This is a genomic window from Paenibacillus sp. J2L1-98, from assembly GCF_056269405.1.
Genome location: NZ_JBWDNW010000002.1, coordinates 403700 through 459582, shown reverse-complemented (window position 1 = coordinate 459582; position 55883 = coordinate 403700). Strand labels below are relative to the sequence as shown.

Sequence of the window (55883 nt, the reverse complement as noted above, 5' to 3'; positions counted from 1 at the left end):
TAACGAAAGAAGATGACTGGAACAAAATGTTGACCGGCGTGCTTTCCGGAGTAACCGCTTTGTTTATCGACGGCGAGACAAGCGTCGTCATGATCGATGCCAAAGCTTTCCCTTCACGCGGGCCGGAAGAGCCGTCGCTCGAGAAGGTCGTTCGCGGAAGCAGAGACGGCTTCGTGGAAACGTTGATGGTTAATGTGTCGCTTGTCCGCAGGCGCTTGCGTGATCCGCAGCTCCGTTATGAGGTCGTACGAGTGGGCGAGAGAACGCAAACGGATGTATGCATCGCATATATCGATGACATCGTGGATAAAGAGCTGCTCAAATCCATTAAGGATAAAATATCGATGGTTAAGATCGACGGCTTGCCGCTTGCAGATAAGCAGCTCGAGGAGGCTACCGTAAAGCGGGGCTGGAGCCCGTTCCCGCTTGTCCGCTATTCAGAGAGGCCCGATACGGTAGCTTCCCACCTGCTGGAAGGCTATGTGGCGGTATTCGTTGATACATCGCCAAGCGTCATGACACTTCCGACAACATACACCGATCTCATGCAGCATGCTGAGGAAAATCGTCAGACGCCGTTTATTGGCACCTATTTGCGATGGGTGAGATTTCTCGGTATTTTTGCTTCGCTGTTTATGCTGCCCTTGTGGCTGCTATTCGTTATGCATCCTGAATTGAAGCCGCCAGCGCTCGAATTTTTGGGACCTAATAAAACGGGTAAACTGCCGCTGGTCGTACAGTTTGTGCTCGCAGAGATCGGCGTCGATTTACTGAGGATGGCGTCGGTACATACGCCAAGCTCGCTTGCAACAGCAATGTCGCTCGTTGCTGCGATTTTAATTGGCGATATTGCCGTACAAACCGGTATTTTTGTGAATGAAGTTATTTTGTACATGGCCGTTGCCGCAATCGGAATGTTCACGACTCCGAGCTATGAGCTGGGTTTGGCCAATCGAATCGTCCGGCTTGTCCTTATCATTTCAGTTGCGGCGTTTAGCGTCCCTGGTTTCGTTATTGCCACAACTGCCATTATACTGATGCTGGTCATGGAGCGTTCATTCAACCGACCGTACTTGTGGCCGATCATCCCCTTTGATATGAAGGCGCTGTGGAGCATTATCATTCGTCAGCCGGTACTTTACAACCGAACACGCCCCAATATTTTGAAGGCGCAGCAGATCGATAAGTTGCCAAAAACAGAGTAGATTCATAAAATGCAAATGAAATGTGAATTTATCCATTTCGTAGAGCGGGTAGATTGCGTTATACTGTTGCTATTGATGCAAATTCTATCCGTTCTATCTGCATGCAGATAGAAGAAAGCTGAGGGGAAACTATGTACCTGCATGGAACTAGTAATATTAACGCAAATGGACATTTGGAAATTGGCGGCTGCGATGTAGCTGATTTGGCTGCACAATTCGGCACGCCACTATATATTGTGGACGAGGCTCTAGTACGTCAACGTGCGAGCGAGTACGTAGAAGCGTTCAAAGCTTCGGGACTTCGCTTCCAGGTCGCTTACGCCAGCAAAGCGTTCAGCGTAATGGCAATGTGCGCGATTGCTGAGCAAGAGGGACTTTCCCTTGACGTAGTGTCCGACGGCGAACTTTATACGGCAATGCAAGCTGGCTTCCCGGCTGAACGCATTCACTTCCACGGCAATAACAAAACGCCTGAAGAAATCAACATGGCGCTGGATGCAGGCATCGGCTGTTTCGTTGTTGACAATTTTTCCGAGCTGCAGCTGTTAAACGCTCTTGCAGGCGACAAAGGCAAGAAAGTGAATATTTTGCTTCGTATTACGCCAGGTGTGGAAGCACATACACATGATTACATCTCGACTGGCCAACAGGATTCAAAGTTTGGCTTTGACCTTGGCAATGGCGCAGCGAAACAAGCTATTCAAGAAGCTCTTGCTTTGCCTAACCTCGTTATTTTGGGCGTGCATTCCCATATTGGTTCGCAAATTTTCGAGGTTGAAGGCTTCCGTATGGCAGTAGACAAGGTAGCTGATTTCGCAGTTGCAATCCGTAACGAGCTTGACCTGACGTTTAAAGTAATCAATCTTGGCGGCGGCTTCGGCATTCGTTATGTAGAAGGCGACACTCCGCTTCCAATTAGTGAATATGTAGCGGCAATTACAGGTGCGATTATTACGAATTTTACAAAAGCAGAATTCCCGCTGCCTGAAATTTGGGTAGAGCCGGGCCGCAGTATGGTTGGCGATGCAGGAACTACTTTGTATACTGTCGGTACAAGCAAACATATTCCGGGCGTTCGCAAATACATTGCTGTTGACGGCGGCATGACGGACAACCCTCGCCCAGCGCTTTACCAATCGAAATATGAGGCGGTACTGGCTAATCGTGCGAATGATCCTGCAGAAGAAACGGTTTCTATCGCGGGAAAATGCTGCGAGAGCGGCGATATGCTTATTTGGGACCTGGAATTGCCTAAAGCTGAAAAAGGCGACCTGCTTGCTGTTTTCTGTACAGGTGCTTATAATTATGCAATGGCGAGCAACTATAACCGCATTCGTCGTCCGGCTGTCGTTTTTGTAAAAGACGGGCAGGCTGACCTTGCTGTTAAGCGTGAATCGCTTGAAAATATCGTATGCAATGACGTCATTCCGGCTAGACTTCAAAAATCACCGCTTGCGAAATAAGGACGATATTGGTAACGTAGTCTTATCTGGATAAAGAAAGGTAGATGCAGCAATGGCAAAACAGGCTAAAATTACACTAGCAAACGGCGGAGAGGTTCTAATCGATCTATTCGATCAAGACGCGCCAAACACAGTAGCAAACTTTGAGAAGCTTGCTAACGAAGGCTTCTACAATGGTCTTACATTCCATCGTGTTATCCCGGGCTTTGTCGCACAAGGCGGATGTCCGAAGGGTAATGGTACAGGCGGTCCTGGCTACACAATCAATTGTGAAATTAACCCGAACAAGCATGAGCGCGGTACGCTAGCAATGGCACATGCTGGCCGTAACACAGGCGGCAGCCAGTTCTATATCGGCTATGCTCCACAGCCGCATTTGGACGGTGGACATACTGTTTTCGGTAAAGTATCGAAGGGTATGGAGTTTGTTGATGCTTTCAAAGGCGGAGACAAAATGGAAAAGGTTGAAGTTGAAACGATTTAGTGTTAAGATACTAACTATAATTATGTAAGTGCAGCTTTCCTTCGGGGTCAGGTGAAATTCCTAACCGGCGGTGATCGGGAAGGTACAGGCATATCGGACAACCGGTGCTTGTGCCTCTCGTCAGTCCGTGACCCGGGCTAATGAGCTTTTTCTATCCGTATTTTTACGTATAGAAGCGATTTAGAACGGTGGACCTGGTGCAAATCCGGGACCGACAGTATAGTCTGGATGGGAGAAGGAGATGCTTCGACAGCTATAATATTCAGCTTATTTTGTGTGTGCTTTATTTCACATGCAAAGTAGGTTTGTTTCTTTAGCGTATTTTACAAACCGTATTCGCATGATTTGCGAAAAGGAAAGTAGTCGGCAACTAAAGCCGACAACGCCGATCGGTTTTGTCGTGGTTCTCAAATTCTTTTTCGTCACCCCTGTCGGATCGTATGCCGATAGGGGTGTTTTTTGTACGTGGACATTTTAAACGACGAGTATTACATGCGGTTAGCGTTAGAAATGGCTTCTAAAGCTTCCGGCCAAACAGGAATCAATCCTGTAGTCGGATGCGTCGTGGTGAAGGATGGACGAATAATCGGAATTGGTACGCATTTAAAGCGCGGTACCGGACACGCTGAAGTGCATGCCCTTCAGATGGCAGGGGAAGAAGCTGCAGGCGCAACCGTTTATGTAACGTTAGAGCCATGCAGTCATTTCGGCAAAACGCCGCCCTGCTGCGAGCGCATCATCGCTGCGAAAGCGGCGAGGGTAGTGGTCGCAAGCGGTGATCCGAATCCTGAGGTGTCAGGCCGGGGCATCGCAAGGCTGCGCGAAGAGGGAATTGACGTTACCGTAGGCGTTTTGGAACAGCAATCCCAGCAAATGAACGAAAAATTCAATAAGTATATTACGACAAGGCTTCCCTTCGTTACGTTAAAAACCGCCAGCACGCTTGACGGTAAAATTGCATCACGGACTGGTGACAGTCGCTGGGTGACAGGCACTGCGGCGCGCGAGCAGGTTCATACACTGCGCCATCAGCACGAAGCGATTATGGTGGGAATCGGTACGGTTCTTGCGGATGATCCATTATTGAATACGCGGGCAGCCGTTCCGGCTATCGATCCGGTCAGAATCATCGTAGATTCGATGCTGCGTTTGCCGCTGAACGCAAGGGTAGTTACCGATCGATCGGCACGGACCATTGTATTAACCTCCAGTGAGGCAAGCGCGGAAAGACGTCAGGGTCTAGAGGCTGCGGGCATTGAAGTTGTCACCTGCGGGCTTGGGGCGAAGGTGGATCTGAGCGACGGGATGAGAAAGCTCGGAGAGCTTGAGATCGGTTCGATCCTACTCGAGGGCGGCGGCCAATTGAACGGTGCGATGCTGGAGGCATGTCTTATCGATAAAATTGTACTCTACTATGCAGCCAAGATTATCGGGGGAACTGAAGCGCCAGGCACATTTACTTTCGCTGGAATCGAGAAAATGGCAGATGCGGTCCAGCTGGAACGCGTGAATGTGGAAATGGCCGGCGAAGACATTTGCGTATCCGGCTATCCCGTTTACGAGAGGTAAAGGAAGCATTAGTACGTTATCACGCCAGGTTGGATAATGCGTTGCATCGTATGATTGAGAATTAGATGGATAGCTGAGCAAGCTAGAGATTGCGTACGATGCAGGTTTTGCATTTGCGAAACCAAGGATTATGTTTACGAAGCAGGTTTTGCATTCGCAGAGCCTTTGAGGAGGAAGCCCATGTTTACCGGATTAGTGGAAGAAGTGGGGAAAATGAAAGGGATAACGAGGCAGGGTGAGGCGATGCGTCTCGTCATTGGAGCCACCCTTGTTACGGATGGCGTAAAGCTTGGGGACAGCATATCGGTAAATGGCGTGTGCCTAACCGTTACGTCGTTTGACAAAGCTTCATTCTCTGCAGATGTAATGCCTGAAACGTTTCGCAAATCCAATCTTCATCAGCTCCGGACAGGCGAACGAGTGAATTTAGAGCGTGCGATGCAGGCGGGCGGACGGTTCGGCGGTCATATCGTTCAGGGTCATGTTGATGGCACTGGAAAAATAGTAAACCGGGAAACGGACGCGAATGCTGTTGTCTATAAAGTTCAATTAGAGGACTCAGACATGCTGCGCTACGTTATTCCGAAAGGCTCTATTACGATAGACGGCATCAGTCTTACTGTGGTGGACACAGCAGCACATTCCTTTTCTGTGTCGATTATTCCGCACACCCTTGATGAAACTGCCCTACAACACAAGCACGCGGGTGACACTGTCAATATCGAATGTGACGTCATAGGCAAATACGTCGATCATCTGCTGCATTTTAAAAGACCAGAAGCTGCACAAGCAGGGTCCAAGTTGACCACATCATTTCTTATGGAAAATGGATTCTTATAAATTTTTATCGATGTGTGATTATATTTCATGGCTAATATCGGATAGAGCGTAAGGTTCATTCGAAAAAATATGATCTAGTTAGTTTTTATCGCATGAAATGTTCATTTCTGCATAGAGCGGGTTGGGTAAACTACTCAATCAAAAATATCATCATAATTAGCAGTAAAAGCTCATGTTAATTTTGCACCAATGCGCTCTGCTGATATTTTCAACTGGAATTACTCCATGTAATTTGGATAAAACCGCCACTCGAAAGCGAAAAGTATTGAATTAGAGGGAGAATTTCCAGCTAACTAAAGCAAGAACCTATAAATCAGCCAATTAGCTGGAGATTTTCCAGTTATTTATTCTAAACTAACAGCATTCGTGGATAAGAGCGATGTTACAGAAAACGAAACACAAGATCGGCTTAATAACTCAATCGTTATTAAACCATCCAGATCTCTAAGCGACTCAAGCGCTACAACATCAAGCGTGTCCCGCAGGGACGAAAACGATCCTACGCAAGAGCCGCTCACAACCATCTCAGCATCTCTCACGTTAGTCCAATTGCAGGTGTCCAGAGGACGCAGTCCTTGAGGCCCTCCCTTGGAAGGGAGGGTTTGGGTGGGTTCGAAAAGCCTTTAAGGTGTGGTTTAAAGCCTTTAAGGTTTGGTAAAGCCTTTAAAGGATTGGTTGTCATATTAGTTGTCACAAAGGAGGGAATCCCAAATGGAACAAACAGATAAAATCCCATTTGATAAAATCGAAGATGCGCTTCATGATCTTAAGCTTGGGAAACCGGTTATTGTCGTGGACGACGAGGATCGGGAAAATGAGGGTGATCTTATTGCGCTAGCGGATCAAACGACGCCCGAGGTCATTAATTTCATGATCTCGGAGGCACGCGGCCTCGTATGCGTGCCTATCACGCAGGAGCGCGCCGAACAGCTTGATTTGCCGCCAATGGTCACGCATAATACCGATTACCATGGTACGGCATTTACCGTATCGGTCGATTATGTGGGAACAACAACCGGTATTTCCGCATTTGAACGCTCGGAAACGGTCAAAGCGCTTATTGATCCAACTACTAAAGCATCGGATTTCCGTAGACCTGGCCACATATTCCCGCTTATTGCAAGGTCGGGAGGAGTGCTTCGCCGCGCAGGCCATACCGAAGCGGCAATCGATCTCGCCGTTATGTGCGGCTCGGCCCCGGCTGCGACCATTTGCGAAATCATTAATGAAGACGGGACGATGGCTCGTTTACCGGATCTGCTCGTCTTTAAGGAAAAGCACAATCTGAAGCTCATCACGATTCAAGATTTGATCCAGTACCGCAATGCGATGGAGAAGCTTGTTGAGCGGGCGGTTGATGTAAAGCTTCCAACTGATTTTGGTACATTCCGCGCAATTGCATACACGAACTTCGTTGACAATAAGGAGCATATCGCGCTTGTAAAAGGCGATATCGATCCTGAACGTCCGGTGCTCGTGCGCGTTCATTCCGAATGCCTGACCGGAGATGTATTCCATTCACACCGCTGCGATTGCGGCCCGCAGCTTGAAGCGGCGCTGAAGCAAATCGAAGTGGAAGGCAGCGGCATTCTTCTTTATATGCGTCAAGAAGGAAGAGGCATCGGTCTTATTAACAAATTAAAAGCTTATGAGCTGCAAGAGCAAGGACTGGATACGGTTGACGCAAATTTAAAGCTTGGCTTTCCGGCCGATTTGCGCGATTATGGAATAGGAGCGCAAATTTTAAAGGATCTTGGCGTTCGCCAAATGCGCTTGCTTACGAACAATCCCCGCAAGATTAAAGGTCTAGAAGGTTATGGCCTAGAAGTTGTAGAGCGCGTACCGATCCAGATGGACGCAAACGAGGACAATAAAAGCTATCTGCGTACGAAGAAATCGAAGCTTGGACATTTGCTCAGCTTTGAAGATATTGATTATATCATTTAAAATAACGGAAGGAAGATGACAAAATGGCACGTATTTATGAGGGACATTTAGTATCAGAAGGTTTAAAATATGGAGTAGTAGTAGGTCGTTTCAACGAGTTTATTTCAAGCAAGCTGCTTGGAGGCGCACTGGATGCATTTAAGCGTCACGGCGCACAGGATTCAGACGTTGATGTGGCATGGGTACCGGGAGCATTCGAAATTCCGTTAATTGCACAAAAAATGGCTGAGAGCGGCAAGTACGATGCGGTTATTACACTTGGCGCCGTTATTCGCGGGTCAACTCCGCATTTTGATTATGTTTGCAACGAAGCGGCAAAGGGTGTAGCGGCAATCGCATTAAAAACAGGTATCCCGACTATTTTCGGCGTACTGACGGTTGATTCGATTGAACAAGCGATTGAGCGCGCCGGTACGAAAGCTGGCAATAAAGGATATGAAGCAGCAGCCAGTGCGATAGAAATGGCGAACTTGTCGAAGCAATTGCAAGGCTAAGCTGCGAAGATAAGGCTAGGCGGGAGGAAAATTAAGTGTCGGTGCTTTATAAGCTGGATACTTTTGAAGGGCCGCTTGATCTATTGCTTCACTTGATCGACAAAGCCGAAATCGATATCCATGAAGTATCTATCAGCGAGATTACTATACAATATATGGATTACTTGCATGCGATGAAGGAGCTGGAGCTTGAGGTTACGAGTGAGTTTCTAGTCATGGCGGCAACCCTCTTAGCGATAAAGAGTAAGCAGCTTCTTCCAAAGCCTCCCGTATTTGAGGATGATTACGAGGATTGGCCAGATGACGGATTAGATCCGCGCGATGAGCTCATCCAGAAGCTCGTAGAATACCGGAAATTCAAGCAAATTGCCGAGCAGCTGCGCGAGAAGGAATTCGAGCGCAGCCTTGTCTATTCGCGGGAGCCGGAGGATATGACGCCATTCATGAAGCAGGAGAAGGTTAATCCGGTCGAAGGTATTCATTTATCGGATTTAATCGTTGCCTTTCAGAAGGCGCTTCGCCGAGCGGCAAGACGCAATATCGTTGCAACGGTACAGCGCGACGAGATCTCAGTCAAGGACCGGATTCGCGATATTGTCGATGTGCTGAAGCAATTTGAAACGGTTCGTTTTTCGCGGCTAATACGTGAAAATATGGACAGGCATGAAATCGTGGTTACTTTTCTAGCCATTCTGGAGCTAATGAAAATGAAACATATTCGTTGCTTTCAGCATCAGTTGTTTGACGACATCGTCATTCATTGGAGAGGAGAGTCGTCACAAATTGGATTATCAGAAATTGAAGACAATTATTGAGGGCCTGCTGTTCATGGCAGGAGATGAGGGGCTTACGAAGCGGCAGCTGGCTGACATTTTAGAGCTTGATGCTGATCTGGCCTCCGATTTGGTTTACGATTTGCAGCGTGACTTGGAGCGCGAGGAGCGCGGTATTCAAATTGCGGAGGTTGCAGCTTCGTATCGGCTGACGACGCATTTGGAGCACGCGCCTTATTTTGAACGAATGGCCTATACGCCTACGCGCTCACAGCTCTCTCAAGCCGCGTTAGAGACGCTGTCTATCGTCGCTTACCGTCAGCCGATAACTCGAATATCGATCGAAGAGATTCGCGGCGTTAAGAGCGACAGAGCGATTCAATCACTCGTATCCAAGGATTTGATCGAGGAGGTCGGGCGCGCCGAACAGATTGGCAGGCCGATTTTATACGGAACTACTAAATCATTTTTAGATTATTTTGGATTACCGTCGATTAAAGAATTACCGGAGCCGGGAAATGTCGATATCGATGATGCGCTGGAGGAACAGACACAGATGCTGTTCGAGCGGCTGGACGGCCAGCAGATGACAATTGAAGAAATTAAGGAATGAGATTTGACCGCCGGGTCATACTATATTCAACCCATATTAGGGAAACGGAGGAAGCATTATGATGCTCAGTTACCCTTACGGTTGGATGACGGCGGCCGGTCTCTTTTTTTTGCTCATTTTAACAGTTATTCTAAACTCCCAGGTCGTCTTAAAAGGGCATCTGCGGCGGGTAGGAGACAATGATGATGCAGAATTGAACATAAAAGCACTATTTGGAATTATCCGATACCGCATTAAGGTGCCGATTATGCAGTTTACCGGTACATCCGTTCAACTAAAGGAGCAAGTGTCAACGACGAGCGCAGGCTTTGACTCGTGGATGCAGTTCAATAAGGATATCGATACCGAAAAGGTCGTTAATGCCATTGATAAATTAAAGTATATTTTACAAATCACACGAAATTTAACGGGCTGGGTCAGACTGACGCTGACGAAGGTACGTCTTGATGAATGGAACTGGTCTACGTCGGTCGGAACGGGGGACGCGATGTGGACTGCAATGGCGACTGGACTCGTCTGGTCCGTGAAAACATCGATCATTGGCGTATTGTCACAAATGGTTAAGCTGAAAGCAGAACCGAAAATGAATGTGCAGCCGATTTATCAACGATCTGCTTTTACAACGGAGTGGTCATGCATAGCTCAAATCCGCTTCGGTTATGCTATCCTTGCCGGATTGCAGCTCTTAGTCCGGATGAAGAAAATGAAAGGAGGCGTCAAAGCATGGCAGAACATCCTATTCAAGGCTTAATGCAAACCGCAATGGAAAATATTAAAGAGATGGTTGACGTCAATACGATCGTCGGCGATCCTGTACAAACACCGGATGGCAGCATCATCATGCCGATCTCAAAAGTAGGATTCGGCTTTGTGGCAGGGGGCAGCGATATCCGGTTAGATGATTCGGAGCACAAAGGCGGAGGGCAGTCCGATGCGCAGCATGCTTCCGTATCCATGCCGTTCGGAGGCGGCAGCGGCGGCGGTGTATCGATTACGCCGATCGCGTTTCTAGTCGTAGGCACGCATGGCGTGAAAATTGTTCCGCTCGACACGCAAACGCATCTGCTCGATCGGGTAATTGATTCTGCACCGTATGTTTTTGATAAGCTTCAGACGATGATGAAGCAGTCGTCCAGCACAGCAGCATATGCCGATCCGTCCCAGACCGTAATCACCGGACGTGTCGAGGCAACCGATCACCTCTTTTAACATAACTGCCCGAGAGGGCAGTTTTTCATTTTTGTTTAGCTTTATTTCGTCTAGAGCAACGTGTACAGGCATATACTGAAATACACAAGCAGAAGCTTTATCTACTAAGACGGCGAGAGGGGTAAGTATGGGCATGTATTTCAAAAAGCTGCAGCGGTTTACTGTGCTCGGTTTATTGGCAGTATTGGTAGTCGGGACAAGCCGGGGGCCGGCTGTAAACGCGAACCCCGGTCCGCTGCATACGAATGCGAATGCTTCGGCGCTTATTGATGTCGAGTCAGGCAGATTGTTATACAGCAATAACGGCGATACAGCGATGAGAATAGCAAGCTTAACGAAAATAATGACAGCGATCGTAGCCATTGACCATGGGAAGCTGACCGATATGGTGAAGACAAGCAAGCGTGCTGCAGGCAAGGAGGGCTCCTCGATCTATCTTCAGCTCGGCGAAGAAATGAGCCTTCTTAATATGCTTTATGGGCTAATGCTAAGATCCGGCAACGACGCTGCAACGGCTATCGCCGAGCATGTCGGCGGCTCCGAGGAGGGCTTCGTTCATTTAATGAACGAGAAAGCGGCTTTTCTTGGCCTAAAACACACTCAATTTAAAAATCCGCATGGTCTTGATGAGGAAGGTCATTATTCTTCAGCCAATGATTTGGCCAAGCTGACCGCATATGCTTTGAAAAATGATGTATTTGCCGAAATCGTAAGCACGCGCGAAAAAAAGGTGCCAAACCCGCACGAAAAATGGGAGTACAGCTATACGAATAAAAATAAAATGTTAGCGATGTATGAAGGAGCAGACGGGGTAAAGACCGGCTATACAAAAAAAGCGCTCCGGTGCTTAGTCAGCTCGGCAACAAGACAAGGTCAGCAGCTTGCTGCCGTTACAATAAATGATAGCGACGATTGGCTCGATCACCGGAAGATGCTCGACTGGGGTTTTGGCAACTATCCGCTTCATGAAATTGCGACAAAAGGCCAGCTGGTTGCAGGTTATCCGTTAACTGTCGGACAATCGTTCAAGTATCCTTTGACGGATCAGGAACCGGATGATATCCGGTCGCGTTTGGTTTTGTATGACGTGAGTACGCTGCGTTATTCATTAGGAGAACGAGGATTGCTGGAGTGGTATATGAAAAACGATCGCATTGGCGCTGTTCCAGTTTATGATGTCGGAAGCGGCAGGCTGAAGCTGCCGACGGCTTCGCCAAAAGCGCAACAAACGCTGGTCGATTTCAATATGGCTGTCAAGCATGATGAACGCGGACAGCTGGCAGGTACGATCTCAAAAATATTTGACGCATTGTTTAAGCATTAACGTAAAGCCGGCGCGGGAGACGCTGAATAGTAAAAGTAAAGGTGCATGGATGGGGAGGCGGCCTAAATGGTAAATTGGATTTGGTTGTTTTTCATCGTAGCGAGCGTAGTTGTAGCTGCGATAACCGGCAAGATGGATGCGGTGACGCAGGCTGCCTTCGAGGGAGCCAAATCAGGCGTCACCGTCAGCTTTGGTTTAATTAGCATTATGGTGTTTTGGCTGGGAATGATGCGGATAGCGGAGGACGCAGGACTGCTGCAAAAATTGGCTCGAATGCTCGGGCCGGTTGTGCGAAAGCTTTTTCCTGACGTTCCCCGCAATCATCCGGCTATCGGATACATTATGAGCAACTTAAGCGCTAACTTGTTCGGGTTAGGAAATGCAGCAACGCCTATGGGGATAAAAGCTATGCAGGAGCTGCAGAAGCTAAATCCCGATCCTGAGACAGCAACTCCTGCGATGTGTACGCTGCTCGCACTTAATACATCGAGTATAACAATCATTCCGACCACTCTTATCGCCATTCGGATGAATTACGGTTCAGCTAATCCGGCTGAAATTATCGGAACAACGCTTGCGGCAACCTTTGTTGCTACATCCGCTGCGATACTTGCCGACCGCTATTATAGAAGGAAGTCACCACCGCCGCCGGCAGCACCAGTTCTGTCAAAGAATACGAAATTAAAGGCAGCTCCGCCGGTTGCAGGGGGTGAGCCTGTTGTATAATCTGTTCACGAGTTTATCGGCTTGGATGATTCCGGCAATTATTGTATTTATTCCGCTTTATGCAGCCCTAAGACGCAAGGTGCCCGTTTATGAAACGTTTGTCGAGGGAGCCAAGGACGGTTTCGGTACGGCCATCAACATTATTCCTCATTTAGTCGGCATGATGGTTGCCATCAGCATGTTCCGCGCATCGGGCGCATTGGAATTAATGCTGTCAGCGGTGCGGCCGCTGTTTGATTGGGCGGGAATTCCAAGCGAAGTGCTGCCGCTCGGAATACTTCGTCCGTTAACCGGGGCAGGCTCATTAGCCTTCACTACCGATCTCATTCAGACCTTCGGACCGGATTCGATGATCGGAAGAATCGCATCAACAATTCAAGGCAGTACAGATACGACATTATACGTACTTACCGTTTATTTTGGAGCGATTGGCATTCGCCGGACGCGCTATGCGTTGAAGGTTGGCTTATTTTCGGATTTGGTCGGTTTTTTAGCTGCAATTTTCATTTGCTTATACATATTCGGGTAGGGAAGCTTGTACTTTGTTCTCCATATCGTTATGATGGAGATTGAGGTGAAAGCATTGGAACGTTTACAGAAAATATTAGCAGCAGCGGGAGTTGCATCCCGTCGCAAATGTGAAGAAATGATTTTGGCTGGAATGGTTGAGGTTAACGGTGAGAAGGTTACGACGCTTGGCGTCAAGGCGGATCCTGCTGTGGATACCATAACGGTGAATGGCAGGACGATTCGGAGCGAGAAGAAACTGTATCTCATGCTCAACAAATCCAAAGGGGTCATCACAAGCGCCAAGGATCCTCAAGGGCGTAAAGTGGTATCCGATTTTTTGCCTGGTATTAAAGAGCGGGTATATCCGGTTGGTCGATTGGATTACGATACGGAAGGACTTCTCCTGCTTACGAATGACGGCGAATTCGCCAATTTGTTAACGCACCCGAGCCATCATGTGCCGAAAACCTATCGTGCAACCGTCAAAGGCATTCCACATGGAAGCGCGCTTGAGCAGCTGCAAAAGGGGATTAAGCTCGAGGATGGCATGACCGCCCCTGCTGAGGTAGAGTACCATGATGTAGATACGGACGGAAATGAAGCGACGATTACGATTACGATTTTTGAAGGCCGCAACCGTCAGGTTCGCCGTATGTTTGAGGCAATCGGACATAAGGTGATCCGGCTGAAGAGGATACGTTTTGGCGAGCTTGGACTTGAAAATCTGGGCAGAGGCAAGTACCGCCATTTAACGCCTCAGGAAATCAAAGAACTGCTTGCAATCGCTCAAAGCAAGACACATAAAGTTCATAAAAAGTAATCGGCGGCGGCAGTAATTGCCGTCGACTTTTCGTTATAATGGTAATATTCGTGGCTGTTAAGAAAGAAGCTGGTGGTGAATTCAATTATGGGAAAATCGCGCAAGACGGTCCAAATTGTCATATTGATCGCCGTCTTGATCATAGGTGGATATGCAATTGGATCTACCTTATTTGCCGCGGATGATAAAGGTCCTCTAAAGGAAGGCAGCAAGCCGCCTGGGTTCGAGCTTGTCGACTTAGAGGGCAATACGCAGCAATTGTCAGATTACGAAGGGAAAGCTGTCGTCGTCAATTTTTGGGGTACGTTCTGTCCGCCCTGCGTGAAGGAAATGCCGGAGTTTGAACGACAGTATGCGAAATGGAAGGACCAAGGCCTCGTCATTTTGGCGATTAATTTAAGCGAGGATACGTTAACGGTCAATAACTTTGTTCGCCGCTTTGATCTAAATTATCCGATTTTACGCGATGTAAATCGTCAAACGGAACGCAATTACGGGCTAAAGTCATATCCTACTACTTTTTTCATTAAACCGGACGGTTCGATCATGGAAATCAAAGTGGGCGGCATGACGGAAGTGGAAATTGACGAACGGATTGAAAGACTGCTTCAGCTGTAGGAGGTTTTACTGTGTTAGTGGTTGAAAACACTAAATGCGAGTGCGGCCATCAAAACTCGGTCGGAACCGTATTGTGCGAGAGCTGCGGCAAGCCGCTCGAGAACAATGAACTATCGGATTTGCCGTTAGAGATGCGGTATGACGGGGTAGCCCGCCGATCGCAAAAGAGCAATCCAAACCTCATTGATAAAATATGGAATTTTTTCTCATCTGTCAAAATCGCGATTTATTTGATCGTCTTTACTTTTTTGACAGCGATGCTGGGTACGATTTATCCGCAGGAAAACACTTTTGTGAACAATTTTGATCCATCGGTTTATTATGAGGAAACTTACGGCTTGCCCGGAAAACTGTATTATTTGTTCGGCTTGTCGCATACTTACGAAACCTGGTGGTTCATCGGATTGCTCGTCATGATCGGCACATCGTTAGTCATTTGCAGTCTTGACCGGGTGCTGCCGCTTTATCGGGCGCTCAGCAAGCAGCAAATACGTAAGCATCTGCAGTTCATTCACAGGCAAAAAACAGTGTACAAGCATACAATTGAAGGTGACGCCGAGCAGTGGACGGAGAAGTTCGGGGCACAGCTGAAACGCAAGGGCTACCGTATTCACCGCGAAGGATCCGCCCTGCTTGCGGAGAAAAACCGGTTTAGCCGTTGGGGGCCTTATATCAATCATATCGGTCTTATTCTGTTTCTGTTAGCCATACTGGCAAGGAGCATTCCGGACTGGCAGATGGATAGCTACATTACGATTCCAGATGGCGATACGGTACAAATCGCGGATACGAATTATTTTGTCAAAAATGAAAAGTTTACCGTCGAGTATTACAAAGATGAGGAATTGCCTGCCAATCTGAAGGGCACGGCCCGCGCGAAGCTATTCGAAACGAAAGCGGTATTATATGAATGCATTAGCAGCTGCAACGATCAAACGCAGAAGCCGGTGCTCAAGGAAGTGAAGCGGCATAATATCATTGTGAACGAACCGCTCAAATACAAGGGGCTTAAGCTGTACCAATTCGATTTTGATACAACGCCACGCCTAAATGCCGTCCATCCTATTCTCGTGAATAAAGAGACAGGGGAAAAATACGGCCCGTTCGATCTTCCGATGAAGGATTCGGCTCTCCAACATAAGCTTGGGCCGTATACACTTGATTTGTATGCCAATTACATGGAGTTCGCGATTGGCGACAACGGGGAACCAACCACCTTATCGCGTGATCCGGTCGCTCCGGCGTTCATATTTACGGTCAAAGGGCCAGGGCTGGATCCGAAAGGCGAGCCGTACATGTATTTCCCGATGCAGAAGGATAAGGTGAAATTTTCGCAGGATGCCATTAATCATGGGATTGCTGACAAAATTGAAATTCGGGTAGACGGGATGGAGAATGTAGACTTTTCCGAAGCGTCCACTTACTTAAATGTACGTATGGATAAGGCGCTGCCTTATGTCTGGATTGGAGCGGTCTTCTCGATAATCGGTCTGTTAATGGGATCCTATTGGCAGCATCGCCGAATATGGCTGCGCATCGATGACGGACAGCTTTCGTTAGGCGCACATACGAACAAAAACTGGTACGGTATGCGCTCTGAAGTAGCGGGAGCGCTTCAAAAAATAGGGATAACCGTAGATCCGAAGTTGCTTGATAACGGAGGGAACAACGCGTGAGTTTAGTTGATTTTAGCAGCGACGCATTTATCGTCGCATTTTTTCTTTATTGTTTTGCTTTTATGTTTTATGTGATTGCGATTGCAGGCAAGAAATGGAGCAACCGCGATCCGCTGCAGCATGAGAAACGCTGGGGGCGGGTAGCTTTTATAACGTCCAGTCTCGGATTAGCGTCGCATTTGACCTTCTTCTTCACAAGGTGGGCAGGAAGCGGCCAAATTCCGACGAGCAATATGTACGAGTTCATGACGTTTCTCGGAATGGCGATCATGATCGCGTTTACAATCGTTTACAGTATTTACAGAAAACCTTTGCTCGGCATGTTCTCCCTGCCGTTAACCGTAATTATCGTTGCTTACGCATCTGTATTTCCGCAGGAGGTGCAGCCGCTAATTCCGGCCCTTAACAACTATTGGCTGAAGGTGCATGTCACGACGGCTGCTCTCGGCGAAGCGTTTTTTGCAGTCGGATTTGCAGCGGGTTTAATGTACTTGCTGCGTGTAGTCGATTTTAAAGGTAAAACGAAGGAAGCGAAGAGATCGCAGTTTTGGGTGGAGTTTTCCTTATACTCGATCATCCTTATCGTTGGTTTTATCGTAGCCGTATTCGCTTTCCGCGGTATGGGGTATGAAGCGCAATTCGTTCAAGAAAAATCGGTTATTGACGCAAAAGGTTCGGAAACGACGACTTCGGAGACAGTCGATTATTCACTGCCGCCAATCGTTAAGCCATATAACAGCGATATTGTCAAATATGAGCCGTTTCTTGGAATGGAGCAGCCGATCTTTGAAGCGCCTTATTGGATGAACGGCGCAAATTCCGGCCGCAAGCTTAATACGGTGCTGTGGTCTATCATTGCAGGCTCGTTGCTTTACGGATTGCTGCGACTTGCATTCCGTAAGCCGCTCGGCGCTGTCATTCATCCGGTCATGGAAGGCGTTGATCCGGATGATTTGGATGAAATCAGCTACAGATCAATTGCCATTGGTTTTCCGATCTTTACGCTTGGAGCATTAATATTCGCGATGATTTGGGCTAATATTGCATGGGGCCGCTTCTGGGGCTGGGATCCGAAGGAAGTGTGGGCTTTGATTACATGGCTGTATTATAGCGCATATTTGCATTTCCGTTTATCACGCGGCTGGCAGGGACGTCCGTCCGCTTGGCTCGCCGTAATCGGTTTTGTCGTCGTATTATTCACGCTTGTCGGGGTTAACCTCGTCATAGCCGGATTACATTCATATTCTGGTGTTTAGGAACTAGATAGAGAGGAGTCTTGTCTTATGTCTGATTATTCAAGCCGTATTTTGGTCGTAGATGATGAAGAACGCATTCGACGTCTGCTCAAAATGTATTTAGAGAAGGAAGGCTATACAATCGACGAGGCGGAAGACGGTGAAACGGCGCTTAGGCTGGCCTCGAATACCGATTATGCGCTCATTCTGCTTGATGTGATGCTCCCGGGAATCGATGGGGTAGAGGTGTGCTCACGACTGCGCCAAGTGAAGGCAACTCCTGTCATTATGCTGACCGCAAAAGGGGAAGAGATGAACCGCGTTCAGGGCTTTGAGGTCGGAGCTGACGATTATGTCGTGAAGCCTTTTAGCCCTCGCGAAGTGATCTACCGTGTGAAAGCTATTTTGAGACGTTCTTCGGCTACGGCGTTTCTTACAAAAGAAATCAATTCGAGCAACAACATCGTATTTCCTCATCTTGTTATCGAGCATGACGCGCATCGCGTGACTGCCGGCGGACAGGAGGTAAGCTTAACGCCTAAGGAATATGAGCTTCTTCATTATTTGGCTGTATCGCCGGATAAAGTGTTCTCGCGGGAAGAACTGCTTAAGGATGTTTGGAATTACGAGTTTTTTGGTGATTTGAGAACAGTCGACACACATGTAAAACGTTTGCGGGAGAAGCTGAACAAAGTGTCGCCCGATGCCGCATCGATGATTACGACTGTCTGGGGTGTCGGCTACAAGCTTGAGGTGCCTAAGTAAATGAATGTATGGCAGCGCTTGGCCGGTAAGCTTTGGCGCAGTGTAGTCGGAAAACTTTGGGCGACGATTATGCTGCTTGTTGCGGTTGTATTGTTAATTGTGGGTGTATTTCTGCTCCAGTATGTTGATATCTGGTTTGATGACAAATCACATGATAGCTCGCATCAGGTGAAAGTTCTGTTCGTTCTTACCGCGATTGTTGGTTTTTTATTATCGACCTTTTTTGCTTTTTTCTTGTCCAAAAAAATTCAGCAGCCGCTGCTTCAGCTTAAGGATGCTGCCGTTTCGATCTCTCAGGGGAATTATACGACCAGAGTTAACATCCGTTCGAGTGATGAGATCGGTGAGCTCGCGAATACGTTCAATCATATGACGGAGCAGTTGGATAAGCTTATACACGACCTGAATCATGAGAAAAATCATCTGGCCAGCATTTTGAGGAGTATGGGTGATTCTGTCATTACATTTGACGCAGATGGAAGAGTGATCCTGACGAATCCGAGCGGTCACCTGCTCATTAGCCAATGGTCTGGTATGGAACTGGCTTGGCAGGAAGATATGTTTGACAGCACTTCCTCGTACTCCGAAGTTCCGATTCCGCTTCGCGAGCTGTTTCAAAGCGTCATGGAAGAGGGGCGCGATGCGACTGACAAGATTCATGTGCTAAGCAGCGTTTGGTCTGTTGTGATGGCTCCGCTGCAGTCTAAAGGCGTTGTTCGCGGAGCAGTTGCCGTCATCCGAAACGTGACAGAGGAGCACAAGCTCGAGAAGCTGAGAAGAGATTTTGTGGCGAACATTTCGCATGAGATAAGAACGCCGCTGTCGATGCTGCAAGGCTACAGTGAAGCGCTGCTTGATGATATTGTCGTTTCTGAAGAGGACCGTAAGGAACTGGTTCAAGTCATCTATGATGAATCGCTGCGAATGGGCAGGCTTGTGAACGATTTTCTAGATATCGCCCGTATGGAAGCCGGCCATGTCGATATGAACTTCCAAGAGGTCGATCTGAAGCATGTTTTGAAGCGCGTGCACCGGAAGTTCCAGGTCTATGCAAAGGAGCGCGAGGTTAAACTGCTGGCAGATCTGCCGCGGGAGCCATTGCTTGTCGAGGAAGCGGATGAGGACCGGCTTGAACAGGTGCTGACGAACTTGCTGGATAATGCTTTGCGTCATACGCCTTCAGGTAAGTCCATAACAATCGCAGGCAAGGAGGAAACCGTGAATGGCAGCCAATATGTTCAGCTTAGTGTTAGAGACGAAGGACAAGGTATCCCTTCCGAAGATGTACCTTATATATTCGAACGCTTCTACAAGGCGGATAAGGCGCGTAAACGCGGATCCTCAAGCGGTACGGGACTGGGGCTCGCGATCGTAAAGAACTTAATCGATCTTCACCATGGACGGATCGTCGTCGATAGCAGTGAAGGAATAGGCACTTCGTTTACGATTCTGCTTCCTGTCGAAGCTCATCAGTAGTTGTCAAAGGCGTTCCTTCGGGAATGCTTTTTTTGTAGAAAGCAGAAGATAATTCTTGTTGTTCGTGAAACAAAAAAAGAGCTTGCCGGTTCTAGCCGGCAGGCTCTTTCTTAAAGGTTAGCTATTCATTAAAAAAGTGTAATTTCTTTTGCTGTGTTAAGCTCAGGCATGTTCGTAAGTTGAACAAGCACATCCTTAGGCGTAACTTTATCAACTCGAAGCACCATGATAGCGGAACCGCCAACAAGCTGGCGACCTACTTGCATCGTAGCGATGTTAACGTCATTATTGCCGAGCAGCGTACCTACGCGTCCGATAATACCAGGCTTATCGTTATGCGAGATAAGAATGAGATTGCCTTCCGGTGTAACGTCGACAGGGTACTTATCGATCTGTACGATGCGAGGACCGTAGCCAGTCAATAATGTGCCTGATACGACGCGCTCTTCCTTCTTCGTGCGAAGCGATACGGTAACGAGATTCGTGAAGTCCTTCGAAGCATGCGACTTTTGAATAACAATATTAACGTCGCGTTCTTTCGCAAGGTGCATCGAGTTGACGACATTGACATTCTCGGAGCCAAGGTGATGAGCGAGAACACCGCGAACGATATGGCGCGTAAGCGGCTGCGAATCAACCTCTGCAAGCTCGCCCGCGAAGCCAACTACGATTTCAGTAACGGCGCCTTCAGTCGATTGAGCAATAAAGCTCCCAAGCTTCTCGCCAAGAACAAAGTACGGCTGAAGAATGTTTCGCAGATTTGCCGGAATCGGAGGCATGTTAACTGCATTGATGAACGGCTCGTTGCGAAGGATATGAAGCACTTGTTCCGATACGTCAATCGCTACGTTTTCTTGCGCTTCTACTGTAGATGCGCCAAGATGCGGTGTAACGATAATTTTCGGATGAGTCAAGAAAGGATGATCCTCAGCAGGAGGCTCCACTTCGAATACGTCAAATGCTGCGCCAGCTACTATACCTGCATCGATTGCGTCAACCAAAGCGATCTCATCGATGATACCGCCGCGTGCGCAGTTTACGATACGCATGCCGGGCTTCATCACTTCAAATTGCTTTTTTCCGATCATATGCCGAGTTTCAGGAGTCAGCGGCGTATGTACGGTCATGAAATCTGCGTTACGAACGATATCGTCAACGCTTGCCAGCTTCACGCCAATTTTTTCTGCTCTTTCTTCTGTCATGAACGGGTCATAGCCCATAATTTCCATACCGAAAGCTTTTGCGCGTTTAGCAACTTCGCTACCGATACGGCCCATGCCGAGTACGCCAAGCGTTTTGCCGCGAAGCTCTACGCCGAGGAAAGATTTGCGATCCCATGTACCGTTAACGGTTTTCATGTACGCTTGCGGAATATGGCGGGCAACCGCCATCATCATGGCAAAGGTATGCTCACAAGTCGTAATCGTATTGCCGTCTGGCGCATTGATTACGATGATACCGCGTTGAGTAGCTGCATTCAGGTCGATGTTATCAACACCAACGCCTGCGCGGCCAACTACTTTAAGCTGCTTGCCGGCTTCCATAATCTTTGGTGTTACGCGCGTTTGGCTGCGTACGAGCAACGCATCGTATTCGCCGATAATGGCGACCAATTCGTCTTCGCTTAATCCAGGTTTTTTGTCGACTGCGACATCTGACGCATCAACAAGCTGCTGAATGCCCAAATCGCTGATTGGATCGGAAACTAACACTTTAAACATGTGAAGTATGCCTCCTAAATTAGGGCGAAGCGTAAAGCTTCGCTGAATATGAACAGAAAAACCCTCTACCCGGCACCGTTGTGCAGCAGCGGGACGAGAGTTTGATCATCGATCTCAGACTTTTCTATTTTAATGCAAGGAGATGGACAAAAGCAATCCTCAAACTTGCCGAAATGTGAAAATTTCGTTATGATTCAAGCATCATAAGCATCAAAATACGACATTGGAGGTCTTAATGCGTGACAAAGTGGCAAGATGTGACACCGCAATTTTTGCTTGATTTGCTTGAAAACGGAAATGTTGATCGGACCCAAATTATAGATGTAAGGGAAGAGTTCGAATGGGACTTTTATCATATAGAGGCTTCTGTCTTAATCCCGATGAATACGATACCGGTCCGTCATAACGAATTGGACGATTCAAATCCGATTTTTATCATATGCGCACATGGCGTGCGCAGCGTTACAGTTTGCAACTACTTAGAAGAACAAGGCTACAGCAACCTCCACAACGTTACCGGCGGAATGGCTGCTATAGCCTCGTTAAAAGGATTTCAATATGATTGAAAGCAGCTGCCGGGCAGCCGTTTAATTCGTTTCAGGGTAGAAGAACGGAAGCTGAGGCAGGAGATCCTGCTGGTAAAGACGTGATTTGCTCTCCGTAAAGTCGCCTGTACGCACCGCTTCTGTATTGATCAGGAGATCAACAACCGCCGACACGGTGTGCAGCTTCATTTTGGTCGCTTGTCCTGAATCGACAAACTCGTCAACGCGGCTTGTCAAATCCTGCGGATAGTAGGCCGTAAGTTTTTTGCGGGTCAATAGCTGATCGGCCATCAGCTTGTTTTTAATCGTAAGCTCTAATCTCGTCCATTTACTCAGCTCCAGCATGGCGGATGCCTTATAGTCCTGCGGGATATCGAGATCGACTGTGGCTGCCCATTTCAGCATAGCCGAGTAATAAGCTTGTTGAGCGGAGAGCGCGAATTGAGATGCGGAAAGATAGGATTTTTCCTGTACCACCGTTTTCTGCAATTGATTAAAAGTGAGTGTCTTAGTACCGGCAGCCGCTTTGTCTGCTGCTTCTTCGAATAGTTTGAGACTGCGTATATAGCTGACCTGGGCTTGTCCGAGCAATGGCGACTTTTGCATGTCGATTGAGCTTGCTTCCTTTGCCTTGGACTTGGCTAGAATGGCCAGATCCTTAAACATAGAGGTTGCTTCAAATGTTTTTCCTTGCGATAATTTGTCCATAGAATCGAACCATTCGTTTTGAAATTCACGATAAGGCAAAAATACAGTATGATAGAAAGAGACAAGATCTTGCTGCTGGTATTGGCTTGCAGATGCGTCTGTCTGCTCAGAACCTTCGTCGCCGGTTACGTATTTTGCTTCTGTTTTTTCAGTACCGATTTGGATGCCGTATAAAAAAGCGCCCACAGTGCAAACGAGCATAAACACAAATCCAACACTAAATAGCATTGCGGTCTTCGTTAATCGTTTTTCCATCTCTATCTCTATCTCCTTCTATGTAAAAAAATTATGCCGTCAATTTGTTCTATCAGTATAGGTGAAAAGGTCTAAAAAGAAAATACGAACGTTCCAGACAGGCGGGAAGCAATGAAGAAATTTGATATTCGAAATATTCGCGTTCGCAAGGTGTCCGTTGACGAGCTTGACGACCGCATGCTGCTTATCAATTTATACGCAACTCAAGTGCTTACTTTTATTATCGGTATCATATGGATTTTATTTCAGCATCAAAATTTGATCCGGTTATTTACGCCTCCGAGGGAGTTAGCGTTCGTTTATTGGGGAGTGGGCTTAGCTGCCGCTGTAATCGTTGTTGACCTGCTGATTTCCCGCTTTGTCCCTGAGGAAGCGAGTGATGACGGCGGGGTAAACGATCGTATATTCCGAACGCGGAAGGTTTGGCATATTGCTCTTATTTCATTCGTGGTCGCGGTATGCGAGGAGCTGCTCTTTCGCGGTGCTCTGCAGCATGCGGTTGGACCTTACTGGACAAGCATAATTTTTGCGACGATTCATGTCCGTTATTTAAAGCACTGGATTCCGACTGGACTGGTATTCTCGATCAGCTATGGCTTAGGTTGGATCTATATGCAGTCAGGCACAATCATTGCGCCGATTATCGCACATTTTCTTATTGATTTAATTATGGGGCTAATTATACGATTCAGGAGGGAGTCATGAGCAGGAAAGAGAAGTTTGGAAATTCGAAAGCGGCAAGACACCATGAAGGGACGGCAGAAACGTCCTTCACCGGAACGGATTCCATTGAAGGAGAGACTCTGCCGCCTAGGCGAAAAAAACATCCTTCCAGCATTTCTAAAGTAACGAGATGGTATTATAATCTTTTGTTCCTTTTGTTCGTTTGCTTAGTTAGCGGATTATTCTGGTACGGTTTGAAATTCAGCGATTAATGTCGATGGATGCAGGATCAATGTATCCATAGCCTTTTTCCTCCAGCGCCGTTAACAATTTTTCTAGAGCTGCTGCTGTCCAAGGCAGCTCATGCATAAGAATGTTGGCACCGGGATGAAGCTGCTCCAGTACGTTGCGAATGACTTCTTCGGGCTTATCTTTCGTTGACTTATCCCAATCCAGTGAACCATCTGACCACGTCATGTACAGCATGCCGTGGTTTTTTACTATTTCCTTCACCACGTCCCCGCCTGAGCCGAATGGAGGCCGGAAAAAGATAGGTTTTTTACCGATCAAAGCCTCGACATCGGTTTGGACATCTCCGATTTGTTTTTCAACGACTTCCTTCGTTTCATTTTTTAAATTAATATGGTCCCATGAATGATTGCCGATCGTCTGGCCGCGTTCGTTTATCAGCTTTAAGAGCTCAGGATTTTGCTTTACCCGATAGCCGTTGACAAAAAAGATCGCCTTGGCGCCATGCTTATCCAGCGTATCGAGCATGCTGGTAAGAATCGATTCATCCTTCGGTCCGTCATCGAAAGTTAACAATACAACTTTGTCCGTCGTACTTTCCTCGATGGGTGCAAAGCGGTAGGCTTTAGTCATCCGGTATAGCGGAGCGGCCAGTGCGTCATCACTGCTGCCTGGTGCTGCAGCTCCCAAAGGCTGATCCGTCCGATAGGCAGTATCGTCATTAGGCATTGAAGCCGGGGTAGCTGTAGGCTCCTGCGTTGGTGCTGCTGCCTTGACTGGTGCTTCTGTTGATACAGGCTGATTCCCGATTTGCCGATCAGCGGAACAGGCCGAAAGCTGCGCCACTACAAGAAGGACGGCGAGTATTGGAATGATTCGTTTCATTTTGCTGACCCTCCATTGCTCATTTTAAATCACGCTAAAGCGACCTCATTGTATCATATTTATCCATTTGGATAGCTAGAATGATTTCCTGATTTTATATAGAATGAGGGCTCTGCCTGGCGGTCAAACTAACTCATGAATACGCAAGATGAACTAGGAAAGAGGTGTCCGTGAACATGAAATTAAGAGGTTTTTTAGTTGGAGGACTGATTGGCGCTGCAGCCACCATGTTTATCTCACGAAGGCAACCGGGGGCAATGTCTTGGGCAGCTAACGCGATAACGGATGTTACCCGCAAATCCGTTTCGAAAATGATGAGCAAATCGATAAAGGAAGAAGCGGTGAATCTTGCCCCAAAGCATTCAGACGATACCGCCGTAAAATCCGAAGCCGCTTGGGGGCAAATTGAAGCTATTATGAATAGTGATCCTGCTCTGAAGCGGGAGGCGGACAAAATCAAGGCGGAATCGTCAGCGCATACGCATTAAATAAAAGCAGCTGTTGCAAGGAATCGTAGGGTCGCTTAGCAGAAATGCGAAGTGCTCAAACGATTCTTTTTTTCGTTCAATATTAGTGCATTCGGCGAAAAGACATGATAAAGTAGTTACATAGCATGATTTGGTCAAATTGATCACATCTTACTAAAAAATTCATACGCTATTACAACAGATGCTGCAGAGGAGGATCCTGTCATGAAAATCGAACGACTGAGCCAGGACAAGATACGGATTTTCCTGACGTTCGACGACCTGCTGGAACGGGGGATCCAGAAGGACGACATGTGGCGCGAAATTCCAAAAGTACACGAACTATTCAGTGAAATGATGGATCAAGCATATAGTGAACTTGGATTCGATGCCAGCGGCCCATTAGCGGTCGAAGTGTTTGCCCTCCCCGCTCAAGGAATGGTAGTGATTGTCACCCGTGGCAAAATGAACAGTCATGCAGGCGATCGGGCAACCGAAGATGACGACACGGAAGACGAAATATACGAGATGGAAGTTACGCTGGAGCAAAGCGATGTGGTGATGTACTCGTTCCGCGAATTCGAGGATGTCATTTCGGTGTGCAAGCAGCTGCAAAGCTCCGCTCTCACAGAAGACGGACGGTTGTACTCTTATAACGGCAAGTATATATTGGCGTTGGAGCCTGCTTTGATTGAGGCTTCGAGGCACAACGCTGTTATCGCATTGCTTGCAGAATATGGAGAAGCAACGTCAGTGACTTACGCGATGCTGGAAGAGTATGGCAAAGTGATCATGCCCGAATCAGCGGTACGGGAAATATGTCATCATTTTAAATTTTAAGCAAACGTACATGCATAGAGCATCTGCAGGCTGATTCATGTCTGCATGATGCTCTTCTTGTATGTAAACTACAATATCTAATGGAATACAGTAGCGGAAAGGCGTTCATATTAGATGTAGACAAAGGCGGTGTATAGAATGAGTGATAAAGAAGCAAACGATGTTTTGCATTCTACTCAAATCGTTATTGAGCAAGCGCTGCGAAGACTTGGCTATGATCAGGATATGATTGACTTATTGAAGGAGCCGATGAGGCTGCTGACCGTACGTATTCCAGTGCGGATGGATGACGGGAAGACGAAAGTATTTACGGGGTACCGCTCGCAGCATAATGATGCGGTAGGTCCTACGAAGGGCGGCGTGCGGTTCCATCCGGCCGTCTCGGAAAACGAGGTTAAGGCGTTGTCCATTTGGATGAGCTTGAAATGCGGTATCGCAGACTTGCCCTACGGCGGAGGAAAGGGAGGCGTCATATGCGACCCGCGCCAAATGTCTTTCAGGGAGCTGGAGCGGTTAAGCCGGGGTTATGTTCGCGCGGTCAGTCAAATCGTCGGCCCGAGCAAAGACATCCCTGCGCCTGATGTTATGACAAACTCGCAAATTATGGCTTGGATGATGGATGAGTACAGCCGGATACGTGAATTCGACTCCCCGGGCTTTATTACCGGTAAGCCGCTTGTTCTTGGCGGGTCTAAGGGGAGAGAGACGGCTACCGCTCGCGGTGTCGTTATTATGATACATGAGGCGCTGCGCCTCAAGGGCATCGAATTGAATAATGCCAGAATCGTTATCCAGGGCTTTGGAAACGCGGGAAGCTACCTTGCCAAATTCATGCATGAGGCCGGTGCCAGGGTGATAGGTATTTCCGATGTGAACGGAGCGTTGTATAATGAAGAAGGGCTCGATATCGAATATTTGCTGGATCGCCGGGATTCCTTCGGCAATGTGACGAACCTGTTTACTCAGACGATTACGAATTCACAACTGCTTGAGCTCGATTGCGACGTTCTTGTTCCAGCAGCTATCGAGAATCAAATAACGGATCAAAACGCCTCTCAAATACGGGCATCCATCGTTGTAGAAGCCGCAAACGGACCGACAACGCTGGAAGCGACTCGGATTTTGAGCGACAGAGGCGTGCTGCTCATACCCGATGTGCTCGCAAGTGCCGGCGGCGTCATCGTATCCTACTTTGAGTGGGTGCAAAATAATCAAGGGTACTACTGGGATGAGCAGGAGGTGGATGATAAGCTGAAGCTTATGATGATTCGCGGCTTTAACCACGTATACGAAATACACCGCACCCGAAAGGTCGATATGCGGCTTGCTGCTTATATGGCTGGCGTCCGCAAAATGGCGGAGGCTGTTCGCTATCGTGGCTGGGTGTAAGAAAGTAGGGACGAAATGCTGTTGTTTTCTGTTTTGACTGCGGCCGTTGCGCCAGGCGTTTCGCTGCTTACTTATTTATATTTACGGGATCGCTACGAAGCAGAACCGATACACATGGTCGTTCGATTATTTGTGCTCGGCCTGCTTGTCGTTGTACCTATTATGGTCATTCAACGCGGTCTTCAGCTTTGGCTGGGCGATCACTCGGTTTTGTTTGCCTTTGGCGAATCTGCAGGCGTCGAGGAATTTGTCAAATGGTTCGTGCTGTACCACGTCATATACAACCATACCGAATTTGACGAGCCTTACGATGGAATCTTGTATGCGGCATCGATTTCGCTTGGCTTTGCCACGCTTGAGAATGTTTTGTATGCCATTTACTCGCCGGCCACCTTCGGCACGCTTCTCGTTCGCGCGCTGCTTCCGGTATCGGGCCATGCCTTATTCGGCATTATGATGGGCTACTACCTAGGCAAAGCGAAGTTTGCTCCTAAGAACAGGAGCGTTTATTTTTTAAGCATCTCATTATTGCTTCCGGTTTTTTTACACGGCACCTACGATTGGATCATGATTACCGTCCGCACCAACTGGATGTGGTTTATCGTGCCGTTCATGATCGCGCTCTGGATATGGGGCCTGCGCAAGATGAATCATGCAAATTCACGTTCTCCCTTTCGGTTTCTTGTCCGCGAGGATGAGATTAAACTGTAGCTGATCCGTCCATACTTACCTTATATAGGAATGCCTGAAATGACGGCATTTGAATGATGGCTGAGGAGGAGCGTATGGAGGCTGCGAGAATAAAGGTAACGATCCGGTGCAACGTGTGCGGAGAGAAGTTCGTGCTGCGCGGACGAAGAGAGAAAGGCTGGATTGATACCGGCTTTAAGCAATGCATTTGCAATAACGCAAATGATCTCGAAATAGAAGAGCATAGCGTATTTTAAACAAAATACATGCTGCTATTACAATTAAATAGATGGATGCATAAAGCTCCCTTGGGCAAACCAAACTAAAACCAGGTTTTGCACAAGAAAGGAGCTTTTGTATTATGTACCATCGACTAAGTTCAATTCTATTTCCGATTATGTCCCTGCTTTTTATCGGCGCTGTTTACTGGGGCTATCAAGAGCATCAAGAAAAAAACTCGATATTGATCAAGGCTGAAAACCAGTATCAACGGGCTTTTCATGACTTGGCTTATCATGTCGAGCAGCTGCACCAGCAGCTGGGCAATACGCTTGCGGTCAATTCGACTTCGCAAAGTTATCATCGCAAAGGACTTGTGAATGTATGGCGTTTAACCAGCCAAGCGCAAAACGAGATTAACCAGCTCCCGTTAACGATGCTCCCATTCAATGAAGCGGAAGACTTCTTGTCGCGTATCGCAAATTTTGCATACAAAACAGCTGTTCGGGATTTGTCAAAGCAGCCGCTTACGCCGGATGAGTTTAAGACGATGAAGACACTCTACGCTAATTCGGAGCAAATTTCAAAGGATCTCGTCGGCATGCAGCGAGAAGTGCTGGCTAACAATTTACGCTGGATGGACGTTGAGATCGCTCTTGCCTCCGAGAAGTCGAACAATGACAATACAATCATTGACGGCTTTAAGACGGTTGACAAGAAGGTCAGCGAATATCCTGAGATCAACTGGGGACCTTCTGTTAGCAGCATGTATCAGAAGCGCACGATTCAGATGCTGGGCGGGAAAATGGTTAGCGCGGAGGATATCAAGAAGCTTGCCGCTAAGTTTACGCATGCACCGAATGCCGAAATCCGCGTTGTTGAAAATGCAAAGGGAACGGAATTTGCTTCCTACTCGGCGACCGTAAACGAGGGGAAAAACAAAAAACTGCAAATGGACTTCACGCAAAAGGGCGGACAGCTCATTTGGTTTATGAATCCGCGCGATATCGGAGAGAGAAAGGTTGACCTTGACAAAGCTAAAGCTTCTGCGGATACCTTCTTGGATAAGCACGGATTTTCGGGAATGAAGGCTGTAAGCTACGATATGTTCAATAAGACGGGTGTTTTCACTTATGTTAGCTTGCAAAGCGGTGTTCTCATTTACCCGGATAAGCTGACGGTTAAGGTTGCGCTCGATAATGGAGAAACGGTGGGCTTGCAAGCAAATGATTACGTCTATGAGCATCATAAGCGCAAGCTGCCTAGTCCAATCCTTTCGAAAGCCGAGGCGCGCAAAGCGTTAAATCCGGAAATGAAAGTACAAACCGAGCAATTGGCTCTGATCGACAACGATTTGGGCGAGGAAGTGCTATGTTATGAATACACAGGAAAAATTAACGGTTCCCTCTACCGCATCTATATCAATTCGGAAACAGGCGTAGAAGAATCGATCGAGGAAATGTCTCCCTACGATTCCAAGGCAGCTTCTGACAAATAACGATATGGCTCCCCTCAAATCGACGTGTTATAATGGCATGTAAATGGGGGGGAGCCAATTTGTTGCCTAAAATGAACCAGATGCTTCACTATCAGATCGCTTCTTCGGACGAAGAGGAAGCAACGATTGAATACAAGTCCCGTATTGCCGATGAGCAGGAGGACGCCTTGCTTATAGAGGTTCCGATCAGCGAGAAATCCGGGCGATATAAAAGGCTGTTTTTAGGCGACGAGCTTTCTGTTTTTTTTATATCCGAGGACGGAATAAAAATTTTTTTTGATTCGCATGTGCTCGGGTTCAAGGAAGACGGCGTCAAGCTGATCAAAATCCGTAAACCTGAACCGGACCGTATTACAAAGGTGCAGCGCCGCAGCTTTCTTCGCGTGCAGGCGGAGCTTGAGATCGCTGTCAAAATGTCAAATCAAGTGAGATTCGTTTGCGTGACCGATGATGTGGGCGGCGGAGGAATCTCGTTTATTTGCGATAGGAAATGGCCGCTGATGCCAGAGCAGGTGCTTGAGTGCTGGCTGCTCGTTCCATTTAAGAACGGATTGATTGATCATGCTTTTTTCCGTGGGGAAGTCGTGAGGGTTGTGGAGCTTAAGTCTGGAAAGAAGCAGGTTATGATCAAATATATCAGCATCAACGACTCAGAAAGACAGAAGGTAATCCGCTTTTGCTTTGAGAAGCAGCTGGAATATCGCAATCGGTGAATAAACATTTGTGAAACATGGAAAACTACCCGGAAAGAGGAAGGGGAGAATCCATGTGTCACTAAGGCCTTTTTTTAAAAAAAGAAGCCGCAAGCAGATGCTTAAGTTAACGGAAGATGTTAGCAGCGTTTTGCGGAAAATCATTATTACGCTTGTTATTTTATTAGTATGTTCGCAGGCAGCTTTGCAAAATGATGCTGTTCGGCATTGGCTAACGGGCGTGGATCAGTGGGAGGGAACCCGCTTGAACTGACGCTCGGCTTTTGCATCTGCGGTTATAGTGTGGTATAATTTTCACGTTCGCAGGCAAAGCCTGCTTTTTTCTTGAGAGGTTTGCGTCGCATCCTTACATGCATTCGGCCAGCCGTCTCTACTAAAAGGGGGTTGACCTTAAGTGGTGCATCACGAAGGTGACAGCAACTGCATGAATATTGCCATTGACGGGCCGGCAGGCGCGGGCAAGAGTACGGTTGCGCGAAAAGTCGCCGAGCAGCTAGGATATGTATATATCGATACAGGCTCTATGTATCGCGCTGTAACTCTGACCGCTCAGCGAGCAGGTGTAACGGCAGACCAGACTGCTAAACTAGCTGAACTAGTAAGATCCTTAGAGATTGAGCTTGAGCCAGGTGAACAAGGTCAGTCCGTATTCGTGAATGGTGAAAATGTAACCGCATTGATTCGCTCGCGCGAGGTGACGCTTCAGGTGTCCCATTTTGCGGCGAATGAAACGGTGCGTCAAGTACTTGGAGTCATGCAGCGCAAGCTTGCAGAGCGCAAGGGTGTCGTGATGGATGGCCGGGATATTGGTTCGCACGTGCTGCCTAATGCGGAATTGAAAATTTTTCTGACTGCATCCGTTAAAGAACGGGCGCTTCGCCGTTACCGCGAAGTTGCGGACAGCCAAACCGTTACGCTTGCGCAATTGGAAGAAGAGATTGCAGAGCGTGACCGATTGGACGAGCAACGTGAGATTTCACCGCTAATATGCGCTTCTGACGCGGTCGTACTCGACAGTACCGCCATGACAATTGACGAAGTAATTTTCGCAATTGTGAAATTAAGCCGAACCAAAATGGCGGAGGCGAAGTAAACTATGTCATATCTTATTTTTCGGTTTCTGCTGCGTGTCATTTACACGTTGTTGTTCCGATTGGAAGCAAGAGGCACGGAAAACATTCCAGCCACTGGTCCAGTCGTCCTCGCTTCAAATCACTTGAGCAACTTTGACCCGCCTACGGTTGGCGTCAAGGTGAAGCGTATGGTGTATTTTATGGCGAAAGAGGAATTGTTCAAGATTCCGGTCTTCGGGCCTCTCATACGCTCATTCGGTGCTTTTCCGGTTAAGCGCGGCGGCGTAAGCAAGGACGCGATCAAGTCTGCGATCACTTTGCTGAAGGAAGGCAACGTGCTCGGCATATTCCCTGAGGGCTCGCGAAACAATCAATCTGGAGCGGCTAAGAAGGGCGCAGCCATGATTGCTGTGCGCAGCGGTGCAGCGGTAGTTCCCGTTGCGATTATCGGCAAGTATAGACCGTTTAGCAAAATGATTGTTTGTTATGGCAAGCCTATTGATCTTACCGCAATTATTGAGGAATCATCGCCTGATATGCTTGAACAAGTAACAGACGCCATTATGGCTCGCATTCGCGAGTTAGCTGCAAACAATCGTTAATTAATGTTTTAAATGCTGCTTTCGCTCTAGGCGCTTGCGGATTTAAATAAAGTTGGGGTATGAACTGAGGAGGTTATTTCAATGTCAGAAGAAACTAATGTGCAAGAATCCGTGGCGGAAGAAGTTAGCCAAGACGCTTTGGATAATTTCGTGTCTTTGAAAAAAGGCGATTCCGTTAAAGGTACGATCGTCAAAATCGAAGATAACCAAGCTTATGTAAGCCTTGGATATAAATATGACGGTGTCATTCCGATTCGCGAGCTTTCTGCAGTGCAGATTGAGAACGCTACGGACGCGGTTCAAATCGGTCAAGAGGTTGAGCTTAAAGTCGTAAGCATCGACGACGAGAAAGAAAAGCTGGTTCTTTCGAAACGTCTGGTTGACGGCGAGAAAGCATGGGATGTGCTTGAGCAGCGTTTTGAGAGCGGCGAAGTATTCGAAGTTGCCGTTGCTGACGTTGTGAAGGGCGGACTTGTGGCTGACGTAGGCGTGCGCGGTTTTATTCCGGCTTCTATGGTTGAACGTCACTTTGTTGAAGATTTCTCCGATTACAAAGGCCGTACGCTTCGCGTAAAGGTTAAAGAAATCGACCGTGAGAACAACAAAGTAATCCTTTCCCAAAAAGAAGTGCTTGACGCAGAGTTCGAGCAAAGCAAAAAGCAAGTAATCGCTTCGCTTGAAGTTGGTCAAGAGCTAGAAGGAACTGTTCAACGCCTTACGCCATTCGGCGCATTCGTTGATATCGGCGGCATCGACGGTCTCGTTCACGTATCCGAGCTTTCCTGGCAGCATGTCGCTCATCCGAAGGATGTCGTTGCTGAAGGTCAAGCGGTTCGTGTTAAAGTACTTAAAGTTGATCCGGCAGCTGGCAAAATCAGCCTTAGCTTGAAAGCCGCTCAACCAGGTCCTTGGGATACTGCAGGCGCTCAATTTGCAATTGGCGATATCGTAACAGGAACTGTTCGCCGTATCGTACCATTCGGCGCTTTCGTTGAAATCGCTCCAGGTGTGGAAGGACTCGTTCACATTTCCCAAATCGCTCATCGTCACATTGCGACACCTAACGAAGTTCTTCAAGAAGGGCAAGAAGTACAAGCGAAAGTTCTTGACTTCAACCCTGCTGAGAAACGCGTTAGCCTAAGCATCAAAGAAACAGAAGAAGCGCCAGAGCAAGCTGCTCCTAGCGCTAGACCTGAAAGAGCTCCACGCTCGCCAAAAATCGAGAAAATCGATAACCCGAACGTAAGCTTGAGCAACGAGAGCATGAGCTACTCACTAGCAGAGCGTTTCGGCGATAAGCTTAAAAACCTTAAATAAAATAATTTTCTTATACAAGGAGCTGTTTCTGCGAGCCATCGCAGGAATAGCTCCTTTTTTTTGGTGCATAATAGGGGGTACAAGAGGTGATAACGTGAATCCTGGGTATGTGTCGATTTGGATAATAATTATTGTGTTCATTCTGATCGCGACGGGCTGGAAATCGTATTTGGCTCCTGATATCAGCCGTCGAACGATGGCGTTTCTCGGAATCATAACGACATTGCTGCTTAACGTTTCCCTATGGTGGTCGCCATTTCCCCCGCAAATTCAGATCCAGCTTCATGTGAGCGCATGGTTGTTCATACTGGCGGGCTTAATGACCTATATAGATTCCGATGATTGGAGTTATAAAGGGTATTTGCTTTTGTGTGCGGTAATGATTGCCGTCATTTGGGGCTTTATTCGGAAAATGTACAGCTATGATCCCGTTTTTCATTGGGTAGATCCGAGATGGGACGCCCCTTTACTCTGCGGAATGTTTTGCGGCGCTTTTACGTCCCAGGTCAAGCAGCAGTTTGGTATGGTCGTGTGGGGAGCGGTGCTGGGGGAAATGCTGAATGCAGTTCTGCAGGGCGGTGTTTATACGGCTTATATCGGTTCTTTATCCTGGTGGGATAGTTTTTGGATTGCGATGGCTGCGGCTAGATCGTTCAATTTATTGTTAAAAACAATTCGGCTTGGCGCATCCAAGCTAAGCAGTATGCTATGGCATATCAAGGGGGGACGGTCTTCATAATGCAGCATTTTCTCGTCCAAAATAAATTTTTGGCAGGCGTACTTTTGGGCATCGTCTTCGGTATTATTTCAAGATTGCTCATGCTCAGAACGGACTATCGACAGTATCCGACATATCCGCACGGCCGCATTATCCACATTTCGTTAGGGGTTATTGCAGCGGCGCTTGGGGCTGTGGCCGTACCGGCATTGTTCAATAAAGACTATACGGCCATCACCTTTCTAACGCTGGCAGCACAGCAATTTAGAGATGTCAGGAAGATGGAACGGGATACATTGACGAAAATCGACAGCATGGAGCTGGTTGGGCGCGGGTCGACTTATATCGAAGGAATAGCAATGGTGTTCGAGGGACGAAATTACTTGGTTATTATGACAGCTTTATTAACGAGTTTATTTAGTATTTTAGTTAATATATGGATAGGCATCCTTGCAGGGGCATTGTCGCTTTTGATTGTCGAGAAACTTAAATCAGGAAAAGCCGTTTCTCACATTGCTGCGGTGCAAGCAGCCGAGGTGAAGATAGACGGACCGGATTTGTTTGTTGGAGACATCTATATTATGAATGTCGGTTTAAAATCAAATCAGGAAATTATTGCGGAGCGGGGAATGGGTTTTATTTTGACCCCTTACAATTCGAACGGGAAGGTTACATTAAGCAATCTCGGACAGCGTCAAGCGATCCTCTATGATATGGCTACGATTCTAGGCGTATATCGCGACGATGGCGAGCCCGGCCTCATACCGATGGCCAAGCTGGATATGAAGGACGGTCGGTTAGCCGTGTTCATCTTGCCGCAGGAGCTTAATTCAGATAAAGGGAAGGAAGTCATTTTGCGCGTTCCAATACTGGAATCCGCTGTCCGGATGCCAACGGAGGCGTCCGTGAACAAAAAGGAGGCAGGCGAGCATGGCTGAAATCGTCGCTGTTGTATCTATGTACGCAGAATCGGTAGGAGGAGGCGCGCCTATATTTATCGTGGAGAATGAGGATAAGCTTGAGGCTGCATCGTTTCTGCTTGAGAAGATTTTGGATGCGAGCGCGCATGATTTGAAGAATGGCACTTTTATACTGGTTAATCACAAGGTAATATGAAAAGTTAGCCAAGAACGTACTTTTTTGCTATGATGGTTATCGTGAGTATTTTTGAAGGAGTGGAAAACAAACTATGGCAAGACCCGTTATAGCTATTGTCGGCCGTCCGAATGTGGGTAAATCCACCATTTTTAATCGGGTCATCGGCGACCGTCTAGCAATTGTTGAGGATAAACCGGGTGTCACGCGCGACAGACTTTACGGCACCGGAGAGTGGAATGGAAAACCGTTTAGCATCATTGATACTGGCGGTATTGAAATCGATGGCGAAGATGAAATTATGAAATCTGTTCGTATGCAGGCTGAACTCGCAGTTGAAGAGGCAGATGTAATTATCTTTATGGCCGATGCGAAATCCGGCTTGACGCATGCGGATGATGAAGTTGCTCAAATGCTGTTCCGTTCTGGTAAGCCTGTCGTACTTGCAGTTAATAAAGTTGATAATGAAAGCCGCATGGACGAAGTCTACGAATTTTACGGACTGGGCTTTGGCCAACCGATCGCTATATCCGGCTCGCACGGGCTTGGCATCGGAGATTTGCTTGATGCGGCAGTCGAGCTTTTGCCTGAACAAACGGATGACGGGTACGATGAAGATGTCATTCGCGTTGCGTTAATCGGACGCCCGAACGTAGGAAAATCCTCTCTCGTTAATGCGCTGCTTGGTGAGGACCGGGTTATTGTAAGTAATGTAGCAGGTACGACGCGCGATGCGATCGATACGCCTTTCGAACGCGACGGCCAACGTTATGTGTTGATCGATACAGCCGGGATGCGTAAACGGGGCAAGGTGTACGAATCTACGGAGAAGTACAGCGTCATGCGGGCGATGAAAGCAATCGAGCGCGCGGATGTCGTCCTGGTCCTGATTAATGGAGAAGAGGGCATCATTGAACAGGACAAGCATATTGCCGGTTATGCTCATGAAGCGGGCAAGGCATCGATATTTGTTGTAAACAAATGGGATGTCGTTGAGAAGGACGAGAAAACGATGCAAATGTTTTCGCAAAACATCCGCGATCACTTCTTGTTTATGTCCTATGCTCCAATCGTTTATCTATCTGCCCTGACTAAACAGCGCTTACATAAGCTGCTGCCTGTCGTCAATCATGTTTCTGAGCAGCATGCGATGCGTATTCAGACGCATCTGCTTAATGACGTTATTTCGGATGCTGTGGCTATCAACCCTCCGCCGTCCGATAAAGGCAAGCGTCTGCGCATTAACTATGTAACGCAAGTTGCTACCAAGCCGCCGACGATTGTTGTATTTGTCAATGATCCGGAAATTATGCATTTCTCGTATGAGCGCTATTTGGAAAATAAAATTCGCGCAGCATTTAATTTTGAAGGGACGCCGATACGAATATTTTCGCGTCGCAAGTCCGAAGAAGATTAGGGGAGAAGTAGCTTGTTATATGGGGTAATCGCGGTTGCTTTAAGCTATTTGTTAGGTTCAGTTTCATTCAGTATCGTAATAGCGAAATGGGTCAAAGGCATCGATATACGTCAGCACGGCAGCGGTAACGCTGGAGCTACGAATACGTTGCGTGTGCTTGGCAAAGGGCCCGGCATACTCGTATTTTTACTTGATATCGCCAAAGGGGTCGCAGCTGTCTGGATCGGTCACGGACTAGGCGAAAATGATTGGATTCCCGTTCTATGCGGTCTTGCCGCCATTGTCGGACATAACTGGCCGATTTGGTTTCGCTTCAAGGGCGGCAAGGGTATTGCTACGACCGTTGGCGTTATTGCGACGCTTGCGTTTGTGCCTGCGCTTTGCGCCGGTGCCGTTGCGATCTTGACGATTGCATTAACCAGATACGTTTCGCTCGGCTCGTTATTGTTTGCGGCTTTAACGCCATTATTTATTTCTATCTTTTATTTTTCCGTGCCTTTACTTTGTGCAAGTCTTCTGATCTGTATATTTGCTTTCGTACGCCATCGGACGAATATCGTAAAGCTGCTTCAAGGAACGGAAAACAAGCTAGGTGCAAAGAAAGGATAGTGATCGTCGCATGACAAAGCCTAATCCATCAACGACGAAAATTGCAGCAGTGCTGGTGGCGGGAAGCTGGGGTACTGCGCTTGCTTCCGTTCTAGCGAATAATGGCTATCACGTTAACCTTTGGACGCGCAGCGAGGAGCAGGCGGAAGGCATTAATCGGGATCGCGAGAACAGAAAATTTTTGCCTGGCGTTCAGCTGCCGGAACTCATTCATGCAACAACGGATATGAAATTGGCGCTGCGTAATGCAGAGCTCGCCTTATTCGTTGCACCTTCCGGCGCAATGCGTGAGGTGGCCAAACAAGCAGCGCTGCACTTGTCATCTGAGACGCTCGTCGTTCATGCGACGAAAGGGTTTGAAACAGGCACGCTGAAGAGGATGACGACTGTACTTTCTGAAGAGCTCGGACGCCCGCTTGAGCAGCTTGTTGTACTGTCTGGACCAAGCCATGCGGAAGAAGTCATTCTTAAACAGCCTACTACGGTAGTCGTCGCTTCAGCAAACCTGCAAGCGGCTGAGCAAGCTCAGGATGCGCTTATGAATACACATTTCCGCGTTTATACGAATCCGGATGTGGTGGGCGTGGAGGTTGCCGGCGCGATCAAAAACATCATTGCGCTCGGAGCGGGATTGACGGACGGGCTTCATTTTGGCGATAATGCTAAAGCTGCCTTATTGACTCGCGGTTTGGCTGAGATCAGCAGGCTTGGCACGGCTATGGGGGCGAATCCGCTTACCTTCGCCGGTCTAGCCGGCGTTGGCGACCTTGTCGTTACGTGCACAAGCAAGCACAGCCGCAATTGGCGTGCCGGCTATATGCTGGCAGACGGGACGCCTCTAGACGATGTCCTCAGCCGAATGGGCATGGTCGTAGAAGGGGTGCGAACTACGCGAGCCGCTTATGATTTGGCGAAGCAGTATGATGTCGAGATGCCGATTACGTTTCAGCTTTACGAGGTTTTGTTCGCGAATAAAGCTCCCCGAACAGCCGTCGAGCATCTCATGGGACGACTTCGCACGCATGAGATCGAGGAACTGGGCTAAGGACCAGCGCCTACACCAAACCTATCTCCTCCTCATATGATGCATGGTGCAAGACACTAGCGCATCCTGGAGGTGTAGGGTATGGCGAAGGACTTTTCCAAAGACGTTCTAAATTCGATCAACAAAAAAACCGGCAAAAATATTTCCGAAAGCTCAATCAAAAAACTTGCCAGCGGTGTTACTGATGATACGATGAAAGATGAAGCCGAGCTGCGCAAGCTGATCAAGCAAGTGTCGGATATGGCTAAGGTGAAGGTTGCGGATTCGACGATCAACGATATCGTTAAGGCTGTTAAGGCTAGCGGCATGAGCACGAGCAATATGGAAGCTCTCATGAAAATGATGATGAAAAAATAAAGGATAGCGGCAAAAGCGAGGGGCGTTCCGGATGTTCACATTCGGCGCTATGCCCTGTCAGCTTTTGTCCTTTTTTTTAAAATATAAGAATGTATAAGTTTCACCCTTATATCTGCTTATATTTCATCGCGAAACGAGCTTTTGCCGCCAGAGGGCGGCGATAGCCGTTTACGCTTGTGCGATGTTATAATGGGTGAGAATTCATAATGATATAGATTAGGAGAATGGAATTACTATGGATGCAATGACAAAAATGTGGGTTTCGCTGTTCGGCATCGGCATGATGGCGATTGCGGCCCTTTTAATTACGTTCGCCCGTTTAAAAACGAAAGGCGTAGTGAAATTTGTCCTTACGCTGCTTGCCTTCTTTGTTTTAATAATCGGATTTATTTGCGGACTTATATCCATAATTTAGCATTTCTACATACGAGAGTGGAATTAGCTAACAGAAAGGGAGATTTAGACATACAATGATTGAATTAAAGGGTAGATCCAAAACAGCTGTAATAGAAGCAGAAGAGGGTTTGTCGCTGCTTGATCTTGCGCTAAAGCATGATGTCGATTGGAGCTTTTCTTGTGCACGGGGCACCTGCGCCCGCTGCCGTTGTTTGATAACCGAAGGCGCTGACCAGCTGGAAGGCATAACGGACGAGGAATGGGACCGCCTTGAGCCTGAGGAGTTTGAGGAAGGCTATCGGCTGGGCTGTCAGGCGATTGTCAAAGCTGGAGCCGGAAATATAGCTGCTGCTAACAAACCATATTTTTAATGCTTTAGAAGCTGAAAGTATTAGCTTCTATACTGATTTATCGTACACCGCGAAACGGTTTAACGCCAGAAGATGGGGGAAGCCGTTTACGTTTTGAAAAAAAGGAAGTGCCGGCGATGACAGAACATGAACGCATTCATAAAGCGCTGGCTGCCGTGACCAAAGCCACACAATCAAGTCCAGCGAAATGGGTTATAGGCGGGAGCGCAAGCTTAATGCTTCGGGGGCTTCCGTTATCCGCTGAACCGCGCGATTTGGATCTTTATTGCGACGATGAGGATGTTCAGTCCATTTATCAGGCGCTTAAGACTTTTGCGCTTGATGAACCTGCAATAAGCATAACCGATATGTATCGCTCTAAGCTCAGCCATTTCCGCATACATGACGTACAGGTTGAGCTGGTCGGAGGATTCCATGTGAAAGCTTGCGGCAGTCATTATGAGACAATGGTACGCAAGCTGCTTATGCTTTTTGCTGAACAGGTTCATTTGAATGAAGACGAATTGACAGTATCGATTGTACCGCTTGCGCATGAGCTTTGGTTTAACTATCTTCGCGACCGCATGGACCGCGTTGATCTGATTGCTCAAGCTTTTGCGGAAGCTCCGGCCCTGCATGAGGATGCGCTTCTTGCAATCGAAGCAAACAATACGTTCTCCATGGAAGCGAAGCGAAGCCTTCATCATTTGATATCAGCTAGAGAGGCCGGTGGCTTGTAATGGACGGTGAGGTTACGTTTTGGCCATCAGGCCGAACGATTAAGGTCAAGCGGGGTACAACGCTGCTAGACGCAGCCAGACGCGCCAATATACCGATACGAACGAGATGCGGGGGCAAAGCCGCTTGCTTCATGTGCAAGGTCACTGTGAGGCCGGGAAGCGAGCTGCAGCCGATCGAGGATAATGAGAGGCGAAAGCTCTCAGGCTTAGACGGGGACAACATTAGATTGTCCTGCCAAGCAAAGGTGGCGGGAAAGGTTCATGTGGAAATTCCGTTAGATCCGCTTCGGGCGGCAGTGGCTCGCCAGCTTGCGCGGCAGGCGGAGGAAACCGACGAATTATGGTAGCTGCGATTACGAGACAGTTTGTTTCACAAAGCTAAGCCTATGCTTACGAAGCAGGTTTGCTGCACAAACCTTGTAGGAGGAAAATGTGATGATTCGATTTAGAACGGGGGGGCAGCGCCGTCATGCACATTATTCAGCGGCGTTTGTTGCCTTATTAATCATGCTGTTATCTTTGTCAGGCTGCATGTATCCAAAGGATCAGCTTAAGCAAAATCAGGTCGCTCCTAAAGAGGCCGTACGCAACGTGCAGGCGGCGATTGATCAATATAAAGCTGAAACAGGCATGCTGCCAATCAAAAACAGCACGGCCGAAACGCCGAAGTATGAAAAGTTTTATGTCGATTTCGCAAAGCTCGGGCGGACAGGCTATTTAACCGACATTCCCTCCTCTGCCTTTGAAAACGGCGGCAACTATAGTTTCCTCGTCATTGATGAAGAGACTAAGCCGCGGGTTAAGCTGCTCGACATTTTAGCCTTTCAAAGGATAAACGACATTCAAAGCTGGGTAACCGCTTATATTCAGACAACCAGCAAGCTTCCGAAAGGGGAACAGGTATATCCCGGTTTTTACCATATTGATTACAAAAGCATGAATAAAACCGTTCCGACTATCCGAAGTGTTTTCTCAGGCCAAACGATTCAAGCGCTAGTGGACGATAACGGTGTTGTATACTCCGATTACGGAATCGATATTATGCAATTCGTGCAAAAAAGCGGTAAAAATGATTTCGATGCCGCGTTTGATTTGCGCACTTTGCTGGTTGACGGTACGGATTTTGTCCCCGTTAAATCTCCGGCCTACCGCTTTGTGAACAATGAGCCGCAGGCCGTTCAACCGTAGGAAAAATCTGATTTTTACTTATACGATAGCTATATTCCTTTCCTTGACTATTGGTCTCGGAGAGGTTTTTTTTTGGCCGTTTCGGTCATAGATATGCTCTTTTTCTCATATAACTCAATCTTGGAAGGGAAGCTCGATGACGAAGAAAAAAGATTTCGTAGAAGGAATCGTCATAATCGGAAAGCCTGCACATAAGATGTTACTAGTCCAAAAAAGCATGTACGAGTTGCGTCGCTGGCCTGCCCTATTGACCGGTGGATGGCGGCGAACCGGAAAAATCAATTGGGAGGGGATATTCAGTGGAGAAAGTGGACATTTTCAAGGACATAGCCGAAAGAACCGGCGGGGATATTTACCTCGGTGTAGTCGGGGCCGTCCGGACGGGCAAATCAACGTTTATTAAACGGTTTATGGAGACGGTTGTACTTCCGAACATAGCTAACGAATCAGACCGTGTAAGAGCCGTGGACGAACTGCCTCAAAGCGCCGCAGGTAAGACGATCATGACGACAGAGCCTAAATTTGTTCCGAATCAAGCGGTGCAGCTCAGGGTTACCGATGGACTTGAGGTAAACATGAGACTGGTCGATTGCGTTGGATATGCCGTTGAGGGCGCGAAAGGCTATGAGGACGAAAATGGTCCGCGCATGATCACGACACCTTGGTTCGATGAGCCGATACCGTTCCAGGAAGCGGCTGAGATTGGAACGCGTAAAGTAATCCAAGAGCATTCAACACTAGGTGTTGTTGTCACAACAGACGGCACAATCGCAGAAATTCCGCGCAGCTCCTATGTCGTAGCTGAAGAGCGCGTCATTAACGAGCTGAAGGAAGTCGGCAAGCCATTTGTGCTCGTCATTAACTCCACACGCCCTAAGAGTGAAGAAGCGCTGCAATTGCGGAATGAGCTTCAAGCGAAATACGATATTCCGGTTATGACGCTTAGCGTAGCGACCATGGGTGAGGAGGAAGTCATCTCCGTATTGCGGGAAGTACTGTACGAGTTCCCTGTCCATGAGGTCAATGTAAACTTACCGAGCTGGGTTATGGTGCTGAACGACAATCACTGGCTGCGCAGCAACTACGAGAGCTCAGTGCGCGATACCGTCAAAGATATTCGAAGGCTGCGGGACGTCGATCGGGTGGTCACCCAGTTCATGGAATATGACTTCATTGCCCGGGCCGGCTTGAGCGGCATGAATATGGGGCAGGGTGTCGCCGAAATCGACCTGTACGCTCCGGATGAGCTGTACGACCGTATTCTGATGGAGGTTGTCGGAGTTGAGATAAGGGGTAAAGATCACCTGCTGCAGCTGATGCAGGAATTCTCACATGCCAAACGGGAGTATGACCGCTTTGCAGAATCGCTGGAAATGGTCAAAACGACCGGTTACGGCATTGCGGCGCCTACACTTGCGGAAATGGCACTCGACGAGCCGGAATTGATCCGTCAAGGCTCCCGCTTCGGGGTTAGACTGAAGGCCACAGCACCGTCCATTCATATGATCCGCGTCGATGTGGAATCGGAATTCGCTCCGATTATCGGCACAGAGAAACAAAGCGAAGAGCTGGTCAGATACTTAATGCAAGACTTTGAGAACGATCCGATCAAAATTTGGGAGTCTGATATATTCGGCCGTTCCCTGCACTCTATTGTGCGAGAGGGCATTCAAGGCAAAATTGCCATGATGCCGGACAACGCGCGCTATAAGCTGCAGGAAACGCTTGGGCGCATTATCAACGAGGGCTCTGGCGGATTAATTGCGATCATCCTGTAGTTGAACGAATCTAGTATACGAATAGGCCGCTACCAAACAGGGAGCGGCTTTATTTGTTTTGGAGGAATTGATCGTTAACACTTGAAATTGGCAAACGGCTGTATTACTATAGGTTTGTTCAGGCAAAAGGTATATTTTTGAAGTTTTCCGTTAATAAGAGGGATAAGATGAGAGTTTATATGCTTACAATGATAACGACGCCGTAAGGGACTTTGGAGGAGGTGAAACAATGAACAAAACAGACTTGATTTCAAAAGTAGCTGAATTGACTGATCTTTCGAAGAAGGATGCGACAAAAGCCGTTGATGCTGTTTTTGATGCTATTTCCGATGCGCTTCAAAGCGGAGATAAAGTGCAGTTAGTTGGATTTGGTAACTTCGAAGTTCGCGAGCGCCAAGCCCGTAAAGGCCGTAACCCGCAAACGGGAGATCCAATCGAGATCGCGGCAAGCAAAACGCCTGCGTTCAAACCGGGAAAATCACTTAAGGACCTCGTATCCAATTAAGAATAAGCAAGCGCAGACGGCTTTCGCCGCCAACCATTGGCGGCATTGGCGCGTTTTGCGGCTAGTGACGTCCGGACGGACTGCCGTTCGGGCGTCTTTTGTTTATATACAAGAGGGAATAGATTGCACAAACGTCATACTTCCACTATAATTCACATGGATAGTTTGGAATTTCGGATGCGGAGGGATAACGATGGAGCCTGCACATGGCGAGTATATTGTTGTAAAAGCAAAGGATCAGGGCGTTCAAGTCATCGGTTTAACACGCGGACTGGACACAAAATTTCATCATACGGAAAAGCTGGACAAAAATGAAATTTTAATTTGCCAATTTACCGATCATACATCGGCAATTAAAATTCGCGGTAAAGCGGTCGTAATGACGAAATACGGAACAATGGAAACCGATCAGTAGCAAGCACGTGCAAGGCAGGCGAAGCCTGCTTTTTTTTTGCCTGCTTACTGTCCGAATATTCATCCTGCACCGCTCGTACAATGAAGTATGAACTAGTTTCGGATGATGAGCAAATAGTTGGAGGTGCAGGGTGAACATCGGAAAACCACTCCTAACCGCATGTATGACCGCTGTAGCGGTAACGTTATTATTCACTTGGCTTCCACATGCAGCATGGCAGCACAAAGCGAATCCAGGCGAAGTGGCTGTCTTTCACGCGACACCGGCCGTTAGGCTTACCAACAGCAATTTAGTGGACGTTCTTATCGCCATTCAGCTAAATGAACGCTTGAGTAAGGCAGAGTGGAGCAATGGGATATTGTCCGTTGACATGAGAGTCAGCGCAAGCGGGGGCAGACCCTCGTTATGGTTTGCGGATGTAGAGAAACTGGTGCGTGTCTCCTTCCTGCAATTAGAAAACGTGAAGCGTGTGCTTATCCGGATCGTTGAGGAGAAGCCGGACGGCGCAGCATTGCTTGCCGCTGTCGATGTGAGGAAAACAGACGACTGGCTCATTCAAGAGATGGACCGGCTTGCCCAGTCTGATCCGGTGCATGATGAGCTATGGCGAAAAAGACTGCGGGTGAGCTTCACCTCAGCGTGGGAAGAGCGGTTTGGACCGGTGTCGGGATTTACTGTGAAGCCTGCCTCCATTTCGCAGCTTTAAAAGGGATGTATGTTGCAATTTGTTGAACAACAGGGTTGAATCGTATGCTCTTTAGAAAAAGTTGTGCTATAATAGTTTAGATTATTGAGCGGCGATTTGCGCTTCTCTGTTCGGAGGCTTCCCCAAATGAAAACATACCGTATACCTGAAATAGCTCAAAAGTATGTGGATCACGACATCATTCAAGCACATACGGCGCTTCCTGACTTTCCCGACGCACGGCTTCGCTTGCTCTATGCGTTTCTGAATGAGCAGGAGCCTCACAAGACGCACAGCGAACTCTATACGCTTGTCGTATCACTCGTACAGCTAGGGATGGACACGCATGATTTAATCGATACGGACCTGGAGCGGCGGACTGAGCCGGAAATGCGCTCAAGACAGCTAAAGGTGCTTGCAGGGGATTATTTTAGTGCGACATTTTATCAATTGCTTTCGCAAGCCGGCCAAATTGACATGATTTCCAAAATCAGCGGCGCGGTCTCCGAAGTGAACAGGCTGAAAGTAAATCTTTATGTCCGGATGAGACAGCTCAAAATGTCCGCGGAGGAATATTTGAGCCTCACGGTGCAGCTTAAAGCCACCTTGTTTCAAATTTTCTCAGACGTATTGGAGGGTTCGCTGTCTCACGGCTGGTCAGAGATACTTGACGGCGTTTGCCGCTGCGAGGCCTTGGTTGATGAAATCATCCGCATGGAAAGTCCGGCTCGATTCGATAAGAGTTGGGCCTACTGGCATCTGCTGCAAGAGGGTACCGAAGAGGAGCGTCAGCAGCTTAATCAGCGCATGCAGGAGCCTGCATTCATTTACAGTCTGGCGGAAAAATATAATGTGCGCAGCCAGCTCAAAGCGAAGCTGAAACATTCAGCGGATGCCGTGAAGTCATTAGCTGGCAAGCTGGAATCGGACAAGTTGTTCAGTGAGTTGACTGTGATCGTCGATGCACTGTTAAACGAACATACCGGTTTCACGCCTGCACTCAACGAGATGAGGTGACATAAACGATGGATACGAACTCCAAAAGCCATGTACATGGCGTATTTGAACGGATTGCACCGAAATACGATTTGATGAATGATCTCATCAGCTTTCGACGCCACAAGGCTTGGCGTAAATTTACGATGAAGCAAATGAACGTAGCGCCTGGACAAACCGCGCTTGATCTTTGCTGCGGCACCTGCGATTGGACGATTGCACTTGCAGACGCAAGCGTAACCGGGAAGGTCGTTGGGCTGGATTTTAGTCAAAACATGCTCGACGTCGGAGCCGTTAAAGTAGAAAAGCTTGGATTAAATAAGCAAATTACGTTAATTCAAGGAAATGCAATGAGCCTGCCTTTCGAGGATAACACCTTCGATTTCGTTACAATTGGCTTCGGTCTTCGCAATGTGCCTGACTATTTACAAGTTTTAAATGAAATGCGGCGCGTCGTGAAACCGGGTGGTAAGGTGGTATGCTTAGAAGTTTCCAAACCCACCTGGCAGCCCTTCAAAGCCATGTACAACTTATATTTCGAGCGTCTATTGCCATTAATGGGCAAGTTTATTGCAAAGAGCTTTCAAGAATACAAATGGCTTCCAGAATCGCTCAAAATGTTCCCCGGTCGACAGCAGCTTGCAGAGCTGTTTGAAGAAGCGGGTCTTCAGCAGGTGAAGGCATATCCTCTGACCGGCGGAGTAGCTGCGCTGCATATGGGGACAAAGGAGAAGAAGCAGCAATGATTCGCAAACTACGCATTATTTTAGAAATGATTAAGTTTGAACATACGGTTTTTGCATTACCGTTCGCTTTTATGGGAGCAATTTTGGGCGCAGTGATGATGGAGCAGCGTCTTCCTTCCTGGGGAGAGATCGGCTGGATTACGCTAGCGATGTTCGGGGCCCGCAGCGCAGCGATGAGCTTGAATCGCCTCATCGATAAAGCGATTGATCTGCGCAACCCGCGTACGGAGAAACGGGCGCTTCCTGCTGGTTTGCTTAAGTCGGCGGAGGTATTGTTGTTTATTATCGTTTCTTTCGTTTTGCTGTTCGTCGCCACTGCGAATTTGGCGCCGATCGCACTTAAGCTGATGCCAATCGCAGTTGTGATGCTGGTGCTCTATTCGTACACGAAGCGCTTCACATGGCTATGCCATATTATTTTAGGCTTAACGATCGCGCTGTCGCCGCTTGGCGGCTGGGTTGCGATTACAGGCGGATTTGATCCGGCTGCATGGCTTCTGTTTATAACGGTTGCTTTGTGGATCGCAGGCTTTGATATCATTTATGCGACTCAAGATTTTGAATATGACCGTAATGCGGGCTTGTATTCGATTCCCGCTCGGTTTGGCATTGCAGGAGCGCTTTGGATCGCACGTTCGCTGCATGTCGTTACGGCAATCGGCTTTGTTACGTTGTTTTGGCTAACGGACCTGAGCTGGATGTATTTGCTGGGAACGTTAATCTCCATTTCGTTGTTGTTCTACCAGCACTGGCTTGTTCGCCCTAACGATTTGTCACGCGTCCAAACTGCGTTTTTTGGAATGAACGGTACACTTAGCGTCGTGCTGTTTTTATTTACAATCGTTGATTTGTTGGTGATTCACCAATGGTAGCCGGCAGCAAGGATGTATATGTACCCGGGTGGAAGAATCGATGGGTGGTCGGTATTACAGGAGCCAGCGGTTCCATTTACGGCATCCGGCTCATCGAAGTGCTTCTCCAGATGAATTACGAGGTTCATTTGGTCGTTACGGAAGCAGGCTGGCGTGTGCTGAAGGAAGAGCTCGGCTGGGAGACGACACGTCGCTCAGCTGCGCTTGAACAGCGCTTCGGCGATGCTGTTGCTGACAAAAGGCTTGTGTTCCATCCGAATGCGGATATTGGCGCAAGCATAGCAAGCGGTTCTTACCGCGTTCAAGGAATGGTTATTGTGCCGTGCTCGATGGGGACGCTTGCGTCAATCTCGCACGGCATTTCCGATGATTTGATGACTAGAGCTGCGGATGTCATGCTTAAAGAGAATCGGCAGCTGCTTATCATCCCAAGAGAAACGCCTCTTCATGCTATTCATCTCGAAAATATGCTGAAGTTAGCGCGCCTTGGTGTTAGAATCATTCCGGCTATGCCGGCTTTTTATTACAAACCGCAATCGATGGATGAAATGATTGATTTCATGGTTGGCAAACTACTTGATAATATGGCAATCGAACATGATTTGTACAGAAGATGGGGAGATGAACAGAATGGGCATGAATCGCCCGATCACCATCGGAAGAATTGATTACGCGAATGCTTGGCCGCTATTTCATCAGTTCGAGGAGCGGGCAGATGGGAATCTCTTTAATGTGATAAAGCGCGTACCTTCTGAATTAAACCGGATGCTGAAGTCCGGTGAATTAGACGTATCGGCCATTTCGTCCTTCTCCTATGGACAAAACGCGTCTGAATATGTGCTGCTTCCGGAATTGTCGGTCGGCTCAGTCGGCATTGTAAACTCAATTCTTTTGTTTATGAAGGAGCCGATTGAGCGAAAGCGGCCTGACCGGATTGCGGTTACGGCGACATCGGCGACTTCCGTCAATTTGTTAAAAATTTTGATGGCTTTGCACTTTGACTGCAATCCGGAATATGTAACAGAAGCGCCCGATCTTGATCGAATGCTGGAGACTTCAGATGCGGCGCTCATAATTGGTGACCCTGCTATCCAAGCATCCTGGCGGGAACATGGGCTGCATGTCATTGACTTAGGACAATTGTGGAACCAGTGGACGGGTCTTGGCATGACGTATGCCGTAGTTGCAGCACGTAAAGAAGTAGCTATAGCATCACCAGAAGCCATACATACTGTGCATAAGGCACTGGATGCGAGCAAACAGTATAATAAGGCTCATCTTGGTCCGCTAATTGAGCAAGCCTGCTCGCAGCTTGGAGGAGTATCGACGTACTGGGAGATGTACTTTCATTCGCTTCAATATGATTTTGGGAGCAAGCTGCAAGAAGGACTTAAGTTATATTTTGATTATTCCAAGCAGCTTGGACTGCTGGCGAATGAAGTGGAGCTTACTTTTTTTGAAGACCAATCTGCCCAATAGGTGAAAGAATGAAACTATTAGACTTGTATGCAAAGATGAAAGGCGACCTAAATCAGATCGAACAGGAGCTGGAGCGGAGCGTGTCGGATGACCATGTGCTGCTCGGCGAGGCTTCTTTGCACCTGCTCAAAGCCGGAGGAAAGCGGATCAGACCGATCTTCGTGCTGCTTGCCGGTAAATTCGGCGATTACCGGCTTGATGTGATGAAGCGGGTCGCAGTACCTCTTGAACTTATACATATGGCTTCGCTTGTGCATGACGACGTCATTGACGATGCTGATACTCGTCGCGGACAGCTTACTGTCAAATCCAAGTGGGACAATCGCATCGCGATGTACACGGGAGATTTTATTCACGGTAAAGCGTTAACCATTGCAGCTCAGCTTCCTAATCCGCAAATTCATCAAATTTTATCAAATGCGCTTGTACAGATGTGTATCGGCGAGATGGAACAAATTCGCGATTTCTTTAATACAGAGCAATCCATTCGTAATTATTTGCTTCGAATAAGGCGCAAAACGGCTTTATTGATCGCCATAAGCTGTCAGCTTGGCGCCGTTGCGGCAAATACCGATCGTATGACGGCTAATCGCTTGTATCGATACGGTTATAATGTCGGTATGGCGTTTCAAATTCGTGACGACCTGCTTGATCTCTATGGAACGGAGAAGCAAATCGGCAAGCCGCCCGGTTCCGATATGCGTCAAGGTAACATAACACTGCCTGTTCTTCTCGCTTTGCAGGACTTGAAAACGCGCGGTCCGCTGTTAAGCGAAATCTCGGCGCTTCGAGAGCATGGGGGGAAAAAGGATGCAGGGCGCGCTATCGAAATGATAAGGAATAGCGACGGAGGAGAGCTTGCGGATCAGCTCGCGAACCGGTATATAAAAAAAGCTCTTACCGCATTAGAGGGATTACCTAATGTGACAGCGAAAAAGAACTTGATCGACATTGCACATTTTGTCGGTAAACGTAATTATTAATTATGCAAATTTGAAAGGAATGGTTGGAGATGGAGAGAACTTTTCTGATGATTAAACCGGATGGCGTTCAGCGTGGCTTGATTGGCGAGATCGTTTCGAGATTTGAAAGAAAGGGACTGCAGCTGTCGGCAGCCAAATTTATGGTCATTAGCCGCGAGCTTGCAGAGCGGCACTATGAAGAGCATAAGGGCAAAGGATTTTACGAGCCGCTCCTCGATTTCATCGTATCAGGTCCGGTTTTTGCGATGGTATGGCAGGGCGACAACGTGATAGCACTGTCTCGCGCTCTAATTGGCAAGACCGATGCGCTGGACGCTTTTCCGGGAACAATTCGTTCCGACTTAGCGGTACATACGAATTTCAATCTTATTCACGGCTCCGATTCGGCAGCCAATGCGGAAAGAGAGATCGGTATTTTCTTCTCCAAGGAAGAGCTTGTTGACTACGAGCATACGATTCAGCGGTGGATTTGATTTTCCAGACAACTAGTGATGGAGGAAGCAATGCTTGAAGATCGTGATTTCTCACAATTTATCGTTCGGATAAAGCAAAAGACCGACATCGATTTGTCGCAGTACAAGGAAGCCCAAATGAAGCGCAGGCTGACCACATTGCGAATGAAGCATGGATTTCATAATTTCGAGGATTACTGGAAAGCCATTGAACAAAACCGCAGCATGCTTAATGAATTTTTGGATCGCATGACGATTAACGTTTCCGAATTTTGGAGAAATCCTTCCCGTTGGGAGGTTTTGCAAAAACGCTTTTTCCCAGAGATGCTTAGTACTGCAAACCGCCTAAAGGTGTGGAGTGCGGCTTGCTCTACGGGAGAGGAGCCTTATACGCTTGCAATGATTTTATCGGAGCTCGGAGTGCTGCAGCGTTCCTCACTTCTGGCGACGGATTTAGATTCGAATGTGCTGCAGAAGGCGATGGAAGGCAGTTATTTGGAGCGCTCGCTGCGCGACGTTCCGCAGGCGTATCGGCAAAAATATTTTAGGCAGGCGGATGGCGCTTATCTAGTCTCGGACTCATTGAAGCAATTCATACAATTCAAGCAGCAAAACCTTCTGCATGATCTTTTCGACAGCTCGTTTGATTTAATCGTATGCCGGAATGTGATGATCTACTTCACGGAAGAAGCAAAACATCTGCTGTATCATAAGTTTTCTAAGGCGCTTAAGCCTGGCGGACTGCTATTTGTTGGAAGCACGGAGCAGATTTTCTCGCCAGCCCAATACGGATTTGAAACCGCGGATACCTTCTTTTACCGCCGAGTTTAAGGGGCATGTATACCGATTTCTAACTTCTCCTATACTAGTTATAACGTAAATGACTTGGAGGATGAAGCAACCGATGGATAAGCGTAAGGTTATTGCCGCCTATAGGCGTGGTTTTATATCGATTCAGGAATGCGCGCAAATTATCGGAGTAGACAGCGGACAAATGACGAGACTCATCAATGATCCGATGCTAACGAAAGATGGAAAAGCGCTGCTTGTGAAAAGATCGGTCAACAGTTAATAAGCGGCAAGCGGTTCAGGCTGGCGGAATTGTCTTTCAACAGGACGATTCCGCCGGCCTCTTTTATTGCCCGGACTGCGGCGCCCGGCGGGTTCAAATTCTTGTCAAACCGGATGCGCTGTACTATAATGAGCAAAGATGTTTAGTGCAGTAAAGCATAGCAGGCGCTTATAGGCTTGCTTTGAAGGAGGAGCTTTGGTTGAGTTTAAGGTATTTGACAGCTGGAGAAACGCATGGTCCCCAATTAACAGCTATAATTGAAGGACTGCCAAGTAATTTGACTATTGATTTCGAGGAATTGAACTTTCAGCTGCACCGTCGCCAGAAGGGTCATGGTCGTGGACGTCGGATGCAAATCGAGAAAGACACCGCTAACATTGTCGGAGGCGTGCGTCATGGCAGAACGACTGGAGCTCCTGTAGCGCTTGTCGTGGCAAACAATGACTGGAAGCACTGGACCTCTGTTATGAATATTGAACCAATCGAAGGCAGTGACGAAGAGAAGCGCCGCGTTCATCGCCCGCGTCCGGGTCATGCGGATTTGAACGGCGGTCTGAAATATGATCTGAAGGATTTGCGCAACGTATTGGAGCGCTCAAGCGCCCGTGAAACGGCTGCCCGTGTAGCTGTCGGTGCGGTAGCCCGCCAATTGCTTGCGGAATTCGGCATTAAAGTAGCCGGACAAGTTATTAGTATCGGCGAAATTGAAGCGCCAGCTAATCAGCTTCCTGTCGATGAGTTGATCCGGTTGACGGAGGAATCCTCCGTTCGTGTCGTGGACAAGGAAACCGAACAGAAGATGACGGATTATATCGATCAAATTAAAGCGGAGGGCGACTCCATCGGCGGCATTGTGGAATGCATTATCGAAGGCGTGCCAATCGGTCTAGGCAGCCACGTGCAGTGGGACCGCAAGCTTGATGGTCGTATTGCGCAAGCGGTCGTATCCATCAATGCATTCAAAGGCTGCGAGATCGGCATTGGCTTCGAAGCGGCTAAGCTTCGCGGCTCGCAGGTTCATGATGAAATTATGTATAATGCGGAACGCGGCTATCATCGTGCAACGAATCGCCTTGGCGGCTTCGAGGGCGGTATGACGAACGGGGAGCAAATCGTCGTACGCGGCGTGATGAAGCCGATTCCGACGCTCTATAAACCGCTTCGCAGCGTAGATATCGATACGAAAGAGCCATTTACCGCACAAGTAGAGCGTTCCGACAGCTGTGCAGTGCCGGCTGCCAGCGTTGTTATGGAACATGTTGTTGCTTGGGAAGTTGCCAAAGCCTTTCTTGAAAAGTTCGGCGGCGATTCCATCGAGGAAATTCGCGCTAACTTGAACAATTACCTTGAACAGCTGGGACGGTACTAAGGATGCGTGAGCTTACAGTTGAATTAGGCGACCGTTCTTATCCCATATACATCGGAGAGGGCCTCCTGCAGGAGGCTTCCTCCTACTTCATAAAGCACGGAATTAGCAAGAAATCTCCACTGCTGATCATTACAGACAGCCATGTAGCCGAACTCCATTTGCATGCTCTTGAATCAGAGCTGGCGGGCGCAGGCTTCAAGACGTCGAGTGTAGTCGTTCCTTCAGGGGAGAGCTCGAAGTCATTGACGATGCTTGAGTCTCTTGTCACGAAAGCGTTGGAAGCAGGGCTGGACAGGAAATCTGCTATCGTGGCGCTTGGCGGCGGTGTTGTAGGGGACCTTGCAGGCTTTGTGGCTGCCTCTTATATGCGCGGCATTAAATTCGTTCAGGTTCCAACTACGATATTGGCGCATGACAGCAGCGTAGGCGGCAAAGTAGCAGTCAATCATCCGCTTGCCAAAAATATTATCGGAGCTTTCCATCAGCCTGAGCTGGTCTTGTATGATTTGCATACGCTTCAGACGCTGCCTCCAAGAGACGTGAGCGGCGGCTTGTCTGAAGTGGTCAAACATGGCCTCATTTGGGATGAACAGTTCGTTGATTGGTGTGAGAACAATTCCGAAAAGCTGCTTGCGCTCGACGCTGAAGCGCTTGGTTATGCTTTGTATAAAGGCTGCAGCGTGAAAGCGGCCGTGGTATCGAAGGATGAGCGGGAGAACGATCTCAGGGCCATCTTGAATTTAGGTCATACGATTGGTCATGCCATAGAAGCGGTCGCCGGTTACGGCGAATTTATGCATGGCGAAGCGATATCGATCGGCATGATTGGATCGGCGAAGCTCGGTCTGCGTTATGGTGCGCCTGAAGAGGTATACACGGTAACGAAGCGGGTGCTTGCGAAATGCGGGCTGCCTGTGCGGTTGCCTGAGCATATTGACGTAGACAAGATTATGGATGCGATGATGCACGATAAAAAATTTGCAGAGGGTACGATGGTATTTGTTGTTCCAACAGCCATTGGCGAAGTCGAAATAAAACCCGATGTGCCCGTGCAATGGGTGCGGGAAATTGTGGAGCAATTGAAACAGGAGGCGGAGCAGTAATGAGTGTTAGAGGAATTCGCGGTGCGATTACCGTTGATGTCAATGAAGAGCAGCCGATTTTGAATGCAACGATTGAGATGCTGAATGCGATCGTCGCTGACAATGAGATTGTGCCGGACGACATTTGCAGCGTATTCGTGACCGTTACGAACGATCTTGACGAGACATTCCCGGCTCGTGCGATTCGTCAAATGAACGGCTGGGAGCTTGTTCCGCTTATGTGTGCATTGGAAGTTCCGGTAAAGGGCAGTCTAGAACGATGCATCAGACTGATGGTGTTAATCAACACGGACAAAACGCAAGCGGAAATACGTCATGTTTATTTAAGCGGCGCGAAAGCGCTTCGTCCAGACTTGTCCAAAGCTTAAAGCTATTATTCAAATATTAGCTCTTATACATTTGAATCATGTGCGCTGCATTTATTTCAAAGCAAAGCAGGCATTTACCGTCCAATGACGGCAAATGCCGTTTACACTTGTTAAGCTCATCATCATAACAATCCCTTTGTTGACGCACGGGTGTTCGTTGTTGTATATTTAGTAACGTAAGTGAGAGAGCAGAGCAGGGTTATGAGCTGAGTTGAGATGAGTCGAGACTAGTTGAGAGAAGCAGAGTGAGGCAGTTATTTGTACGGGTTTTGCTGAAGGAGCTGAACTTTTCTTGCGCGCATAGGTGCGGAGGATAGTATAAGCGCTTTTTGACTTTACCTACAATTATGTCTTTTTCCGCTTACACACTTCCGTCATCATCTAAACCAACGCTCCTGCTTTTGCAGGAGCTTTTTTTGTTCATATGGATAGAAATGATTATTACACAGGGAGGTTGTTCGGGATGTCAAATGAGCTGCAGCATGTTACACGTCTTGCCAGTCAATACAATTTAATTCCGATCGTTCGCTACATGATGGCGGATACTGAAACACCAATAAGGCTATTCCAGCATTTTGCAAAGGAGAATCACGCCTTTCTGCTGGAGAGCGTCGAAGGCGGAGCGAAATGGGCGCGTTATTCGTTTATCGGAACAGATCCGTTCATGATGCTTTACGGTAAGAATGGCGAGATGGTGCTTGAGCGTAATGGAGAGAAGCATGTGCTTAAAGATAAGCCGATCGAGCTTTTAAAGGCTCATTTGCGTTCCTTCCGCAGCCCGTCGCTTCCAGAGCTGCCTCCGTTCACAGGCGGTGCTATCGGATTTTTTGGCTATGATTTGCTGCAATATTACGAGAAACTTCCCGCACACAGAATTGATGATTTGAACATGAACGATATGCAATTTATGTTCTGCGATCAAGTAATCGTGTTCGACCATTTCAAGCAGCAGCTGCAAATTGTCGGTAACGTTCATATTGCCGATGGTGCTACGGATAAGGAAATCGCCAAAAGCTACGAGGCGGCGGCAGCCAAAATTGAAGCGACGATTGAACGGTTGCAGCAGCCTGTGACTATACCCGTAACGGCCGGCGGATCCGTTCAGGTTGATTACGAGCTGGGAGATATCCAATCGAACGTAACGAAGGAGCAGTTCATTTCTAATATTGAGCAGGCGAAACAGTACATTCGCGCAGGAGACATTTTCCAGGTGGTACTGTCACAGCGCTTCAACATCGATACGGATATCGATCCGCTGCATGTGTACCGGGTGCTCCGGACGATGAATCCATCCCCGTATATGTATTATTTGAAAATGGGCGAGGAGGTCATTGTCGGGACGTCGCCGGAAGCGCTTGTGAAAGTAAACGGCGATCGGGTAGAGACAAGGCCGATTGCAGGCACTAGACCGCGCGGCAAAACGGCTGAAGAGGATAAAGCGCTTGAGCTTGAGCTGCTTGCTGATGAGAAGGAACGCGCTGAGCATTTGATGCTTGTTGACCTTGGACGCAATGATATCGGACGCGTGTCCGAGTTCGGTACGGTAAAATGCGATTCATTTATG

General features: G+C 47.9%; 66 protein-coding genes and 1 riboswitch (2 of these 67 running past the window's edge). Of the genes, 63 read left to right on the top strand and 3 right to left on the bottom strand.

What is annotated here, in order from left to right; all coding sequences use genetic code 11:
• From AC0YNZ_RS06910 to AC0YNZ_RS06815, 20 genes are all read left to right on the top strand, one after another.
• On the top strand, positions 1-1205 hold the 3' portion of the coding sequence (locus AC0YNZ_RS06910; protein ID WP_475825912.1) for a spore germination protein. 442 nt of this gene lie to the left of the window's left edge; 1205 of the gene's 1647 nt are visible here — the last part of the coding sequence; its start codon lies off the left edge, out of view; it ends in the stop codon at positions 1203-1205.
• Positions 1206-1336: 131 nt separating this feature from the next.
• Positions 1337-2668, top strand: a complete 1332-nt coding sequence (lysA, locus tag AC0YNZ_RS06905; RefSeq protein WP_475825911.1) for a diaminopimelate decarboxylase — start codon at positions 1337-1339, stop codon at positions 2666-2668.
• 52 nt (positions 2669-2720) lie between these two features.
• Positions 2721-3152 (top strand): peptidylprolyl isomerase, encoded by a 432-nt coding sequence (locus AC0YNZ_RS06900; protein WP_475825910.1) that lies wholly within the window; start codon positions 2721-2723, stop codon positions 3150-3152.
• A gap of 33 nt (positions 3153-3185) precedes the next feature.
• A riboswitch (FMN riboswitch) is annotated at positions 3186-3396 on the top strand.
• Between the two features lie 221 nt (positions 3397-3617).
• Entirely contained in the window at positions 3618-4721 is a 1104-nt protein-coding gene (gene ribD / locus AC0YNZ_RS06895; RefSeq protein WP_475825909.1) for a bifunctional diaminohydroxyphosphoribosylaminopyrimidine deaminase/5-amino-6-(5-phosphoribosylamino)uracil reductase RibD, read from the top strand.
• A 180-nt stretch (positions 4722-4901) separates the two neighbouring features.
• A complete protein-coding gene (gene ribE / locus AC0YNZ_RS06890; RefSeq protein ID WP_110770494.1) occupies positions 4902-5561 on the top strand; it encodes a riboflavin synthase in 660 nt (219 codons plus the stop codon).
• 711 nt (positions 5562-6272) lie between these two features.
• Positions 6273-7508: a bifunctional 3,4-dihydroxy-2-butanone-4-phosphate synthase/GTP cyclohydrolase II gene (locus AC0YNZ_RS06885; RefSeq protein WP_475825908.1), complete on the top strand. Its 1236-nt coding sequence runs from the start codon at positions 6273-6275 to the stop codon at positions 7506-7508.
• 23 nt (positions 7509-7531) lie between these two features.
• Positions 7532-8002 carry a 6,7-dimethyl-8-ribityllumazine synthase gene (gene ribH / locus AC0YNZ_RS06880; protein ID WP_056627814.1) on the top strand — a complete coding sequence of 157 codons (471 nt, stop codon included), beginning with the start codon at positions 7532-7534 and terminating at the stop codon, positions 8000-8002.
• 35 nt (positions 8003-8037) lie between these two features.
• Positions 8038-8817 (top strand): segregation and condensation protein A, encoded by a 780-nt coding sequence (locus AC0YNZ_RS06875; RefSeq protein WP_475825907.1) that lies wholly within the window; start codon positions 8038-8040, stop codon positions 8815-8817.
• Complete coding sequence (gene scpB, locus AC0YNZ_RS06870) at positions 8786-9388, top strand: SMC-Scp complex subunit ScpB (RefSeq protein WP_110770491.1); 603 nt, start codon at positions 8786-8788, stop codon at positions 9386-9388. The genes AC0YNZ_RS06875 and scpB overlap by 32 nt, the downstream gene beginning before the upstream one ends.
• A 58-nt stretch (positions 9389-9446) precedes the next feature.
• Entirely contained in the window at positions 9447-10139 is a 693-nt protein-coding gene (locus tag AC0YNZ_RS06865) for a DUF2953 domain-containing protein (RefSeq protein ID WP_475825906.1), read from the top strand.
• Positions 10112-10597: a GerW family sporulation protein gene (gene ytfJ, locus AC0YNZ_RS06860; protein ID WP_475825905.1), complete on the top strand. Its 486-nt coding sequence runs from the start codon at positions 10112-10114 to the stop codon at positions 10595-10597. The genes AC0YNZ_RS06865 and ytfJ overlap by 28 nt, the downstream gene beginning before the upstream one ends.
• A 133-nt stretch (positions 10598-10730) precedes the next feature.
• Positions 10731-11921, top strand: a complete 1191-nt coding sequence (locus AC0YNZ_RS06855) for a D-alanyl-D-alanine carboxypeptidase family protein (protein WP_475825904.1) — start codon at positions 10731-10733, stop codon at positions 11919-11921.
• A gap of 66 nt (positions 11922-11987) precedes the next feature.
• Entirely contained in the window at positions 11988-12647 is a 660-nt protein-coding gene (locus tag AC0YNZ_RS06850; protein ID WP_475825903.1) for a nucleoside recognition domain-containing protein, read from the top strand.
• Positions 12648-12672: 25 nt separating this feature from the next.
• On the top strand, positions 12673-13176 hold the full coding sequence (locus tag AC0YNZ_RS06845) for a spore maturation protein (RefSeq protein WP_110770681.1): 504 nt from the start codon (positions 12673-12675) through the stop codon (positions 13174-13176).
• A gap of 54 nt (positions 13177-13230) precedes the next feature.
• Entirely contained in the window at positions 13231-13977 is a 747-nt protein-coding gene (locus AC0YNZ_RS06840) for a pseudouridine synthase (RefSeq protein ID WP_475826159.1), read from the top strand.
• Positions 13978-14064: 87 nt separating this feature from the next.
• On the top strand, positions 14065-14595 hold the full coding sequence (locus tag AC0YNZ_RS06835) for a redoxin domain-containing protein (RefSeq protein ID WP_475825902.1): 531 nt from the start codon (positions 14065-14067) through the stop codon (positions 14593-14595).
• A gap of 17 nt (positions 14596-14612) precedes the next feature.
• A complete protein-coding gene (resB, locus tag AC0YNZ_RS06830; protein WP_475826158.1) occupies positions 14613-16271 on the top strand; it encodes a cytochrome c biogenesis protein ResB in 1659 nt (552 codons plus the stop codon).
• On the top strand, positions 16268-17527 hold the full coding sequence (gene ccsA, locus AC0YNZ_RS06825; protein ID WP_475825901.1) for a cytochrome c biogenesis protein CcsA: 1260 nt from the start codon (positions 16268-16270) through the stop codon (positions 17525-17527). Before resB ends, ccsA begins: the two co-directional genes overlap by 4 nt.
• A gap of 27 nt (positions 17528-17554) precedes the next feature.
• Positions 17555-18271 (top strand): response regulator transcription factor, encoded by a 717-nt coding sequence (locus AC0YNZ_RS06820; RefSeq protein WP_053376699.1) that lies wholly within the window; start codon positions 17555-17557, stop codon positions 18269-18271.
• On the top strand, positions 18272-19747 hold the full coding sequence (locus tag AC0YNZ_RS06815; protein WP_475825900.1) for a HAMP domain-containing sensor histidine kinase: 1476 nt from the start codon (positions 18272-18274) through the stop codon (positions 19745-19747).
• 128 nt (positions 19748-19875) lie between these two features.
• Here the strand turns inward: AC0YNZ_RS06815 and serA are convergent, their stop codons facing one another.
• Entirely contained in the window at positions 19876-21468 is a 1593-nt protein-coding gene (gene serA / locus AC0YNZ_RS06810; RefSeq protein ID WP_475825899.1) for a phosphoglycerate dehydrogenase, read from the bottom strand.
• A 239-nt stretch (positions 21469-21707) separates the two neighbouring features.
• On the opposite strand from serA, the gene AC0YNZ_RS06805 reads away from it, so the two are divergent.
• A complete protein-coding gene (locus tag AC0YNZ_RS06805) occupies positions 21708-22034 on the top strand; it encodes a rhodanese-like domain-containing protein (RefSeq protein ID WP_475825898.1) in 327 nt (108 codons plus the stop codon).
• A gap of 21 nt (positions 22035-22055) precedes the next feature.
• On the opposite strand, the gene AC0YNZ_RS06800 is transcribed toward AC0YNZ_RS06805, so the two are convergent.
• Positions 22056-22976, bottom strand: coding sequence for a hypothetical protein (locus tag AC0YNZ_RS06800; protein ID WP_475825897.1), 921 nt, complete (start codon positions 22974-22976; stop codon positions 22056-22058).
• Positions 22977-23087: 111 nt separating this feature from the next.
• On the opposite strand from AC0YNZ_RS06800, the gene AC0YNZ_RS06795 reads away from it, so the two are divergent.
• Both AC0YNZ_RS06795 and AC0YNZ_RS06790 read left to right on the top strand, forming a co-directional pair.
• On the top strand, positions 23088-23681 hold the full coding sequence (locus tag AC0YNZ_RS06795) for a lysostaphin resistance A-like protein (RefSeq protein WP_475825896.1): 594 nt from the start codon (positions 23088-23090) through the stop codon (positions 23679-23681).
• Positions 23678-23911, top strand: a complete 234-nt coding sequence (locus AC0YNZ_RS06790) for a hypothetical protein (RefSeq protein WP_475825895.1) — start codon at positions 23678-23680, stop codon at positions 23909-23911. The genes AC0YNZ_RS06795 and AC0YNZ_RS06790 overlap by 4 nt, the downstream gene beginning before the upstream one ends.
• On the opposite strand, the gene AC0YNZ_RS06785 is transcribed toward AC0YNZ_RS06790, so the two are convergent.
• Positions 23901-24773, bottom strand: coding sequence for a polysaccharide deacetylase family protein (locus tag AC0YNZ_RS06785; RefSeq protein ID WP_475825894.1), 873 nt, complete (start codon positions 24771-24773; stop codon positions 23901-23903). The genes AC0YNZ_RS06790 and AC0YNZ_RS06785 overlap by 11 nt on opposite strands.
• Before the next feature lie 176 nt (positions 24774-24949).
• On the opposite strand from AC0YNZ_RS06785, the gene AC0YNZ_RS06780 reads away from it, so the two are divergent.
• From AC0YNZ_RS06780 to trpE, 40 genes are all read left to right on the top strand, one after another.
• On the top strand, positions 24950-25261 hold the full coding sequence (locus tag AC0YNZ_RS06780) for a hypothetical protein (protein ID WP_475825893.1): 312 nt from the start codon (positions 24950-24952) through the stop codon (positions 25259-25261).
• A gap of 204 nt (positions 25262-25465) precedes the next feature.
• Complete coding sequence (locus tag AC0YNZ_RS06775; protein ID WP_110770477.1) at positions 25466-26080, top strand: genetic competence negative regulator; 615 nt, start codon at positions 25466-25468, stop codon at positions 26078-26080.
• Positions 26081-26218: 138 nt separating this feature from the next.
• Positions 26219-27469, top strand: a complete 1251-nt coding sequence (locus AC0YNZ_RS06770) for a Glu/Leu/Phe/Val family dehydrogenase (protein ID WP_110770476.1) — start codon at positions 26219-26221, stop codon at positions 27467-27469.
• Between the two features lie 15 nt (positions 27470-27484).
• The gene (gene prsW, locus AC0YNZ_RS06765) at positions 27485-28180 is read left to right on the top strand and encodes a glutamic-type intramembrane protease PrsW (protein ID WP_475825892.1); all 696 of its coding nucleotides are present in this window, start codon (positions 27485-27487) and stop codon (positions 28178-28180) included.
• Between the two features lie 74 nt (positions 28181-28254).
• Positions 28255-28416, top strand: a complete 162-nt coding sequence (locus AC0YNZ_RS06760; RefSeq protein ID WP_200961397.1) for a hypothetical protein — start codon at positions 28255-28257, stop codon at positions 28414-28416.
• Positions 28417-28520: 104 nt separating this feature from the next.
• Positions 28521-29876, top strand: coding sequence for a germination protein YpeB (gene ypeB, locus AC0YNZ_RS06755; RefSeq protein WP_475825891.1), 1356 nt, complete (start codon positions 28521-28523; stop codon positions 29874-29876).
• Between the two features lie 59 nt (positions 29877-29935).
• Complete coding sequence (locus tag AC0YNZ_RS06750) at positions 29936-30589, top strand: flagellar brake protein (RefSeq protein ID WP_475825890.1); 654 nt, start codon at positions 29936-29938, stop codon at positions 30587-30589.
• A 97-nt stretch (positions 30590-30686) separates the two neighbouring features.
• Positions 30687-30842: a hypothetical protein gene (locus tag AC0YNZ_RS06745; protein WP_475825889.1), complete on the top strand. Its 156-nt coding sequence runs from the start codon at positions 30687-30689 to the stop codon at positions 30840-30842.
• A 171-nt stretch (positions 30843-31013) separates the two neighbouring features.
• Positions 31014-31682, top strand: a complete 669-nt coding sequence (gene cmk / locus AC0YNZ_RS06740) for a (d)CMP kinase (protein WP_475826157.1) — start codon at positions 31014-31016, stop codon at positions 31680-31682.
• A 3-nt stretch (positions 31683-31685) separates the two neighbouring features.
• Positions 31686-32264, top strand: a complete 579-nt coding sequence (locus tag AC0YNZ_RS06735; protein WP_475825888.1) for a lysophospholipid acyltransferase family protein — start codon at positions 31686-31688, stop codon at positions 32262-32264.
• Positions 32265-32345: 81 nt separating this feature from the next.
• Positions 32346-33581, top strand: coding sequence for a 30S ribosomal protein S1 (gene rpsA, locus AC0YNZ_RS06730; protein ID WP_475825887.1), 1236 nt, complete (start codon positions 32346-32348; stop codon positions 33579-33581).
• 94 nt (positions 33582-33675) lie between these two features.
• Entirely contained in the window at positions 33676-34320 is a 645-nt protein-coding gene (locus tag AC0YNZ_RS06725) for a YphA family membrane protein (protein ID WP_475825886.1), read from the top strand.
• On the top strand, positions 34320-35237 hold the full coding sequence (locus AC0YNZ_RS06720; RefSeq protein WP_475825885.1) for a YIEGIA family protein: 918 nt from the start codon (positions 34320-34322) through the stop codon (positions 35235-35237). The genes AC0YNZ_RS06725 and AC0YNZ_RS06720 overlap by 1 nt, the downstream gene beginning before the upstream one ends.
• Complete coding sequence (locus AC0YNZ_RS06715) at positions 35230-35415, top strand: capping complex subunit for YIEGIA (RefSeq protein WP_475825884.1); 186 nt, start codon at positions 35230-35232, stop codon at positions 35413-35415. Before AC0YNZ_RS06720 ends, AC0YNZ_RS06715 begins: the two co-directional genes overlap by 8 nt.
• 73 nt (positions 35416-35488) lie before the next feature.
• Positions 35489-36811, top strand: a complete 1323-nt coding sequence (der, locus tag AC0YNZ_RS06710) for a ribosome biogenesis GTPase Der (protein WP_475825883.1) — start codon at positions 35489-35491, stop codon at positions 36809-36811.
• Positions 36812-36823: 12 nt separating this feature from the next.
• Entirely contained in the window at positions 36824-37420 is a 597-nt protein-coding gene (gene plsY, locus AC0YNZ_RS06705; protein WP_475825882.1) for a glycerol-3-phosphate 1-O-acyltransferase PlsY, read from the top strand.
• Between the two features lie 10 nt (positions 37421-37430).
• Entirely contained in the window at positions 37431-38465 is a 1035-nt protein-coding gene (locus AC0YNZ_RS06700) for an NAD(P)H-dependent glycerol-3-phosphate dehydrogenase (RefSeq protein WP_475825881.1), read from the top strand.
• An 81-nt stretch (positions 38466-38546) separates the two neighbouring features.
• On the top strand, positions 38547-38822 hold the full coding sequence (locus tag AC0YNZ_RS06695; RefSeq protein WP_110770464.1) for a stage VI sporulation protein F: 276 nt from the start codon (positions 38547-38549) through the stop codon (positions 38820-38822).
• Positions 38823-39057: 235 nt separating this feature from the next.
• Positions 39058-39237, top strand: a complete 180-nt coding sequence (locus tag AC0YNZ_RS06690) for a DUF2768 family protein (protein WP_056627920.1) — start codon at positions 39058-39060, stop codon at positions 39235-39237.
• Positions 39238-39292: 55 nt separating this feature from the next.
• Positions 39293-39589 carry a 2Fe-2S iron-sulfur cluster-binding protein gene (locus AC0YNZ_RS06685; protein ID WP_475825880.1) on the top strand — a complete coding sequence of 99 codons (297 nt, stop codon included), beginning with the start codon at positions 39293-39295 and terminating at the stop codon, positions 39587-39589.
• A gap of 116 nt (positions 39590-39705) precedes the next feature.
• Positions 39706-40308 carry a nucleotidyltransferase domain-containing protein gene (locus tag AC0YNZ_RS06680; RefSeq protein WP_110770462.1) on the top strand — a complete coding sequence of 201 codons (603 nt, stop codon included), beginning with the start codon at positions 39706-39708 and terminating at the stop codon, positions 40306-40308.
• The gene (locus AC0YNZ_RS06675) at positions 40308-40655 is read left to right on the top strand and encodes a 2Fe-2S iron-sulfur cluster-binding protein (protein ID WP_475825879.1); all 348 of its coding nucleotides are present in this window, start codon (positions 40308-40310) and stop codon (positions 40653-40655) included. Before AC0YNZ_RS06680 ends, AC0YNZ_RS06675 begins: the two co-directional genes overlap by 1 nt.
• Positions 40656-40743: 88 nt before the next feature.
• Positions 40744-41496, top strand: a complete 753-nt coding sequence (locus AC0YNZ_RS06670) for a hypothetical protein (protein ID WP_475825878.1) — start codon at positions 40744-40746, stop codon at positions 41494-41496.
• 299 nt (positions 41497-41795) lie between these two features.
• The gene (spoIVA, locus tag AC0YNZ_RS06665; protein WP_110770459.1) at positions 41796-43274 is read left to right on the top strand and encodes a stage IV sporulation protein A; all 1479 of its coding nucleotides are present in this window, start codon (positions 41796-41798) and stop codon (positions 43272-43274) included.
• Between the two features lie 229 nt (positions 43275-43503).
• Positions 43504-43779: an HU family DNA-binding protein gene (locus AC0YNZ_RS06660; protein WP_056627940.1), complete on the top strand. Its 276-nt coding sequence runs from the start codon at positions 43504-43506 to the stop codon at positions 43777-43779.
• A 193-nt stretch (positions 43780-43972) separates the two neighbouring features.
• Complete coding sequence (gene mtrB / locus AC0YNZ_RS06655; RefSeq protein ID WP_110770458.1) at positions 43973-44194, top strand: trp RNA-binding attenuation protein MtrB; 222 nt, start codon at positions 43973-43975, stop codon at positions 44192-44194.
• Between the two features lie 130 nt (positions 44195-44324).
• A complete protein-coding gene (locus AC0YNZ_RS06650) occupies positions 44325-44900 on the top strand; it encodes a hypothetical protein (RefSeq protein ID WP_475825877.1) in 576 nt (191 codons plus the stop codon).
• Positions 44901-45026: 126 nt separating this feature from the next.
• Positions 45027-45896 carry a heptaprenyl diphosphate synthase component 1 gene (locus tag AC0YNZ_RS06645; RefSeq protein WP_475825876.1) on the top strand — a complete coding sequence of 290 codons (870 nt, stop codon included), beginning with the start codon at positions 45027-45029 and terminating at the stop codon, positions 45894-45896.
• An 8-nt stretch (positions 45897-45904) separates the two neighbouring features.
• Positions 45905-46621 (top strand): demethylmenaquinone methyltransferase, encoded by a 717-nt coding sequence (locus AC0YNZ_RS06640; RefSeq protein ID WP_475825875.1) that lies wholly within the window; start codon positions 45905-45907, stop codon positions 46619-46621.
• Complete coding sequence (locus tag AC0YNZ_RS06635; RefSeq protein WP_475825874.1) at positions 46618-47493, top strand: UbiA-like polyprenyltransferase; 876 nt, start codon at positions 46618-46620, stop codon at positions 47491-47493. The genes AC0YNZ_RS06640 and AC0YNZ_RS06635 overlap by 4 nt, the downstream gene beginning before the upstream one ends.
• Positions 47487-48161: a UbiX family flavin prenyltransferase gene (locus AC0YNZ_RS06630; RefSeq protein ID WP_475825873.1), complete on the top strand. Its 675-nt coding sequence runs from the start codon at positions 47487-47489 to the stop codon at positions 48159-48161. Before AC0YNZ_RS06635 ends, AC0YNZ_RS06630 begins: the two co-directional genes overlap by 7 nt.
• Complete coding sequence (locus AC0YNZ_RS06625) at positions 48124-48972, top strand: menaquinone biosynthetic enzyme MqnA/MqnD family protein (protein WP_475825872.1); 849 nt, start codon at positions 48124-48126, stop codon at positions 48970-48972. The genes AC0YNZ_RS06630 and AC0YNZ_RS06625 overlap by 38 nt, the downstream gene beginning before the upstream one ends.
• Before the next feature lie 8 nt (positions 48973-48980).
• Positions 48981-49955, top strand: coding sequence for a polyprenyl synthetase family protein (locus AC0YNZ_RS06620; RefSeq protein ID WP_475825871.1), 975 nt, complete (start codon positions 48981-48983; stop codon positions 49953-49955).
• A gap of 29 nt (positions 49956-49984) precedes the next feature.
• The gene (gene ndk, locus AC0YNZ_RS06615; protein WP_475825870.1) at positions 49985-50428 is read left to right on the top strand and encodes a nucleoside-diphosphate kinase; all 444 of its coding nucleotides are present in this window, start codon (positions 49985-49987) and stop codon (positions 50426-50428) included.
• Between the two features lie 30 nt (positions 50429-50458).
• Positions 50459-51238: a CheR family methyltransferase gene (locus AC0YNZ_RS06610; protein ID WP_475825869.1), complete on the top strand. Its 780-nt coding sequence runs from the start codon at positions 50459-50461 to the stop codon at positions 51236-51238.
• A gap of 73 nt (positions 51239-51311) precedes the next feature.
• Positions 51312-51479: a hypothetical protein gene (locus tag AC0YNZ_RS06605; RefSeq protein ID WP_181426052.1), complete on the top strand. Its 168-nt coding sequence runs from the start codon at positions 51312-51314 to the stop codon at positions 51477-51479.
• Between the two features lie 199 nt (positions 51480-51678).
• Entirely contained in the window at positions 51679-52848 is a 1170-nt protein-coding gene (gene aroC, locus AC0YNZ_RS06600; protein WP_475825868.1) for a chorismate synthase, read from the top strand.
• Between the two features lie 2 nt (positions 52849-52850).
• Positions 52851-53951, top strand: coding sequence for a 3-dehydroquinate synthase (gene aroB, locus AC0YNZ_RS06595; protein WP_475825867.1), 1101 nt, complete (start codon positions 52851-52853; stop codon positions 53949-53951).
• Positions 53951-54319 carry a chorismate mutase gene (gene aroH / locus AC0YNZ_RS06590; RefSeq protein WP_475825866.1) on the top strand — a complete coding sequence of 123 codons (369 nt, stop codon included), beginning with the start codon at positions 53951-53953 and terminating at the stop codon, positions 54317-54319. Before aroB ends, aroH begins: the two co-directional genes overlap by 1 nt.
• 463 nt (positions 54320-54782) lie before the next feature.
• A protein-coding gene (gene trpE, locus AC0YNZ_RS06585; RefSeq protein WP_475825865.1) for an anthranilate synthase component I crosses the window boundary here: on the top strand, positions 54783-55883 show its 5' portion. It continues 471 nt past the right edge of the window; the window shows 1101 of its 1572 coding nt (coding positions 1-1101); the start codon lies at positions 54783-54785; the stop codon falls past the right edge of the window.

Excerpts from the sequence above, each read along its gene's own strand:
- lysA (WP_475825911.1), top strand. The coding sequence starts at position 1,337 with ATGTACCTGCATGGAACTAGTAATATTAACGCAAATGGACATTTGGAA.
- AC0YNZ_RS06900 (WP_475825910.1), top strand. The coding sequence starts at position 2,721 with ATGGCAAAACAGGCTAAAATTACACTAGCAAACGGCGGAGAGGTTCTA.
- ribE (WP_110770494.1), top strand. The coding sequence starts at position 4,902 with ATGTTTACCGGATTAGTGGAAGAAGTGGGGAAAATGAAAGGGATAACG.
- AC0YNZ_RS06885 (WP_475825908.1), top strand. The coding sequence starts at position 6,273 with ATGGAACAAACAGATAAAATCCCATTTGATAAAATCGAAGATGCGCTT.
- ribH (WP_056627814.1), top strand. The coding sequence starts at position 7,532 with ATGGCACGTATTTATGAGGGACATTTAGTATCAGAAGGTTTAAAATAT.
- AC0YNZ_RS06865 (WP_475825906.1), top strand. The coding sequence starts at position 9,447 with ATGATGCTCAGTTACCCTTACGGTTGGATGACGGCGGCCGGTCTCTTT.
- ytfJ (WP_475825905.1), top strand. The coding sequence starts at position 10,112 with ATGGCAGAACATCCTATTCAAGGCTTAATGCAAACCGCAATGGAAAAT.
- AC0YNZ_RS06855 (WP_475825904.1), top strand. The coding sequence starts at position 10,731 with ATGTATTTCAAAAAGCTGCAGCGGTTTACTGTGCTCGGTTTATTGGCA.
- AC0YNZ_RS06850 (WP_475825903.1), top strand. The coding sequence starts at position 11,988 with ATGGTAAATTGGATTTGGTTGTTTTTCATCGTAGCGAGCGTAGTTGTA.
- AC0YNZ_RS06845 (WP_110770681.1), top strand. The coding sequence starts at position 12,673 with ATGATTCCGGCAATTATTGTATTTATTCCGCTTTATGCAGCCCTAAGA.
- AC0YNZ_RS06835 (WP_475825902.1), top strand. The coding sequence starts at position 14,065 with ATGGGAAAATCGCGCAAGACGGTCCAAATTGTCATATTGATCGCCGTC.
- AC0YNZ_RS06820 (WP_053376699.1), top strand. The coding sequence starts at position 17,555 with ATGTCTGATTATTCAAGCCGTATTTTGGTCGTAGATGATGAAGAACGC.
- AC0YNZ_RS06815 (WP_475825900.1), top strand. The coding sequence starts at position 18,272 with ATGAATGTATGGCAGCGCTTGGCCGGTAAGCTTTGGCGCAGTGTAGTC.
- serA (WP_475825899.1), bottom strand. The coding sequence starts at position 21,468 with ATGTTTAAAGTGTTAGTTTCCGATCCAATCAGCGATTTGGGCATTCAG.
- AC0YNZ_RS06800 (WP_475825897.1), bottom strand. The coding sequence starts at position 22,976 with ATGGAAAAACGATTAACGAAGACCGCAATGCTATTTAGTGTTGGATTT.
- AC0YNZ_RS06795 (WP_475825896.1), top strand. The coding sequence starts at position 23,088 with ATGAAGAAATTTGATATTCGAAATATTCGCGTTCGCAAGGTGTCCGTT.
- AC0YNZ_RS06790 (WP_475825895.1), top strand. The coding sequence starts at position 23,678 with ATGAGCAGGAAAGAGAAGTTTGGAAATTCGAAAGCGGCAAGACACCAT.
- AC0YNZ_RS06785 (WP_475825894.1), bottom strand. The coding sequence starts at position 24,773 with ATGAAACGAATCATTCCAATACTCGCCGTCCTTCTTGTAGTGGCGCAG.
- AC0YNZ_RS06780 (WP_475825893.1), top strand. The coding sequence starts at position 24,950 with ATGAAATTAAGAGGTTTTTTAGTTGGAGGACTGATTGGCGCTGCAGCC.
- AC0YNZ_RS06775 (WP_110770477.1), top strand. The coding sequence starts at position 25,466 with ATGAAAATCGAACGACTGAGCCAGGACAAGATACGGATTTTCCTGACG.
- AC0YNZ_RS06770 (WP_110770476.1), top strand. The coding sequence starts at position 26,219 with ATGAGTGATAAAGAAGCAAACGATGTTTTGCATTCTACTCAAATCGTT.
- prsW (WP_475825892.1), top strand. The coding sequence starts at position 27,485 with ATGCTGTTGTTTTCTGTTTTGACTGCGGCCGTTGCGCCAGGCGTTTCG.
- AC0YNZ_RS06760 (WP_200961397.1), top strand. The coding sequence starts at position 28,255 with ATGGAGGCTGCGAGAATAAAGGTAACGATCCGGTGCAACGTGTGCGGA.
- ypeB (WP_475825891.1), top strand. The coding sequence starts at position 28,521 with ATGTACCATCGACTAAGTTCAATTCTATTTCCGATTATGTCCCTGCTT.
- AC0YNZ_RS06745 (WP_475825889.1), top strand. The coding sequence starts at position 30,687 with ATGCTTAAGTTAACGGAAGATGTTAGCAGCGTTTTGCGGAAAATCATT.
- cmk (WP_475826157.1), top strand. The coding sequence starts at position 31,014 with ATGAATATTGCCATTGACGGGCCGGCAGGCGCGGGCAAGAGTACGGTT.
- AC0YNZ_RS06735 (WP_475825888.1), top strand. The coding sequence starts at position 31,686 with ATGTCATATCTTATTTTTCGGTTTCTGCTGCGTGTCATTTACACGTTG.
- rpsA (WP_475825887.1), top strand. The coding sequence starts at position 32,346 with ATGTCAGAAGAAACTAATGTGCAAGAATCCGTGGCGGAAGAAGTTAGC.
- AC0YNZ_RS06720 (WP_475825885.1), top strand. The coding sequence starts at position 34,320 with ATGCAGCATTTTCTCGTCCAAAATAAATTTTTGGCAGGCGTACTTTTG.
- AC0YNZ_RS06715 (WP_475825884.1), top strand. The coding sequence starts at position 35,230 with ATGGCTGAAATCGTCGCTGTTGTATCTATGTACGCAGAATCGGTAGGA.
- der (WP_475825883.1), top strand. The coding sequence starts at position 35,489 with ATGGCAAGACCCGTTATAGCTATTGTCGGCCGTCCGAATGTGGGTAAA.
- AC0YNZ_RS06700 (WP_475825881.1), top strand. The coding sequence starts at position 37,431 with ATGACAAAGCCTAATCCATCAACGACGAAAATTGCAGCAGTGCTGGTG.
- AC0YNZ_RS06695 (WP_110770464.1), top strand. The coding sequence starts at position 38,547 with ATGGCGAAGGACTTTTCCAAAGACGTTCTAAATTCGATCAACAAAAAA.
- AC0YNZ_RS06690 (WP_056627920.1), top strand. The coding sequence starts at position 39,058 with ATGGATGCAATGACAAAAATGTGGGTTTCGCTGTTCGGCATCGGCATG.
- AC0YNZ_RS06685 (WP_475825880.1), top strand. The coding sequence starts at position 39,293 with ATGATTGAATTAAAGGGTAGATCCAAAACAGCTGTAATAGAAGCAGAA.
- AC0YNZ_RS06680 (WP_110770462.1), top strand. The coding sequence starts at position 39,706 with ATGACAGAACATGAACGCATTCATAAAGCGCTGGCTGCCGTGACCAAA.
- AC0YNZ_RS06675 (WP_475825879.1), top strand. The coding sequence starts at position 40,308 with ATGGACGGTGAGGTTACGTTTTGGCCATCAGGCCGAACGATTAAGGTC.
- AC0YNZ_RS06670 (WP_475825878.1), top strand. The coding sequence starts at position 40,744 with ATGATTCGATTTAGAACGGGGGGGCAGCGCCGTCATGCACATTATTCA.
- AC0YNZ_RS06660 (WP_056627940.1), top strand. The coding sequence starts at position 43,504 with ATGAACAAAACAGACTTGATTTCAAAAGTAGCTGAATTGACTGATCTT.
- mtrB (WP_110770458.1), top strand. The coding sequence starts at position 43,973 with ATGGAGCCTGCACATGGCGAGTATATTGTTGTAAAAGCAAAGGATCAG.
- AC0YNZ_RS06645 (WP_475825876.1), top strand. The coding sequence starts at position 45,027 with ATGAAAACATACCGTATACCTGAAATAGCTCAAAAGTATGTGGATCAC.
- AC0YNZ_RS06640 (WP_475825875.1), top strand. The coding sequence starts at position 45,905 with ATGGATACGAACTCCAAAAGCCATGTACATGGCGTATTTGAACGGATT.
- AC0YNZ_RS06635 (WP_475825874.1), top strand. The coding sequence starts at position 46,618 with ATGATTCGCAAACTACGCATTATTTTAGAAATGATTAAGTTTGAACAT.
- AC0YNZ_RS06630 (WP_475825873.1), top strand. The coding sequence starts at position 47,487 with ATGGTAGCCGGCAGCAAGGATGTATATGTACCCGGGTGGAAGAATCGA.
- AC0YNZ_RS06625 (WP_475825872.1), top strand. The coding sequence starts at position 48,124 with ATGGGCATGAATCGCCCGATCACCATCGGAAGAATTGATTACGCGAAT.
- AC0YNZ_RS06620 (WP_475825871.1), top strand. The coding sequence starts at position 48,981 with ATGAAACTATTAGACTTGTATGCAAAGATGAAAGGCGACCTAAATCAG.
- ndk (WP_475825870.1), top strand. The coding sequence starts at position 49,985 with ATGGAGAGAACTTTTCTGATGATTAAACCGGATGGCGTTCAGCGTGGC.
- AC0YNZ_RS06610 (WP_475825869.1), top strand. The coding sequence starts at position 50,459 with ATGCTTGAAGATCGTGATTTCTCACAATTTATCGTTCGGATAAAGCAA.
- AC0YNZ_RS06605 (WP_181426052.1), top strand. The coding sequence starts at position 51,312 with ATGGATAAGCGTAAGGTTATTGCCGCCTATAGGCGTGGTTTTATATCG.
- aroB (WP_475825867.1), top strand. The coding sequence starts at position 52,851 with ATGCGTGAGCTTACAGTTGAATTAGGCGACCGTTCTTATCCCATATAC.
- aroH (WP_475825866.1), top strand. The coding sequence starts at position 53,951 with ATGAGTGTTAGAGGAATTCGCGGTGCGATTACCGTTGATGTCAATGAA.